45 protein-coding genes, 1 tRNA gene and 1 rRNA gene (1 of these 47 running past the window's edge) are annotated in these 51472 nt (G+C 31.2%); 28 read left to right on the top strand and 19 right to left on the bottom strand.

Annotated features, from left to right (window positions below; translation table 11 throughout):
• Window positions 1-973 (bottom strand): 16S ribosomal RNA (locus WHD07_RS14845) (it extends 545 nt beyond the left edge of the window).
• A 1204-nt stretch (window positions 974-2177) separates the two neighbouring features.
• Between WHD07_RS14845 and thrS the strand changes: the two genes are divergently transcribed.
• The 10 genes from thrS (at window position 2178) to WHD07_RS14795 (ending at window position 15459) form a co-directional block, all read left to right on the top strand.
• Window positions 2178-4118 carry a threonine--tRNA ligase gene (gene thrS, locus WHD07_RS14840; RefSeq protein WP_343329035.1) on the top strand — a complete coding sequence of 647 codons (1941 nt, stop codon included), beginning with the start codon at window positions 2178-2180 and terminating at the stop codon, window positions 4116-4118.
• A 115-nt stretch (window positions 4119-4233) separates the two neighbouring features.
• Window positions 4234-4752 carry a translation initiation factor IF-3 gene (gene infC / locus WHD07_RS14835; protein ID WP_343331015.1) on the top strand — a complete coding sequence of 173 codons (519 nt, stop codon included), beginning with the start codon at window positions 4234-4236 and terminating at the stop codon, window positions 4750-4752.
• 106 nt (window positions 4753-4858) lie between these two features.
• The gene (gene rpmI / locus WHD07_RS14830) at window positions 4859-5056 is read left to right on the top strand and encodes a 50S ribosomal protein L35 (protein ID WP_068450938.1); all 198 of its coding nucleotides are present in this window, start codon (window positions 4859-4861) and stop codon (window positions 5054-5056) included.
• 94 nt (window positions 5057-5150) lie between these two features.
• On the top strand, window positions 5151-5495 hold the full coding sequence (gene rplT, locus WHD07_RS14825; RefSeq protein ID WP_068450935.1) for a 50S ribosomal protein L20: 345 nt from the start codon (window positions 5151-5153) through the stop codon (window positions 5493-5495).
• A gap of 87 nt (window positions 5496-5582) precedes the next feature.
• On the top strand, window positions 5583-6170 hold the full coding sequence (locus tag WHD07_RS14820) for a hypothetical protein (protein ID WP_343329034.1): 588 nt from the start codon (window positions 5583-5585) through the stop codon (window positions 6168-6170).
• Window positions 6171-6381: 211 nt separating this feature from the next.
• Window positions 6382-7602, top strand: coding sequence for a glycogen synthase (gene glgA, locus WHD07_RS14815; RefSeq protein WP_343329033.1), 1221 nt, complete (start codon window positions 6382-6384; stop codon window positions 7600-7602).
• Window positions 7592-8857 carry a glucose-1-phosphate adenylyltransferase gene (locus WHD07_RS14810; protein ID WP_343329032.1) on the top strand — a complete coding sequence of 422 codons (1266 nt, stop codon included), beginning with the start codon at window positions 7592-7594 and terminating at the stop codon, window positions 8855-8857. The genes glgA and WHD07_RS14810 overlap by 11 nt, the downstream gene beginning before the upstream one ends.
• Window positions 8858-8898: 41 nt before the next feature.
• Window positions 8899-10836, top strand: a complete 1938-nt coding sequence (locus WHD07_RS14805) for an alpha-1,4-glucan--maltose-1-phosphate maltosyltransferase (protein WP_343329031.1) — start codon at window positions 8899-8901, stop codon at window positions 10834-10836.
• A gap of 43 nt (window positions 10837-10879) precedes the next feature.
• The gene (gene glgB, locus WHD07_RS14800) at window positions 10880-12787 is read left to right on the top strand and encodes a 1,4-alpha-glucan branching protein GlgB (protein WP_343329030.1); all 1908 of its coding nucleotides are present in this window, start codon (window positions 10880-10882) and stop codon (window positions 12785-12787) included.
• Between the two features lie 266 nt (window positions 12788-13053).
• Window positions 13054-15459 (top strand): glycoside hydrolase family 31 protein, encoded by a 2406-nt coding sequence (locus tag WHD07_RS14795; protein WP_343329029.1) that lies wholly within the window; start codon window positions 13054-13056, stop codon window positions 15457-15459.
• Window positions 15460-15748: 289 nt separating this feature from the next.
• Here the strand turns inward: WHD07_RS14795 and WHD07_RS14790 are convergent, their stop codons facing one another.
• The 3 genes from WHD07_RS14790 to prfA all read right to left on the bottom strand — a co-directional run bounded on the left by WHD07_RS14790 (window position 15749) and on the right by prfA (window position 18257).
• Window positions 15749-16738 (bottom strand): ISAon1 family transposase, encoded by a 990-nt coding sequence (locus WHD07_RS14790; RefSeq protein ID WP_422897657.1) that lies wholly within the window; start codon window positions 16736-16738, stop codon window positions 15749-15751.
• Complete coding sequence (locus WHD07_RS14785) at window positions 16725-17075, bottom strand: ISAon1 family transposase N-terminal region protein (protein WP_343329009.1); 351 nt, start codon at window positions 17073-17075, stop codon at window positions 16725-16727. Before WHD07_RS14785 ends, WHD07_RS14790 begins: the two co-directional genes overlap by 14 nt.
• Before the next feature lie 105 nt (window positions 17076-17180).
• On the bottom strand, window positions 17181-18257 hold the full coding sequence (prfA, locus tag WHD07_RS14780; RefSeq protein ID WP_105050315.1) for a peptide chain release factor 1: 1077 nt from the start codon (window positions 18255-18257) through the stop codon (window positions 17181-17183).
• Between the two features lie 69 nt (window positions 18258-18326).
• Between prfA and WHD07_RS14775 the strand changes: the two genes are divergently transcribed.
• Window positions 18327-18773: a hypothetical protein gene (locus tag WHD07_RS14775; protein ID WP_343329028.1), complete on the top strand. Its 447-nt coding sequence runs from the start codon at window positions 18327-18329 to the stop codon at window positions 18771-18773.
• Window positions 18774-18867: 94 nt separating this feature from the next.
• Here the strand turns inward: WHD07_RS14775 and WHD07_RS14770 are convergent, their stop codons facing one another.
• Window positions 18868-20784, bottom strand: a complete 1917-nt coding sequence (locus WHD07_RS14770; RefSeq protein WP_343329027.1) for an ABC-F family ATP-binding cassette domain-containing protein — start codon at window positions 20782-20784, stop codon at window positions 18868-18870.
• Window positions 20785-20859: 75 nt separating this feature from the next.
• Here WHD07_RS14770 and WHD07_RS14765 point away from each other — a divergent pair, with 75 nt between their 5' ends.
• On the top strand, window positions 20860-21249 hold the full coding sequence (locus tag WHD07_RS14765) for a DUF983 domain-containing protein (protein WP_105050312.1): 390 nt from the start codon (window positions 20860-20862) through the stop codon (window positions 21247-21249).
• Window positions 21250-21423: 174 nt separating this feature from the next.
• Here the strand turns inward: WHD07_RS14765 and WHD07_RS14760 are convergent, their stop codons facing one another.
• The 7 genes from WHD07_RS14760 to topA form a co-directional block, all read right to left on the bottom strand.
• Window positions 21424-22488, bottom strand: a complete 1065-nt coding sequence (locus WHD07_RS14760; RefSeq protein WP_343329026.1) for an FAD-binding oxidoreductase — start codon at window positions 22486-22488, stop codon at window positions 21424-21426.
• A gap of 181 nt (window positions 22489-22669) precedes the next feature.
• Window positions 22670-23524 carry a gliding motility protein GldN gene (gldN, locus tag WHD07_RS14755; protein WP_343329025.1) on the bottom strand — a complete coding sequence of 285 codons (855 nt, stop codon included), beginning with the start codon at window positions 23522-23524 and terminating at the stop codon, window positions 22670-22672.
• 17 nt (window positions 23525-23541) lie between these two features.
• Entirely contained in the window at window positions 23542-25068 is a 1527-nt protein-coding gene (gene gldM, locus WHD07_RS14750; protein ID WP_343329024.1) for a gliding motility protein GldM, read from the bottom strand.
• A 45-nt stretch (window positions 25069-25113) separates the two neighbouring features.
• Window positions 25114-25749 carry a gliding motility protein GldL gene (gene gldL / locus WHD07_RS14745; protein WP_105050308.1) on the bottom strand — a complete coding sequence of 212 codons (636 nt, stop codon included), beginning with the start codon at window positions 25747-25749 and terminating at the stop codon, window positions 25114-25116.
• Window positions 25750-25783: 34 nt separating this feature from the next.
• Window positions 25784-27160 carry a gliding motility lipoprotein GldK gene (gene gldK / locus WHD07_RS14740; RefSeq protein ID WP_343329023.1) on the bottom strand — a complete coding sequence of 459 codons (1377 nt, stop codon included), beginning with the start codon at window positions 27158-27160 and terminating at the stop codon, window positions 25784-25786.
• 106 nt (window positions 27161-27266) lie between these two features.
• Window positions 27267-28427, bottom strand: a complete 1161-nt coding sequence (locus WHD07_RS14735) for a formimidoylglutamase (protein WP_105050306.1) — start codon at window positions 28425-28427, stop codon at window positions 27267-27269.
• A gap of 37 nt (window positions 28428-28464) precedes the next feature.
• Window positions 28465-30981, bottom strand: a complete 2517-nt coding sequence (topA, locus tag WHD07_RS14730) for a type I DNA topoisomerase (RefSeq protein ID WP_343329022.1) — start codon at window positions 30979-30981, stop codon at window positions 28465-28467.
• 201 nt (window positions 30982-31182) lie between these two features.
• Between topA and miaB the strand changes: the two genes are divergently transcribed.
• From miaB to groL, 8 genes are all read left to right on the top strand, one after another.
• Window positions 31183-32637: a tRNA (N6-isopentenyl adenosine(37)-C2)-methylthiotransferase MiaB gene (gene miaB / locus WHD07_RS14725; RefSeq protein ID WP_105050304.1), complete on the top strand. Its 1455-nt coding sequence runs from the start codon at window positions 31183-31185 to the stop codon at window positions 32635-32637.
• Between the two features lie 193 nt (window positions 32638-32830).
• A complete protein-coding gene (locus tag WHD07_RS14720; RefSeq protein ID WP_105050303.1) occupies window positions 32831-34054 on the top strand; it encodes a sigma 54-interacting transcriptional regulator in 1224 nt (407 codons plus the stop codon).
• A 120-nt stretch (window positions 34055-34174) separates the two neighbouring features.
• Entirely contained in the window at window positions 34175-34681 is a 507-nt protein-coding gene (locus WHD07_RS14715; RefSeq protein ID WP_343329021.1) for an LptE family protein, read from the top strand.
• 48 nt (window positions 34682-34729) lie between these two features.
• Window positions 34730-35527 (top strand): hypothetical protein, encoded by a 798-nt coding sequence (locus WHD07_RS14710; RefSeq protein ID WP_343329020.1) that lies wholly within the window; start codon window positions 34730-34732, stop codon window positions 35525-35527.
• Window positions 35524-35856, top strand: a complete 333-nt coding sequence (secG, locus tag WHD07_RS14705) for a preprotein translocase subunit SecG (RefSeq protein ID WP_105050300.1) — start codon at window positions 35524-35526, stop codon at window positions 35854-35856. Before WHD07_RS14710 ends, secG begins: the two co-directional genes overlap by 4 nt.
• Before the next feature lie 175 nt (window positions 35857-36031).
• Window positions 36032-36307, top strand: coding sequence for a co-chaperone GroES (locus tag WHD07_RS14700; protein WP_105050299.1), 276 nt, complete (start codon window positions 36032-36034; stop codon window positions 36305-36307).
• 148 nt (window positions 36308-36455) lie between these two features.
• The gene (locus WHD07_RS14695) at window positions 36456-36692 is read left to right on the top strand and encodes a four helix bundle protein (protein WP_422897662.1); all 237 of its coding nucleotides are present in this window, start codon (window positions 36456-36458) and stop codon (window positions 36690-36692) included.
• A 61-nt stretch (window positions 36693-36753) separates the two neighbouring features.
• Entirely contained in the window at window positions 36754-38388 is a 1635-nt protein-coding gene (gene groL, locus WHD07_RS14690; RefSeq protein ID WP_105050297.1) for a chaperonin GroEL, read from the top strand.
• Window positions 38389-38491: 103 nt separating this feature from the next.
• On the opposite strand, the gene WHD07_RS14685 is transcribed toward groL, so the two are convergent.
• The 5 genes from WHD07_RS14685 to xrtF form a co-directional block, all read right to left on the bottom strand.
• The gene (locus WHD07_RS14685) at window positions 38492-38899 is read right to left on the bottom strand and encodes a heavy-metal-associated domain-containing protein (RefSeq protein WP_343329019.1); all 408 of its coding nucleotides are present in this window, start codon (window positions 38897-38899) and stop codon (window positions 38492-38494) included.
• A 103-nt stretch (window positions 38900-39002) separates the two neighbouring features.
• A complete protein-coding gene (locus tag WHD07_RS14680; RefSeq protein ID WP_343329018.1) occupies window positions 39003-41246 on the bottom strand; it encodes a TonB-dependent receptor in 2244 nt (747 codons plus the stop codon).
• Window positions 41247-41320: 74 nt separating this feature from the next.
• The gene (locus WHD07_RS14675; RefSeq protein ID WP_343329017.1) at window positions 41321-41719 is read right to left on the bottom strand and encodes an HYC_CC_PP family protein; all 399 of its coding nucleotides are present in this window, start codon (window positions 41717-41719) and stop codon (window positions 41321-41323) included.
• A 32-nt stretch (window positions 41720-41751) separates the two neighbouring features.
• Window positions 41752-42183 carry an exosortase F system-associated membrane protein gene (locus WHD07_RS14670; RefSeq protein WP_105050293.1) on the bottom strand — a complete coding sequence of 144 codons (432 nt, stop codon included), beginning with the start codon at window positions 42181-42183 and terminating at the stop codon, window positions 41752-41754.
• Window positions 42180-42716: an exosortase family protein XrtF gene (xrtF, locus tag WHD07_RS14665; RefSeq protein ID WP_343329016.1), complete on the bottom strand. Its 537-nt coding sequence runs from the start codon at window positions 42714-42716 to the stop codon at window positions 42180-42182. The genes WHD07_RS14670 and xrtF overlap by 4 nt, the downstream gene beginning before the upstream one ends.
• Before the next feature lie 50 nt (window positions 42717-42766).
• Here xrtF and WHD07_RS14660 point away from each other — a divergent pair, with 50 nt between their 5' ends.
• From WHD07_RS14660 to rodA, 8 genes are all read left to right on the top strand, one after another.
• Window positions 42767-43219, top strand: a complete 453-nt coding sequence (locus WHD07_RS14660; protein WP_105050291.1) for a GAF domain-containing protein — start codon at window positions 42767-42769, stop codon at window positions 43217-43219.
• A gap of 76 nt (window positions 43220-43295) precedes the next feature.
• Window positions 43296-43424, top strand: a complete 129-nt coding sequence (locus tag WHD07_RS14655; protein ID WP_262510188.1) for a hypothetical protein — start codon at window positions 43296-43298, stop codon at window positions 43422-43424.
• 133 nt (window positions 43425-43557) lie between these two features.
• Entirely contained in the window at window positions 43558-45084 is a 1527-nt protein-coding gene (gene purH / locus WHD07_RS14650; protein WP_343329015.1) for a bifunctional phosphoribosylaminoimidazolecarboxamide formyltransferase/IMP cyclohydrolase, read from the top strand.
• A 77-nt stretch (window positions 45085-45161) separates the two neighbouring features.
• Window positions 45162-46190, top strand: coding sequence for a rod shape-determining protein (locus WHD07_RS14645; RefSeq protein WP_105050289.1), 1029 nt, complete (start codon window positions 45162-45164; stop codon window positions 46188-46190).
• A 19-nt stretch (window positions 46191-46209) separates the two neighbouring features.
• The gene (gene mreC / locus WHD07_RS14640; protein WP_343329014.1) at window positions 46210-47034 is read left to right on the top strand and encodes a rod shape-determining protein MreC; all 825 of its coding nucleotides are present in this window, start codon (window positions 46210-46212) and stop codon (window positions 47032-47034) included.
• Window positions 47027-47530, top strand: coding sequence for a rod shape-determining protein MreD (gene mreD / locus WHD07_RS14635; RefSeq protein ID WP_343329013.1), 504 nt, complete (start codon window positions 47027-47029; stop codon window positions 47528-47530). Before mreC ends, mreD begins: the two co-directional genes overlap by 8 nt.
• The gene (gene mrdA, locus WHD07_RS14630) at window positions 47530-49416 is read left to right on the top strand and encodes a penicillin-binding protein 2 (protein ID WP_343329012.1); all 1887 of its coding nucleotides are present in this window, start codon (window positions 47530-47532) and stop codon (window positions 49414-49416) included. Before mreD ends, mrdA begins: the two co-directional genes overlap by 1 nt.
• Window positions 49397-50677 (top strand): rod shape-determining protein RodA, encoded by a 1281-nt coding sequence (gene rodA / locus WHD07_RS14625; RefSeq protein ID WP_343329011.1) that lies wholly within the window; start codon window positions 49397-49399, stop codon window positions 50675-50677. Before mrdA ends, rodA begins: the two co-directional genes overlap by 20 nt.
• Window positions 50678-50921: 244 nt before the next feature.
• On the opposite strand, the gene rpsT is transcribed toward rodA, so the two are convergent.
• Both rpsT and WHD07_RS14615 read right to left on the bottom strand, forming a co-directional pair.
• A complete protein-coding gene (gene rpsT / locus WHD07_RS14620) occupies window positions 50922-51173 on the bottom strand; it encodes a 30S ribosomal protein S20 (protein WP_343329010.1) in 252 nt (83 codons plus the stop codon).
• Between the two features lie 38 nt (window positions 51174-51211).
• Window positions 51212-51283: transfer RNA gene (locus WHD07_RS14615), tRNA-Glu, on the bottom strand.
• Between the last annotated feature and the right edge of the window lie 189 nt (window positions 51284-51472).

Raw genomic sequence — 51472 nt, 5'->3', positions numbered from 1 at the left:
TGGTAAGGTTCCTCGCGTATCATCGAATTAAACCACATGCTCCACCGCTTGTGCGGGCCCCCGTCAATTCCTTTGAGTTTCAGTCTTGCGACCGTACTCCCCAGGTGGGATACTTATCACTTTCGCTTAGTCACTGAGCTAATGCCCAACAACTAGTATCCATCGTTTACGGCGTGGACTACCAGGGTATCTAATCCTGTTCGCTCCCCACGCTTTCGTCCCTCAGCGTCAGTACATACGTAGTAGACTGCCTTCGCAATCGGTATTCTGTGTAATATCTATGCATTTCACCGCTACACTACACATTCTATCTACTTCCATATGACTCAAGTCAACCAGTATCAAAGGCAGTTCCATAGTTGAGCTATGGGATTTCACCTCTGACTTAATCGACCGCCTGCGGACCCTTTAAACCCAATGATTCCGGATAACGCTCGGACCCTCCGTATTACCGCGGCTGCTGGCACGGAGTTAGCCGGTCCTTATTCTTACAGTACCGTCAAGCTGGTATACATACCAGTGTTTCTTCCTGTATAAAAGCAGTTTACAACCCATAGGGCAGTCTTCCTGCACGCGGCATGGCTGGGTCAGAGTTGCCTCCATTGCCCAATATTCCTCACTGCTGCCTCCCGTAGGAGTCTGGTCCGTGTCTCAGTACCAGTGTGGGGGATCTCCCTCTCAGGACCCCTACCTATCACAGTCATGGTAAGCCGTTACCTTACCATCTAACTAATAGGACGCATAGCCATCTTTTACCAATAAATCTTTAATTAATTAATCATGCGATTAATCAATACTATGGAGCATTAATCTTCATTTCTAAAGGCTATTCTCCAGTAAAAGGTAGGTTCTATACGCGTTACGCACCCGTGCGCCGGTCGTCATCTGTGCAAGCACAATGTTACCCCTCGACTTGCATGTGTTAAGCCTGCCGCTAGCGTTCATCCTGAGCCAGGATCAAACTCTTCATTGTATATTTTAAATATTTTAATGAATAAGTTTCAAAAGAATTTTACATTAATCTAATAATGTGGTCATTCTACTCTTTAATTACGCTGTCAATTTCAATATTTTCAATGAACTTTGCCGAGTCGGAAATGACAAGTTTTAACACTCTATCAATCCCCTTTTAATCTCGAACTTTGTAGAAACGTTAGAATCGAACTAACTGATTTTTTTTTAAATCATTCCAAATTTTCTCTGATCGTTTTGCTGTATTTCTTAGCGGCTGCAAACATACAAACTATTTCTAATCTGACAATAAAAAAAATAAAGTTTTTTTTATTTTAATTTGCTTGTGAAAAATGCTGAATTTTTTGCCGAAAATTTCGGACTGCAAACATACAACGTTTTTTACAAAGAAACCTCATAAAAATCAAAGTTTTTTTTGATAAAATCCTTATAACTTTATCAGCTTAACTCCTTAATTTTTAATCCCTTTACAACTTCTCAATGAACGAAACTAACGAAGCAATATTGCTGTTAGCGGGTGCAAACTTACAACTCATTTTTAATCTAACAACTATTTTTTAACCCTTTTTTTTTGTTTATTTCACATACTTCTCCTAATTATTTTGTTTCTAGTAAGTTACATGGTACATTTTTTTATTTATTTTTTTAAGGGGATTGGGTTTTAGATGAGTTTTGGGGATGATTGCTACTTTTTACAACATAATAGTATTAAAAATTGAAAAGAGTGTGCGCTGTTTTTTTGTCTTAATAGGTTTACCTAGTTGCTTAGACAACTATAGAAAGCTTAGATTTACTCAAGAACATTAACTTATTAAAATAAAGGGATTGCTTCGTGCCACGCAATGACAGTTTTTTTTACATGAAGAACAAATGGGTGTCTATTTGTTAAAATTGCTCTTCTTGCTACTTACAATTACAGGCTTTGTGTTAGGGATTGAAGCGGCATCCTTTTTGCTTTTCGCAAAAAGATATAGTGGAAAGCCCGACCTTTTTTATTCTATAAGTTTATTTGAATTGAAAAAGTGCACCTATATATAAACCCTACTTTTTTAATATCTCAACGAAAAAAGGGAACACCCAAAAGGAAAACCTGATTATATACAAAGAAAAACCTTACTAAAATTGTTATTAATAATAAGTACACATATATATTGTATGAAATATTGTTTTCTAATATCTTTGCATTCTCAAATATTAGACATTAAATGATTAAAATTACTTTACCTGACGGAACTATTAAGGAGTTTGCTAAAAATAGCACTCCGATGGATGTTGCAAAAAGCATTAGTGAAGGGTTTGCTAGAAATGTAATATCGGCAAATTTTAACGACGTAACTGTTGAGACCACTACCCCATTAACCACGGATGGTTCTTTAATTTTATATACGTTTAATGATGCTGGAGGAAAGAAAGCTTTCTGGCATTCATCTGCACACGTTTTAGCTCAGGCTATTTTAAGTTTTTATCCGAAGGCAAAATTAACGATTGGACCTGCTATTGAAAATGGGTTTTATTATGATATTGATTTAGGAGATGATGTTATTTCTGATAAAGATTTTTCTAGTATAGAAAAGAAATTTTTGGAGATTGCGCGTGGTAAACATGAGTTTTCTTTACGATCTGTATCTAAAGCAGATGCTTTGTCTTTGTATAAAGCAGAAAATAATGAGTATAAAGTTGAGTTGATTGAAAACTTAACGGATGGGGATATTACTTTTTGTGATCATAGTGATTTTACCGATTTATGTAGAGGAGGACACATACCTAATACGGGGATTATAAAGGCTATTAAAATAATGAGCGTTGCTGGTGCCTATTGGCGTGGTGACGAAAAAAACAATCAGTTAACGCGTGTTTACGGAATTAGTTTTCCTAAACAAAAAATGCTTACTGAATACTTGGAATTATTGGAAGAGGCTAAAAAACGTGACCACAGAAAACTTGGTAAAGAGTTAGAGTTATTTACTTTTTCTCAGAAAGTTGGTGCAGGTTTACCTTTATGGTTACCTAAAGGAGCTGCGTTAAGAGGACGTTTAGAAGATTTCTTAAAAAGAGCACAGAAAAAAGCGGGTTACGAGATGGTAATGACGCCTCATATTGGTCAGAAAGAATTATATGTTACTTCTGGGCACTATGAAAAATATGGCGCAGACAGTTTTCAGTCTATAAAAACACCTAAAATGGATGAGGAGTTTTTATTGAAACCAATGAACTGCCCTCACCACTGTGAAGTTTACAATTTTAAACCTTATTCTTATAAAGATTTACCAAAACGTTTTGCGGAATTTGGTACCGTTTATAGGTATGAACAAAGTGGAGAACTGCATGGTTTAACACGAGTTAGAGGTTTTACGCAAGATGATGCGCATATTTTTTGTACACCAGAACAATTAGACCAAGAGTTTAAAGATGTTATAGATTTAGTTTTATATGTTTTTGGTTCTTTAGGTTTTGAAGATTTTACAGCACAGGTTTCTATTAGAGATAAAAGTAACCCAGATAAATATATTGGTGATACTGAAACTTGGGAAATTGCTGAAAATGCAATTATAAGTGCTGCAACAGATAAAGGTTTAGATTTTGTAATTGAAGAAGGTGAAGCTGCCTTTTATGGTCCGAAATTAGACTTTATGGTAAAGGACGCCATTGGAAGAAGTTGGCAACTTGGAACGATACAAGTTGACTATAATTTGCCAAAACGTTTTGATTTGACCTATAAAGGAGCAGATAATCAATTGCACAGACCTGTTATGATACATAGAGCACCATTTGGTTCTATGGAGCGATTTATTGCAGTATTGCTAGAGCACACGGGAGGAAACTTCCCACTTTGGTTAACTCCAGATCAGGTTATCTTATTGCCAATCAGTGATAAATATCAGAAATATTCAGAAAAAGTTTTAAAATCGTTAGAAAATTCCGAAATTCGCGCCCTCGTAGACAACCGAAGTGAAAAAACTGGTCGTAAGATAAGAGATGCAGAAGTTAGCAAAACGCCATTTATGGTTATTGTTGGTGAAAAAGAAGAACAAGACGGCACAGTTTCTGTAAGAAGACATGGTGAAGGGGATTTAGGAACATTTACAATTGAAGAATTTATTTCTTTAATTAAAGCAGAAGAAAGTAAAACATTGAAGAATTTTTAATTAATTTTGAAATTCATCAAGAACATAAAAAGGTTGGAAAACAACCATAAGTTAAACTTAAAATTTATAAGTCATAGCAATTCGTAGAAGCAGGTCAAGAAGACCGTTAAGAGTAATCAAAGAAGATCAACATAGGATTAATGAGAAAATAAAATATGTTGACGAAGTTCGTCTTGTGGGCGAGAATATAGAAGTTGGTGTATATCCTTTAGATAAAGCTAAAGAATTGGCCAGAGAACAGGAGTTAGATTTGGTTGAGATATCACCAAAAGCTAAACCACCTGTTTGTAAAATTATTGATTACAAGAAATTCTTGTATGAACAAAAGAAGCGTGAAAAATCTTTAAAGTCTAAAGCTACAAAAGTGACTATAAAGGAAATACGTTTTGGACCTCAAACTGATGAGCATGATTATGAATTTAAAAAGAAACATGCCGTTAAATTTTTACAAGAAGGTGCTAAATTAAAAGCATTTGTATTCTTTAAAGGACGTTCTATTATTTTTAAGGAACAAGGACAAATTTTATTATTAAAATTAGCCCAAGAATTAGAGGAATATGGTAAAGTAGAACAGTTACCGAAATTAGAAGGTAAACGTATGATTATGTTTATTGCCCCTAAAAAATTAAAATAATTATTACCATATAACTACAAGGAATAAAAACTTTGTAGCTGATAAAAAAAATCTGAAACTTGTTTCAGAAATAAAGTCTTATAAGCAAGATAAAAACGAAGGAGAGATGCCTAAAATGAAAACAAAATCTAGCGCCAAAAAACGATTTAAAGTTACTGGTACTGGAAAAATCAAAAGAAAGCACGCGTTTAAAAGTCACATCTTAACAAAGAAGTCTAAAAAACGTAAATTAAAGTTAACTCATGATGGTTTAGTACATAAAGCAGACGAGTCTAACATTAAGCAACAATTAAACTTAAAATAAGTTTAAAAAGGGAATTTAATTATTAACCATGGAGTTAGGCCAAAAATAAGAAGTATTCTTAAATGAATCGCCTACTACAAAACACATTGAAATTATGCCAAGATCAGTAAATTCAGTAGCCTCAAGAAAAAGAAGAAAAAAAATCTTGAAGGCTGCAAAAGGTTACTTCGGACGTAGAAAAAACGTTTACACAGTAGCAAAAAATGCAGTTGAAAAAGGTATGCTTTATGCATACAGAGACCGTAAAAACAATAAGAGAAACTTCCGTTCTTTATGGATTGTGCGTATTAACGCTGCAGCTCGTTTACACGGAATGTCTTACTCTCAGTTTATGGGGAAAGTGAAAGCTAATCAAATCGAATTAAACCGTAAGGTTTTAGCTGATTTAGCTGTAAACAACCCAGACGCTTTTAAGGCAGTTGTAGAAAAAATTAAATAAATAATAATACTTGCTTATATTTAAAAACCCAAACATAAAGTTTGGGTTTTTTTTTTATAAATTTACGCACGTTAAAACAAACTAACAATGAAATCATTTTTAATAACTTTATTATTACTAGTAACTACTTTATCTTTTGCACAGGAAAAGACAGATGAAGTATCCGAAAATAACTCTATTCAAGGACAATTTGATAAGATTTATAGAACATCAACAACTTATCAGGTATATAAAGTAATCAGTAAGGATCGTTATCAGCGTTTAAAATCAAATGTTTTAGACTCCCTTAAATCTTCAAAAAAAATAATTTCTGAAAAAAATAATTTATTAAAAGCAGAAAAAGACAATATTGAAAAAAACAAAAATCTTTTGGCAAAAACTAAATTAGACTTAGACGCCGCTTTAATAAAAGAAAATTCTATTTCTATTGTAGGAATACAATTAAGTAAAACAACATACAACCTTGTAGTATGGAGTTTAATTGCTCTTTTAATCTTAAGTTTATCATATTATATATTTAAGTTTTCAAGAAGTAATGTTCTAACGAAAGAAGCAAAAAATAATTTAGCTGAAATTGAACAAGAATTTGAAAAACACAGAAAAAATACATTAGAAAAAGAGCAAAAACTTAGAAGACAACTACAAGACGAGATTAACAAACAAAGAAATAGTTAATTTTAATCTACTAAGGGTTAACATATAAACATATCCATTAAATTCTATTAATAATTTTACAGTGACCACATCAGATAACAACATAATATTAAGAGTTTCATAATAATAGAGATTCTTAAATAAAATGTCTTACTTTTTTTAGTACATTAAATAGTATTTTCTTATCTTTTGATGCTTAAAATAACTAACCGAATTTAATTACTAAAATTTTATGAAAGCCCTTTTTTATACTAGAGAATTTCCTCCTTACGTATATGGTGGAGCTGGTGTTCACGTAGAATATCTTGCAACAGAATTAGCAAAACTTATGCATGTTGATGTAAGATGTTTTGGAGACCAAAGTGACACCGTTAACAATCCTACTGTAAAAGGTTTTCCTTACGAAAATCCTATTTTTGAAAATTCTGATGATAAACTTAAAGCTATTTTTCAGACTTTAAGTACAGGTCTACATATGAATGCAGAGCCCATAGATGCTGACGTAGTGCATTGCCATACTTGGTATTCACACTTTGCAGGGATTGTTGCAAAACTTTGCTATGGCATTCCATTAGTAATTACTACACATTCTTTAGAACCTTTAAGACCCTGGAAAAGAGAACAACTAGGTCGTGGTTACGACGCTTCCTCTTGGATAGAAAAAACAGCTATTGAAATGGCAGATGCTTTAATTGCTGTTTCTGAAGAAACCAAAGAAGATGTTTTAAAACATTTTAACGTAGACGAAAATAAAATTAAAGTAATCTATAACGGTATTAATTTACAGCAATATGTTACAACACCAGCAACAACAACGCTAGATGAATATGGTATTGATAAAAACAAACCTTATGTACTTTTTGTTGGAAGAATAACCAGGCAAAAAGGAATTATCCATTTAGTAAATGCTATTAAATATATAGACCCAGATACACAAATAGTATTGTGTGCAGGAGCACCTGACACTCCCGAAATAGGTAAAGAAATGAAAGATGCCGTTACCGAAGTCAAGAAAACTCGTAAAAACGTAATCTGGATTGACAAGATGGTAACTAAAGAAGAAATTATTCAATTATATTCTCACGCTGATGTATTTTGTTGTCCTTCCATTTACGAACCTTTTGGCATTATAAATATTGAAGCAATGGCATGTAATACTGCTGTTGTAGCAAGTGCTGTTGGTGGTATTAAAGAAGTTGTTGTTCATAATGAAACGGGGTTACTTATCCCTGTAGAACAGCAAAACTCTGCTCCATTTGAACCTATAGACCCCGATAAATTCGCTAAAGATTTAGCAGATGGAGTAAATAAGGTTATTAATAATCCTGATTTAAGGGAATCTATGGCTCTGAAAGGAAGAAAGAGAGTTGAAGAACATTTCGATTGGATATCAATAGCAAAACAAGTAGAAGCATTATATAAATCACTAAAAAAAGAAAGCGATGATAAATAATAAAGTATTAGGAATTATTCTAGGCGGAGGACAAGGTTCAAGATTATATCCTTTAACAAAAGATAGATCTAAACCTGCTGTACCAATTGCAGGTAAATATAGATTGGTAGACATCCCTATTTCTAACTGTATCAATTCTGATATAAAAAGGATGTATGTATTAACCCAGTTTAACTCTGCTTCTTTAAATGCACATATTAAAAACACTTATCACTTTAGTTTTTTTAGCTCTGCTTTTGTTGATGTATTAGCCGCAGAACAAACAATTCACAGTGATAAATGGTTTCAAGGTACCGCAGATGCAGTAAGACAAAGTATGCTCCATTTTTTAGAAAATGATTTTGAATATGCATTAATTCTTTCTGGTGACCAATTATATCAAATGGATTTTAACGATATGATTCAGAAACACGAAGAAAGTGGTGCAGAAATTTCTATTGCTACCTATCCTGTTAATGCTAAAGATGCTACCGAATTTGGTTTATTAAAAACAAATGATGAAAATATAATTACTTCATTTATAGAAAAACCAGCTGCTGAATTATTGCCAGATTGGACTTCTGATGTAGGTGATGAAATGAAAGCGCAAGGTAGAGATTACTTAGCCTCTATGGGTATTTATATATTTAATAGAGATTTATTAGTTAAATTAATGGAAAATCCAGATAGCAATGATTTTGGTAAAGAAATTATTCCACAAGCTATAGAAACACACAAAACATTAAGTTATCAATACGAAGGATATTGGACAGACATTGGAAATATTGATTCTTTCTTTGAAGCAAATTTAGGGTTAACAGACGATGTTCCTCAATTTAATTTATATGATGAAAAAGGAATATACACAAGACCAAGAATATTACCAACTTCTAAAATTGCAGGCTCTATTTTAAACAAAGCTGTAATTGGAGATGGATGTATTATTCATGCAGAAAAAATAGAAAGATCTGTAATTGGTATTCGTTCTAGAATTGGTAAAAACTCTCTAATATCTAACACCTATATGATGGGAAATGATTCTTATGAAACTTTAAATGAAATTTCTGAAAATCATATTGAAATTATGATGGGAATTGGAGAAAGATGCTACATCCATAACTGTATTATAGATAAAAACTGTAGAATTGGTGATGATGTTAGAATTAACGGTGGCCCACATATAGCAAATATAGAAACGGATACCTATATGGTTAAAGAAGGAATTGTTGTTATTAAAAAGGATGCTACTATAGCCAAAGGAACCAACATTGGATAAAATAAATTTTTGCTTTTTTATTATTTAAATGAACCAAATTAATGCAAAATCAAAGTAGAATTGTAATAGAAAATATTGCCCCACAATTAAATAGTGGAAAAGTTAGTATTAAACGTGTTGTAGACGAAATTGTAAATGTAACTGCAGATGTTTTAGTTGATGGCCATGATGTACTTCAGGCTAATTTATTATTCAAACATGAAAAAGATAATAAATGGTCAGACATTAGAATGACACCAACTTGTAATGATGAATATACTGCATGTTTTCAAACATCAAAACAAGGTTTTTATTCTTATAAAATTGAAGGATGGGTAGATTATGCTTTAAATTGGCAACATGGTTTAGGTAGAAAAATTGATGATTCTCAACATGTAAATTCAGAACTTTTAGAAGGTGCTGAACTTTTAGTTGCTATTGTAGATAAAGTTACTCCAGAAGAAAAAGACTATTTATTACATTTAATTTACATTTTTAAAAATGACACAACCTATTCGGAAGCCATTAAAGAAGCTGTTTCAGAAAGGTTAACATCAATTTTAAAAAAATATCCTGAAAAATATTTAACAGAAACTTCTCAAGAATATAACGTTTACGTAGACAGAAAAAAAGCAAGATTTAGTACTTGGTATGAATTCTTTCCTCGTTCTGCATCAGAACAAGAAGGAAAACACGGTACTTTTAACGATTGCCACAGAATATTACCAAGAGTTGCCCAAATGGGGTTTGATACTTTATACTTCCCTCCTATTCATCCTATTGGAGAAGTAAATAGAAAAGGAAAAAACAACACCACAGTTGCACAAGATGGCGATGTTGGTTCTACTTGGGGAATTGGGTCTAAATACGGAGGTCATAAAGACATCCATCCTGAGTTAGGTTCTTTAGAAGATTTTAAGAACTTAGTTGCAAAAGCAAAAGAATTGGGTATTGAAGTAGCAATGGATTACGCATTGCAAGCTGCCCCAGATCATCCGTGGGTAACAGAACATCCAGATTGGTTTAAATGGAGGCCAGATGGTACTGTGCAATATGCAGAAAATCCACCAAAAAAATATCAAGACATTCTACCAATTTATTGGGAAAGCAAAGATTTTAAAAATCTTTGGCAAGAATGTTTAGACACGTTATTCTATTGGATAGATTGTGGAATTAATATTTTTAGAGTTGACAACCCACATACAAAACCGTACTTTTTTTGGGGTTGGATTATTGCAGAAGTAAAAAAACAACATCCTGATGTATTGTTTTTAGCTGAAGCATTTACCAGACCTAAAGTAATGCAACAATTGGCAAAACAAGGATATACACAATCGTATACTTATTTTACGTGGAGAGAATCTAAGCATGAATTAATTGAGTATGTAAACGAACTCACCACAACAAATCAAAAAGAATATATGAGACCTAATTTCTGGCCAAATACGCCAGATATTAATCCGTTTCATTTACAAGGCGCACCAGAAAGTAAATACTTACAACGATATGTATTGGCTGCAACTTTAAGTTCTAATATTGGTATCTATGGGCCTGTTTTTGAACAAATGATAAGCGATCCTATTCCTGGAAAGGAAGAATATTATATGTCAGAAAAATTTCAACTTTGTCATTACGATTGGTTTAAACAAAATAAAGTAACTACTTTAATTACTAAAATTAATCAGATTAGAAAAGAGCAAGAATCTTATCAACAAACAAATAATATAAAGTTTGTAGAAACTGGTAATGATCAAATAATTGCTTTTTATAAATGGAATGATACCAGAAGTAATGAAACCTTAACAATTATAAGTTTAGATGCTTATAATTCTCAATCTGGTTCTATACAATTACCACTTCATGACCTAAAAATTCATAATGGTCAAAAAGTGCAAGTAGAAGATTTGGTAACAAGAAATTGCTACGATTGGTATAATGAATGGAATTATGTTGAATTACATGCAACACTACCATTTCATATTTTTAAAATCAACAAGTAATTATAAAAACTACCAAACAAAACTATATTTTAAAAGATAACTTATGGCACAAACAAAAGTACACAGTCTTTTTACAGAATTTGATATTAGCCTTTTTCAGGCAGGAAAACATTATCGTTTATACGAAAAATTTGGTTCGCACATTATTACTGTAGATGGTATAGAAGGAACTTATTTTGCCGTTTGGGCACCAAGTGCCAAATCAGTATCTGTTATTGGTGATTTTAATTTCTGGTTAGAAGGAGAACATCACCTAAATGTACGTTGGGACGGAAGCGGTATTTGGGAAGGTTTTATACCTAATGTAGGTAAAGGAGCTATTTATAAATACAAAATAAGAAGTGCCAATAACAATATTACCACAGAAAAAGCAGACCCTTTTGCTAGAAGATGCGAACATCCACCAAAAACAGCTTCGGAAGTTTGGGAAGATGATTACTCTTGGAAGGATAAAAAATGGATGAAAAACAGAAAAAAGAATAACGCTTTAGACGCGCCTTTTTCTGTATATGAAGTTCATTTAGGTTCTTGGAAAAAACAAATTGAAGAAAATCGTTTTTTAAGTTATAGAGAACTAGCCGATGAATTGGTAGATTACGTATCTGAAATGAATTTTACACATGTAGAATTTATGCCAATTATGGAATATCCTTACGACCCAAGTTGGGGATATCAATTAACAGGTTATTTTGCACCAACATCTCGATTTGGTTATCCTGATGAATTTAAATATTTGGTAGATAAGTTTCACGAAAAAAACATTGGAGTCTTGTTAGATTGGGTTCCTTCTCATTTTCCGTCAGACGATCATGGATTAGGGTTCTTCGATGGTTCTCATTTATACGAGCATCCAGACAGAAGAAAAGGATATCACCAAGATTGGAAAAGTTTAATATTTAACTACGGAAGAAACGAAATAAAAGCATTTTTAATTAGTAATGCTATCTTTTGGCTAGACCAATATCATGCCGACGGATTAAGAGTAGATGCGGTAGCTTCTATGTTATTTTTAGATTATTCGAGAGAAGAAGGAGAATGGGAACCAAATGAGTTTGGTGGTAGAGAAAATTTAGATGCCATAAATTTTATCAAGGAAATGAATATGGCTGTTTATGAAGCCTTTCCGGATGTACAAACAATAGCAGAAGAATCTACTTCTTTTCCTAAAGTATCTAAACCAATTTATGATGGTGGCTTAGGTTTTGGTATGAAATGGATGATGGGCTGGATGCACGATACATTAGATTATTTTGCAAAAGAACCTATTTACAGAAAACATCATCAAAATGAATTAACCTTTAGTTTAAATTACGCTTTTACAGAAAATTTTATGTTGCCATTATCTCATGACGAAGTGGTATACGGTAAAAAATCTATTGTAAATAAAATGCCAGGTGATGAATGGCAAAAATTTGCAAACTTAAGAGTCTTATATAGTTTGATGTTTACACACCCAGGAACTAAATTATTATTTCAAGGAGGTGAATTTGGTCAAACTTCTGAATGGAATTTTAATGGTAGTTTAGATTGGCATTTATTAGATTACGATGTACATAAAGGAGCACAAAATTTAGTAAAAGACTTAAATAAATTATACCAAAAAGAACCTGCTTTACATGAAAAACAATTCTCACACGAAGGTTTTGAATGGATAGATCATGGAGACCACGAAAACTCTGTTATGTCTTATATTAGAAAAGGAGTAAACGAAAAAGATAATGTAATCGTTATTTTAAATTTAACACCAGTACCAAGAGAAAACTATAGAATTGGGTTACCAAAAACAGGAACCTTAAAAGAAGTTTTTAATAGTGATGCTAAAAAATATAACGGAACAGGAAACTATAAAAATAAAAAATTAACTTCAGATAAAAAGGTATGGAATAATAGAGAGCATTCTATTGAATTAGACTTGCCTCCATTAGGAATGATAGCATTTAAGTACAAATAAGAATAAATCCTCTTTTTTACATTCTTTATTAATGATAAAAAAGAGGGTTTATTTTTTTATAAATCACAAAAAAAGAAGTCAATTTTAAGACTTTAAAAAATCTTTCAACAATACATGAAAGAAAATGTATTCTGTTTATTTTTAAATAAATAAACAATATTTTTACTTCTTAAATAGACAAATACATTATCGAAAAAAACATAAAAAGCAATGTTGTTACATATTTTTTTTTCGAATTTTACAAGATTTAATAAACAACCAAAATTATGATTGTTAATACAGAGTTAGAACAAAAAGGAAATTTGTTTCCTTCAGAAATTGTGAGCTACAAAAAAGATGTAGACACATTATATTTTACCACAAAGAATAATGTAATTTTACAACTAACTGTAGTTAGAGATAGTGTTATCCGTTTTAGATATTCTACAACAGGTAAATTTGAAAATGATTTTTCATATGGAGTAACAATACACGCTTCTAGAGGTTATTATTTTTTAGATGTTACCGAAGATGAAACGCATTACATTGTTACCACATCAAAATTAATCTGTAAAGTAGAAAAAAGTAGTTTACAAGTTAAACTTTTTGATGCCATAGACTTAAAACTAATTAACGAAGATGAAATTGGTTTTCATTGGGAAGAGAGCTATGAATATGGTGGTGACATCGTAAAAATGAGTAAAGCGTGCCAAAGAGCAGAAAGCTTTTACGGTTTAGGTGATAAACCTGTAGACGTTAACTTAAAAGGAAAACGTTTTGAAAACTGGGCTACAGACTCTTATGCTTTTGGTAAAGATACAGACCCTATTTACAAAGCTATTCCTTTTTATACAGCTATACAGGGTGGTAAATCTTATGGTATTTTCTTTGATAATACGTTTAAGTCTCAATTCGATTTTGCACACGAAAGAAGAAATGTAGCTAGTTTTTGGGCACAAGGTGGTGAAATGAATTATTATTTCATTTACGGTCCACAAATGGACGATGTTGTTAAAAATTATACAGACTTAACAGGAAAACCTCATGCTTTGCCTCCATTATGGGCTTTAGGCTTTCATCAATGTAAATGGAGTTATTATCCAGAGAGTACAGTAAAAGAAGTTACCAACACTTTTAGAGATTTAAAAATTCCGTGTGATGCTATCTATTTAGATATAGATTATATGGATGGTTTTCGTTGTTTCACTTGGGATAAAAACTATTTTCCAGACCCAAAAAGAATGGTAAAAGAACTAGAAGACGATGGATTTAAAACTGTTGTAATTATAGATCCAGGTATTAAAATAGATTTAGAATACGATGTTTTTAAAGAAGCTTTAGATAAAGATTATTTCTGTAAACGTGCAGATGGACCATATATGAAAGGTAAAGTTTGGCCTGGAGAATGTTATTTTCCAGATTATACAAAACCAGAAGTTAGAGAATGGTGGTCTGGATTGTTTCAAGAGTTAATTGAAGATATTGGAGTAAAAGGTGTTTGGAATGACATGAACGAGCCTGCTGTAATGGATGTACCAAATAAATCTTTTCCAGACGATGTTCGTCATGATTTTGATGGCAACCCTTGTTCTCATAGAAAAGCACACAATATTTATGGAACTCAAATGGCACGTGCTACCTACCATGGTTTAAAGAAATATGCATACCCAAAAAGACCTTTTGTTATTACTAGATCTGCATATTCTGGTGCACAACGTTATACTTCTACTTGGATGGGAGATAATGTTGCTACATGGGAACATTTAGCAATTGCTAATAACCAAGCACAAAGAATGGCAATGTCTGGTTTTTCTTTTGCCGGATCTGATATTGGTGGATTTGCAGAACAACCTCAAGGAGAACTTTTTGCACGTTGGATTCAATTAGGTGTGTTTCATGCCTTTTGTAGAGTGCATTCTTCTGGAGATCATGGAGATCAAGAACCTTGGGTTTTTGGTGATGAGATTACAGATATTGTAAGAAAATTCGTAGAACTTAGATACCAATTATTACCTTATTTATATACTGCTTTTTGGAAATATATAAATGATGGAACGCCAATCTTAAAATCTTTAGTTTTATACGATCAAGAAGATACATCAACGCACCATAGAAGTGATGAATTTGTTTACGGTGAACAGATTTTAATTTGTCCAATATTAGAACCTAATGCCAAAGGAAGAAGAATGTATATTCCTAGAGGTAAATGGTATAACTTTTGGACAGAAGAACTTGTAGAAGGAGGTAAAGAAATGTGGGTGGATGCAGATATAGACAGCATGCCAATATTTATTAAAGAAGGAGCTGTTATACCAAAATACCCTGTTCAACAATACGTTGATCAAATAGAATTTGATGAAATTACTTTAGACCTATATTATAAAGAAGGTAAAGAATCTTCTCAATTATATGATGACGCACATGATGGTTATGATTATAAAAAAGGTAGATTTAGTTTACGTACTTTTAAAGTAACAGGTAAAAAAGAAGAATTAATTATACAACAACACAAACAAGGAGACTTTGATGCCGCTTATACCAAGTTTAATATTGTATTCCATAATTTACCGTTCGAAATTACGACTGTACAAATAGATAATGTAAAAATTCCGTTAAACGAAGCAAATCTTACTAAAAACCAGTCTATACTTATAGATAAAGGATTTACAGAGTTACATTTATTAGGAAAATAAAATTTAAATCTCACCATTTTCAGTTAGTAGACTCACTGAAAATGGTGAAGTAAAAAACCCCATAAATGGGTATTGTGAGGTATGTATTACTCTTATATCTTTGTAGAGTAAGTAATCTTTTCCCCAAACAGAACATAATTTGTTTAAGATTCCTTAATCTTTGTTAAATGTAAAAAAGTGATGAATAGTTTTAATAAAACTTTCATCACTTTTTATTTTGTTTAAGATCATAAAAAAACCTCAGAACTAAGTTTTCAGGATCAAGTCAAAAAGTTGTGGGATTTAAGGATTACGCAAAAATAGTGCTAAGTCTAAATAAGAAAAAATCCACATTTCTGACGCCTCTAAACTGTGCTCTAAAGGCTTTAATTTTAGCGTTGAATGATTCTGCAGAAGCATTAGTACTTCGATTATCAAAATAGTTTAAGATGTTTTTGTAATGTATGGACATTGTTCTAGCTATAGTATTGAAGCTTTTAAACGCTGCTTGCCTTACTTTTTCATCCCATTTAGCAAGTCTTATAAGTGCTGATGTTTTATCTTTAGTGTTATTGAATATCCAAGATAGATTTTGGCATAACTTGTATGCTTTCTCTAAATCCGGATATTTTTCAAACAGTATTTCTGCTCTTATAGATTGATTTTTAGTCCATTTACGACTTGATTTATATAATAGATATCTGCTTCTAGCTAATAGTTGTTTGAGTGTATCTCCATTAGGTAATAGTTTTGGGTTGTATTTTAAAGATTTACTTCTGGCGTTTTCAATGGCATCATTCTCAGTATCAATCGCTTCCCATCGATGTTTAATTCTTATTTCTTGCAGTGCATCTAAGGCTAATTTTTGCACATGAAAACGGTCTATTACTAAGGCAGCGTTTGGAAAGGATTTCTTGACTATAAGCCCCATATTTCCCGCCATATCCAAGGTTACTTCCATAACTTTCTTCCTGTGTTTTAAAGGAATTTTATGAAGTATTTTTATGACAACTTCAGCTTTAGTTCCTTTGATCATGGCTACTATTGCGCCTTTCTTTCCTTTAGCTAATTTATTTGTTATTATGGTATATAAATCACCGTTAGAAAAGGCAGTTTCATCAAGTGATAAGTGAGTCCCTAAATTCTTTGCAAACAATAACCAATCTGTTGCGTGCTTCTGTTGATCCCAAGCTTTAAAATCACTTAAATAATCCTTATACTGTCTTTGTAAACTTCTGGGATTTACCCCGTAGAAATTAGCTACAGTACTAGCGCTAGTAGCGTTATTACTGACTGATATCTTTTAAAAAAGCAGCAAATTCACTAGTTATTCTAGTGCCTTTTGCTACTAATTGCCAATTTCTTGTAACTACTTTTTTAGAATTTTCTTCAACCCAACGTCGTCTAATAACATGTAGAAAAACGTTTTTACCACGTATTGGAAAATCTTGCACCGTAGCCTCTGGGAAAAAGCCTTTAGAGCTTAATTTAAGGGGTTTAAATTCTTCTGGAATTGTATTTAATTCTGTAAAATAGAAATGAAGTTCTCCATTTTTAACTTCGTGTTTCGTTAATTTAAAATAGTCAACAAGAATTTCTGGTAATAATAGTTTTGTTAGTTCAATTGAAGTATCCAAAATAGAGGTTTATTAGAAAGCAAAGTTCATGCTTTTTAATTTACTCCACAACTTTTTGACTTGACCCAGTTTTCAGGTTTTTTTTATGAAAATATTTAAAGAAAACTATATTCCGTCTCCTAATCCTTTTAATTTTTGTGTATTCTCTGCAAGCATTAATTCATCTATAATTTTTTGAATATCACCATTCATAATATTAGGTAAGTCATATAATGATAAACCAATTCTATGATCTGTAACTCTACCTTGTGCATAATTATAAGTTCTAATCTTAGCACTTCTATCTCCAGAAGAAACCATAGAACCACGCTTTAAAGCATCTTCAGCATTTTTCTTTGCCAATTCCATATCATACAAACGAGAACGCAACACTTTAAATGCTTTCTCTTTATTTTTATGCTGCGATTTCTGATCTTGACATTGCGCCACCAAACCTGTAGGAATATGCGTTAAACGTACTGCAGAATAGGTTGTATTTACAGACTGACCTCCAGGACCTGAAGAACAGAAAAAATCGATACGTACTTCTTTTGGATTAATCTCAACATCAAATTCTTCTGCTTCTGGAAAAACCATACAAGTTGCAGCAGATGTATGTACACGACCTTGAGTTTCTGTTTGCGGAACCCTTTGTACACGATGCACACCGGCTTCAAACTTTAAAATTCCGTAAACATCATTTCCAGAAACTTCAAACTGAATTTCTTTAAAGCCACCATTTGTTCCTTCAGAATAATCTACCGTAGAAACTTTCCAACCTTTACTTTCGCAATATTTAGAATACATTCTAAACAAATCTCCTGCAAAAATACTGGCTTCATCCCCACCTGCTCCTGCACGTAATTCTACAACAGCATTTTTAGAATCTTCTGGATCTTTCGGTATTAATAATACTTTAATTTCATCTTCTAATTGAGGAATTCTAATATTGGCCTCTTCAATTTCCATCTTCGCCATCTCATTCATTTCGGCATCAGAACCATCTGCAAGAATTTCTTTTGCTTCTTCTATATTGTTTGTTAAATTTAGGTATTCATCCCCTTTTTTAACAACATCACCTAAATCTTTATATTCTTTCATCAATTGCGCATAACGCTTTTGATCCATGATGATTTCTGGCTGAATAATTAAATCAGAAACTTCATCATAACGCTGCTTTACAATTCTTAATTTATCTAACATCTTCTGTCTTTTCTTGGATTGCGAATTTACAATTTTTATGGCTATATTTGAACAAAGCAAACTATTTTTATGAAATTACTACTATTTTCGTGTTGTTTTTTATGCTTGATTTCTTGTCAACAAGAAAAAAAGAAAATACAAAGACCAACTTTCTTAATTGGAAATTGGGTACGTATTAACGATAAAGAAGGTAGTATTACTTATGAAACATGGCATACAAACCTTAAAGGTTTAGGCTATACCTTAAAAGAAAAAGACACTACTTTTAAGGAAATATTGAGTATTGTTACAATAAAAGACACTCTTTTTTTAAAAGTAGAAGGCCTAAATGAAAACCCAATATTATTTAAATTTACACAACAATCTGCTACTTCTTTTGTTTGTGAAAATTCGAAGAATGAATTTCCCAAAAAAATAAAATACTTTTTAGAAAATGATCAATTAAAAGCAATTGTTTCTGCTGATGATTTTAAAATTGATTTTGTTTTTGAAAGATACAATACCAAATTCTTATAAAGAATTGGGTATTTTCTATTAAATGTAAAACATAAAAAAACTCCTTATTTAAGATTTAAATAAGGAGTTTTTTTATGTTTTAATATAACTAAGATTAAAAACTAGAAACATCTGCTTCTACTTTTTCCCAATCCTCCATTTTAGCATCTAATTTTGCTTTTTTAGCTTTGTATTTTTCAAAGAAATTAGGTCTTGCCGAAACTTCATCATAATTTTCAGCTAATTCCAAATCTATTTTTGCAATTTCTTTCTCTAAATCAGCAATTTCAGTTTCTATATTAGACAATTTGTTCTTTAGCTTCTTTAATTGCTTTTCTTGATCTCTAGATAATTGATGAGATTCTTTTTTAGACGAATCCTTTTCAACTTTTACAACCGTTCTTTTTTCTGCCTCTCTAAGATTTTCTATTTTATGTTGCTCCAAGAAATAATCAATATCTCCTAAATACTCTTTAATCACTTTGTCTTTAAAACCATAAACAGTTTCTGTTAATCCTTGTAAGAAATCTCTATCATGAGATACTACAATTAAGGTTCCGTTAAACTGTTTTAAAGCTTCTTTTAATACGGTTTTAGAGGCAATATCCAAGTGATTGGTTGGCTCATCCATTATTAAAACATTAAAAGGTTGTAATAATAATTTACACAATGCCAATCTATTTCTTTCCCCTCCAGAAAGTACTTTTGCCTTTTTATCTACAGCATCTCCACCAAATAAGAAAGAACCTAACATATCTCTAACGCGCATTCTGTTGGTATCTGTGGCAGCATCTTCCATTATCTCTAATACCGTTTTTTCTGGCGGTAATTCCTCAGATTGATTCTGAGCAAAATATCCTACTTCTACATTATGACCAAGTTTTAAATGTCCTTCAAAAGGAATTTCTCCTACCATCATTTTAGCCAATGTAGATTTTCCTTGTCCGTTTTGACCAACAAAAGCAATTTTACTATTTCGCTCAATCAATAAGTCTACATCTTCTAAAACATGCTTATCTCCATAACTTTTACAAAGATTTTCTGCTTCTACAATAATTTTACCCGGTTCTTTAGAAATGGCAAAACGTACATTCATAGCAGCATTATCGTCTTGGTCCACCTCTATTAACTCAACTTTATCAAGTTGTTTCATTAAAGATTGTGCCATAGAAGCCTTACTTGCTTTTGCCTTAAACTTATTAATTAAGTGTTGCTTTTGCTTTATTTCTTTTTCTTGGTTTTTCTGAGCTTGTAACTGCTTTTCCTTAATCTCTCCTCTTAATAATAAGAACTCAGAATATGGTTTTTTATAATCATAAATCTGACCTAAAGAAATTTCAATAGTTCTATTAGTTACATTGTCTAAAAACATTTTATCATGCGATACCAATACAATAGCACCAGAATATCCTTTTAAGAAATTCTCTAACCAAATAATAGACTCAATATCTAAGTGGTTGGTAGGCTCATCTAATAACAAAATATCATTATTCTGTAACAATAGTTTTGCCAACTCAATACGCATTCTCCAACCTCCAGAAAAGGTATCTGTTTTTTTATCAAAATCTTCTCTCTGAAAACCTAAACCTTGTAAAATCTTTTCGGTATCACCTTGGTAATTATACCCACCAAGTAATTCGTAACGCTCTGTATTGTCTGTTAAATCATGAATCAGTTCTGTATACCCTTCACTTTCATAATCTGTTCTAGTAGCCAGTTGCTCATTAATTTCATCAAGTTTAACTTCAATTTCTTTAATTTCAACAAAAGCTTGGTACGCTTCTTCTAAAATAGTTCTTCCTTCAACAAAATCTATATCTTGTCTTAAAAACCCCATTCTAATATCTTTATCAAAAGCCATGGTACCACCACTACTTTCTATATCTTTAGAAAGCACTTTTAAAAGTGTAGATTTTCCTGCTCCATTTTTTCCAATAAGACCAATTCTATCTCCTTTGTTTAACTTGAAAGTAATTCCCGAAAATAAATCAGTTCCCATAAAAGAAACTGTTAAGTTGTGTACGTTTAGCATCTAATGTAATAATTGTTACTTAAAAAAAAGTTTAAAACTCTATATTTGCAAAAGTATACAAATTTATAGTCTATTATGTTTAAAAAAGGAACCAAGTTATATAGTATTTTTAATGCTAAGTGTCCTAGATGTCATGAGGGTGCATTCTTTGAGTATAAATTTACACTAAACCCCAATAAAGTTACCAAGTTACATGAGCATTGCCCAAATTGTGATTTAAAATATATGATGGAACCATCGTTCTTTTATGGAGCAATGTACGTAAACTACGGGTTAACAGTTGGTATTTCTATTGTTGCCTTCTTAATTTCTGTACTGATATTTGGAGCAACACTATTACAATCTTTTGCCGTAATTGTAATTTCATTGTTGGTATTAGCACCAATTAATTTGCGCTTATCTAGAATAATATGGATAAATATGTTTGCGCATTACGACAAAAAATTCTCTAAAAAAGAAAAATAATGTCTTTTTGGGCGTTTAAACAGGCTTTCGCTACTCGCTTTTTTTAGTGATAGTTCTCGATACAAATTTGCTAAAAAACAAATTCACTCGAACCAACACTAAAAAAGAGCTCAAACAAACCGCTCTATCCTTAACGCATATTGTAAACCTAAAAGATAATTATAGTAATTAGCCTTATTTAGAATTCTTAACGTTTAAATGTTTAAAACGAACAATATCTATTTCTTCATCTAAACTTTCATCATTATATAAGTGATTGTAAAGATTTTTAGCAACTGTTGGTGCAATCATAACACCACGAGTTCCTAAACCGTTTAAAACGATTAAATTGGCATAATCTGGATGAATCCCCACCAAAGGTCTTCTACCAGAAACTGTAGGTCTTATTCCTGCAGATTGAGATACAATTGTATAAGGAACAGTAATAACTTTCTTTAACTTTTCTACCAATTCTTCTTTTCCTTCTTCTGACGGGTCAGAGGTTTTGTCTGTCCAATTAAAAGTAGCACCTATTTTGTAATTATTATCACCTAAAGGCATTACAAAAAGTGTTGATTTTAATAAAAAATCGATATTTAATTCTGGTGCATGTATGGTTAATAACTCACCTTTTGCCTCATTAATCGGTAAATAATTAAAATATGGATTTTGTTTAATTCCGAATCCTTCGCAAAACACAATTTTAGAAGCTTCAATATCTTTATAGTTTATAGATTCTTTACCAATAATTAGTTCGTCATGTTTAAACTGTTCAAAACGAATATGGTTTTCGGATGCTAAATAAGCTCTGTAAGCAGTTATTAACTTTTCTGTATCTATTCTTCCTGTTTCATTTACATTCCCAAAACTAAAGTCGGCAATAACCCCATGATAAGAGTTTTTATCTAATTTCGGGTCTAAATATGCCACTAACTTCGGTTTATCTAAAGCTCCAAACCAGTTATTTTGATCTTCTATAGATTTAAAAGATTTCTTGATTACAAATTTTTGATCAACAGTAATGTTTAGTTTTTTTTCTAAACCTTTATAAAAAGGGAGTGCAACTTCTAATTGTTCTTTAGCGTTCCAAACAGGTGTAAACCTTTTTAAAATTACCGGATTATAAACGCCACCAGCAACTAATGAAGAAGTTTGAGAATCATCTTCAAAGACTAAAAATGTTTTTTTAGCGGCAATTAATTCTTCTACAAAAGCCAAACCTGCTAATCCTAAACCAACTATTATGTAATCTATTTTCATGGGATAAAAATACGTGAATTTGAATTAATTATTACTGGTCTTTCTAAAATGTTTAGCCCTGATTGAAACGGCATCCTTTTTACTTTTTCAGTAAAAAGATATAGTGTAAAGCAGGAAATAGCTACAAAAAAAAACGTCCCAAATAGTTGGAACGTTTTATATATTAAAAAATATTGAAATTTTAGTAATTCCACATATCAATTTCTCTATTTCTAATGTCTTCTTTAATCTTATTAGCTTCTAATAATTGGAATAAAGAATTACCACGAACGTAATCTGAAATGGCTCTGTTACCATAAATATTTTCTTCTTTTACAATGGTACTGCTAAATCTTCTAGCATTTAACATGTGATCGAAAGAAATTGGTTGAGAAGCATTTTTTGGATTGAATACTTTAGCTTCGTGTAAAACGTCTCTTGCAGATGGATAAAAAATCCAAAATAACTCATACAATTGCTCATCTTCTATATCCTGAACGCCTAAAGTTTGTACATCTTTCCCCATAGGAGCTAATGCCAATAATCTGTATTTTAATTCACCTTGACGTTTATCAAAATACCACATTCCTTTAATCATATAGCCTTCTACATCTTGAGATTGTAATCTAATAGTATCGCTATAACCGTTTTCTTCTCTAATGCTAGACATTCTAAATTGTATTTCGTTTTCAGAAATTTTTGAAGTAAAGAAAGAATCTGAATAAGCATCTTTTATTTTACCTTGTTTAATACCTTTAATAAGAGTATCAAATAAAGATCTTCTATTCGGAGAAATATTAGATTTATCTATAGGAAAATAATATGGTAAATTTATTTTTTGATTTAAATCAATAAATTCCCAAACAACTTTAGACCATAATACATCTCTATCGTCTACATATCCATAGGCCAAAGGCGCATCATTATCCGCAGCAATTTGTTGCTCGTTTTTCTTTCCTATTTGATCTACTTCTTTAGCATTCAATAAGCCTATTTGTGCGTTTATTGAACCACTTATCATCAAACCGAAAAATAATAGTAAACAATTTTTAAACATATTTTATTTTTTAACTTCTAGTTTGTTAACTCTATATTAACTGGTAATACTTTTTTAAGATTATACCCATTAGCCGTAGCTTTAATACCATAAATATTAATGATATCTCCTCTCTTTGCTTTAGACAATTTTTGTTTTGCCGCTGCATTTAAACTAGATCCATTTACAATAATTGTTAATTGACCTGGTACTTTTATTTTAAAACTCTGTATTTTAATACTTAAATCGAATTCAAAATCTGGTAATCCAGCTGCAATTGGTGAATTTGCCAAACCAGACTTAGGCATTCTAACGGTTCCGTATTGTCCTCTTACAGACCCCATAGCTGCTGGTATATCTTTAATTCTAAAAGTAGCCTTAGAATTTACAGGTTTACCATTACTTAAGGTAGCACTTACGTTAATTGTAGCTACATTTCCTCCTGCAGGTCTAATACTATATTTACCTCTACCTCCTTTTAAAGTACCTCCACTAGCAGAAACTCTTAAGTTATTATCACTTACACCTGGTAATGAAACTGAAATAGGGTTATCTAAACCTCTATACACAACATTCATCTTATCTGCAGAAACAACAGCATCACCTGGTTGTGGAATTACAGAATAAGAACTTTCGAAAGGAACTTCTACTACTTCTCCATTTTGTGTAAAAGCAATTTTTCCTTTAATATCATGATTTCCAATATTACCAGAAGGCATATCAATAATTACTTGACCCGATTGAATGTTTTTATAATCTTTACCATTTAAAGTTACATTATCCGGAATCATAGTAGCATCATAACGACCTAATACGATCTTACCTGTAACTTTTTCTCCTGCAAAATATGCGTTTTTATCTAAAGCAACGATTCCTTTATAATTGTTTAAAGACAATGCTTCTTCCATTTTACCTCCTAATAAATCTGATACAATATCACTTTCTGTGTTTTTGATATCAGCTTGCATTTGAGTTAAGTTTGTTAAAGAAGCAACTAAAGGAAACCCTTTATATCTATAATCTAACCATTTAATAGTTTTTCCATCTCTATTTTTCACATCATCTGTAGAGAATCTCTTTGCTAATATTGGTGCAAACTTACTATCTTTACCTAAAGCATTTGTTACGTCTGTTCTATATCCGTTTACTTTATCTAAAAATTCTTGCCCTTCCGCAGTAAATTTATCACCTTTAAAGAAATGTTCATCTAAAAAGGCTGTTTTATCCATAGATTCGTAATCCTTTTTATCTTCTATATCTGCAGTCATTTTAGATTTTAATTCTTCTAAATATGCATAAAAATTTGCAGAATACTCTTTAATCTTTACCGCCTCTTTATTTAATTCTGCAAATTTTGCAGCTTGTTCTGAAGCTTTAGTTGCTAAATTAGCATACGCTTCATTGTTCTTAGCTGTAGTTGAAATATTATTTTCACTCAACTTTTCGTTCATAAAACCAAAAGATGATAAAACTTCTTTACTCATATTCATTGCCAACATTGCAATAAACACAAGATACATTAAGTTTATCATTTTCTGTCTTGCGGACATTTTTCCTCCTGCCATTCTAATTAGTTTTTTTAAGTTAAAATTATATTAGTAAACTAATTATTATTTAGACATTGCAGAAAGCATACCTCCATAAACACCGTTTAAAGAAGATAAGTTTTTTGCTAAAGATTCCATTTGCTCTTTTAGTTTTTCTGTATTTTCTACAATTGATCCATTTAATTCAGATTGTTTTGCAGTATTTTCTACCTGTACTTTATATAAGTTATTTAAAGTTTCCATTTGAACGGCTGCCATAGAAACTTGCTCGTTATATTTATTTGTTGATGAAATAGATTCTGATGCAGCTGATAAACCTTCTGCAGCTCCTTGAAAATTTTTCATGCTATTACCTAAACTAGCCATTAAAGAAGCATCTATTTTTGCGTCTTTTAATAAATCATCTAATTTTTGAGATAACATTCCTTGTGTACCTACTTCTTCTTTTTCTGCTTTTAAACTGTCTTCTCCTAACTCAGGATATACTTTAGACCAGTCAAAATCATCTTCTGGAGTATCAAAAGCTGAAACAGCAAAAACGGCTGCTTCTACCAATAAACCAATTGTTAACATCATTCCTCCAGTAATAGGACCCAAAGTCATATGCTGAATTTTAAATAATGCTCCAACAATTACAACTGCCGCTCCCATTCCGTAAACGAAATTCATTGTTTTTTTGTAAGATTTTGATTGTGCCATAATGTAATTTTTCTTTTTTTGTTATTTTTTTTTATTATTTATTTGTTGTTCCAATATAGTTTTGTACGGTTCTAAAACCAATATAACTTCTAGCAGTATCTGCATACTCATAATCTCTAGAACTTACTTCTAAAAAGTAAGCTACATCTTTCCAAGAACCTCCACGAATTATTTTTCGCTTATTTTTTCTATCTTCTACATTAGGGTTCATTGTTGAAGCCATATAATAAGAAGATAAATTATAAGCAGTGCTTGTCCATTCAGATACGTTACCAGCCATGTTGTATAATCCGTAATCATTTGCATTAAAAGATTTCGCTTCCATAGTATATAGTGCTCCATCTACCGCGTAATCACCTCTTACAGGTTTAAAGTTTGCTAAGAAACAACCTCTATCACTAGTTGTACCTCCGGTTCCCCAAGGATAAGTAGCAAATTCTAATCCACCACGTGCAGCGTATTCCCACTCTGCTTCTGTAGGCAATCTAAAATCAGGAACCGCCGTAGCATTTTTCTTACTTTTTAGGTAATCATTCTTTTTCTTAGTTCTCCAATTACAAAAAGCATTTGCTTGTCTCCAATTTACCCCAACTACAGGATAGTCTCCATAAGATTGATGATAAAAATAATCTTGATGCATTGGATCGTTATAAGAATAATTAAAATCTTTAACCCATACCGTAGTATCTGGATAAATATTTAATGTTTCTGTCTTTACAAAGTCTCTTCTATTACCACCTTTTCTAGCAGCATTATCTCTATCAAACCAAGTATATTTATATTTTAAAAACTTTACATTAAAAGAACGAACACCATCAACAGCTTCTTCTCTAGGGACAAACAAAGAATCCATTACTTCTACATAATCCACATCTGGAAACTCATCTTTTTTCCAAATAATTTCTGGTTCCCAATTTAAAGGTCTTATGGAATCTGAATCAAACTCTAAACTAGTATAGTTATCAAACATATATCTTTCATAAGCATTTGCACCTGTTGTATCTTTTACTACGGCAAAAGCGTAATCGTTGATACCTCCAGAAGGACCTTCAGATCCAGGTTCTGGAGACCCCATCATTGCAGAAAATTCTTGTTGGTAACCTAACCTAGTTCTTACTACAGAATCTCTAACCCAAAACACAAACTCTTTGTATTCATTGTTTGTAATTTCTGTTTCGTCCATGTAATAAGGTCTAACAGTAACTGTTTTAGTTGGCGAATTCATCGTTCCAATGATATCTTGATCCTGTTTACCCATTGTAAAGGCACCTCCAGGAATCAAAGCCATACCAAATGGTTTTTCTGAAAACCATTTTTTCTTAGATTTAACTCCTACCAACTCTCCTCTATCATTAGAGCCACAACTGTAAAAAACTACTATTAAAAGTGCAAATATTGCTGCTTTCTTCATATTTTAAAATGTCTTTACTATAAAGTCCGTAAACCTATTATTTTTTTTGTTAAAAAACAATAAGCAAATTGCTTTTTAACGTTCTATTATTCTAATCTCTTTTTTATTACACTAATTTCCGCATCGCTTTATACCATTTTTCAGGAATAATTTGCTTGGTTGCATCTATATAATCATTGTATGTACATGGTATTAACGCATGTCTTTTGTATTTATTATCTGATAAAATTTTTATCTCTATCCACCATCTTCCAGATTTATTACTTTTATAAAAAGTTAAAGGATCATCATCTTCTAATAAAACGGTAAATTTCTGATAATTCTCTTTCCCTGAAAAAGGATAATCTTTTACTCTAAAATTAACCCCTTCAACAAAATACCAGATCATTTGCGCGATTAAATGTGCTGTTTGATGATTGTTATCTAGCTTAGAATTGTACTCATAAATTCCGAATGAAGATACTTTATCACTTAAACCAGCATACCTAGAAATAGCGCAAATTTCTTCTCCATAAAACCCATTTGGAGAAGCGTTATTGTTTGCAGGTGCCTCACTTTGTCTTACAGAACCCAAATCTATAGAAACAATATCTGCATTTCTAAAAACAGGCTCAATATTTTCTAATTGTTTTGCATTTCCTAATCTGCAAGCATCAAAAAATAAGTTATCTAATAATTGAATTTCTTCTTGAGAGTTAAAATAAGTTTGATAACCTACATTACTGTAATTAAACAAGTTGTTGGGTTCTTGCATAATTATTTTACTCAAATAAGACTGCGAAGTTAACTCATCATCTAAATTACCTAAATCGAAACGACTATCTACAGCGGCAATATTTACAGTTTGCTCTAAAGAATCGTAGGCTCTATAATTTACGTAGGTAAGATCTTGACCGCCACCTATAATAACCGGAATAATATTTTTTTTAAGTAAGTCTGTTATAATTTTTGAAACCGCAAAATAAGTATCAGATACGGAGTTTCCTTTTAAAACATTTCCTAAATCGGCTATTTGAGTATTCCAATTCCCTGGAAATAATTCATATAATTTTCTTCGGATAAAGTGTAAATCTTCTCCACATCCAAAATTATTTTCAGAATTTCGATCCTCTTGCACTCCTAAAATTGCAATCTGAACGCTCTCCAAATCCGGAAAACCTTCTTCTTCTGTGTGAATTCTAATTTTTTTCCCCAGGCATGCAGGAGATTGCAACGCTAAATGCGCTACAACCGAATCTTTTACGGGGGTTAAAAAGTCTTGGTTCATCAATTTTTTTTAATACGAAAGGCAAGGTAATAAATCCTTACTTCTTTTTTGTTGTTTTTCTTACCGTAGTTTTCTTTTTTGCTGCAGGCTTCTTTTTAGCTACCTTTTTCTTTGGGGTTTTGGCTTCAATCATTTTTACAGCCTCTTCCTTAGAAAGTTTTTCTATTTCTGTAGTTTTGGGTAATTCTATTTTAATCTTTCCTTTAATTACATTAAAACGCCCCCAACGTGCTTTTTCTACACGAATGGCAACATCTTCCCAATTATGAATTACTTTATCTATTTCTTTTTGTTTTTTAACTTCAATTAATTCAATAATATCGTCATCAGTAAGGTTATCAAAATCGTATTTTTTACTTACGTTGATAAAAATAGAATTCCATTTTAAGAAAGGTCCAAATCGCCCAACTCCCTTTTGTACAGGTAAATCTTCATAGAAATAAATTGGCGCATCTGCTTTTTGCTTTGCAACAATTAGTTCTATTGCTCTTGCCAAATCAACTTCCATTGGGTTTTCCCCCTTATCCAAAGAAACAAACATAGTTCCGAAACGAATATAAGGCCCAAAACGTCCGTTAGAAACAATAACTTCTTCATCTTCATACGCACCTAACGTTTTAGGAAGCAGAAACAATTCTAATGCTTCTTCCATGGTGATGGTTCCTAAGTTTTGATCTTTATTTAGGCTTGCAAATACTTTTTCTTCATCTTCTGGTGCTCCTATTTGTGCAATCGGTCCAAATTTACCTAAACGAACTAAAACCGTTTTCCCCGTTTCTGGATGTTTTCCTAAAATACGTTCTCCACTCTCTCTCTCTGCATTTTCTTTAACATCCTCTACATTATCATGAAATTTAGTATAGAAACCTTTAATCATCTCTATCCAATCTTCATTTCCTTCAGAAATATCGTCAAATGAACTTTCTACTCTTGCTGTAAATCCAAAATCTAAAATATTAGAAAAGTTAGCAACTAAAAAGTCGTTTACAATGTTTCCAATATCCGTAGGGATTAATTTATTTTTATTTGAACCTGTTTTTTCTGTTAAGGCTAAACTTTTTACAGTTCCTTCAGATAAAACCATTTGTTCATAATTTCTTTCTACTCCTTCATCATCTCCCTTTTCTACATAACCTCTTCTTTGTACTGTAGAAATTGTTGGCGCATATGTAGAGGGTCTACCAATACCTAATTCTTCTAATTGTTTTACCAAAGATGCTTCTGTAAATCGGTAAGGCGGACTCGTAAAGCGTTGTGTTGCATTTATAAAAGAGTACGTTAATTCTTCACCTACTTTTAAGTTAGGTAGCATTCCTGCTTGCTCCTCCTCTTCATTGTCATTTCCTTCTAAGTATACTTTTAAAAACCCATCAAATTTTATCATCTCTCCATTAGCTGTAAAGATTTTTGCGTTTTCTGAATTTGATATCTTAAAATTAGTTCGCTCTAATTGAGCATCACTCATTTGAGAAGCTAGTGTTCTTTTCCATATTAAATCATACAATCTTGTTTGATCGTACTCAGTAGCTATAGAGTGCATTTTCATGTTGGTAGGTCTAATTGCCTCATGCGCTTCTTGTGCACCTTTGGCTTTCGTCTTAAAAACACGTTGCTTACTATATTCTTTTCCGTAATAATTGGTAATTTCTTCCTCAGCTGCATTTCTTGCATCAACAGATAAATTTAAACTATCTGTTCTCATATAAGTTATTAAACCGGCTTCATATAAACGCTGTGCAACTTGCATTGTCTTTGCCACAGGAAAACCTAATTTTCTAGAAGCTTCTTGCTGTAAAGTAGACGTTGTAAATGGAGCTGCTGGAGATTTTTTTGCTGGTTTTTTTGTTAACTCTGCAATAGAAAAATCTGCATTGGCACACGATTTTAGGAAATTTTCGGCTCCTTTTTTAGACTCGAAATTCTTTGGTATGGTTGCTTTAAAAGTTTTTCCTTCTACATTAGAAAACTCTGCAACAACCTTATAATGTGTTTCAGCATTAAATTCTTGAATACTTCTTTCTTTTTCTACAATTAAACGAACTGCTACAGATTGTACTCTACCGGCAGATAAACCTCCTTTAACCTTACGCCATAAAACTGGCGATAACTCATACCCAACAAGCCTGTCTAAAACTCTACGTGCTTGCTGTGCATTTACCATATTATAGTCTATATCTCTTGGATTTTCGACCGCTTTTAAAATGGCATTTTTTGTTATTTCATGAAAAACAATACGTTTTGTATTTTCTTCTTTTAAGTTTAATTGTTCTTTTAAGTGCCACGCAATTGCTTCTCCCTCTCGATCCTCATCACTCGCTAACCAAACAGTATCTGCTTTCTTTACTAACGCCTTTAACTTTTTTACTACTGGTTTTTTATCATCAGAAATAATATATTTTGGACTAAAATCTCCTTCTACATCAATACCCAATTCTTTGGATGGTAAGTCTGCAATATGACCATAACTCGATTCTACTTGAAAATCTTTTCCAAGGAATTTTTCGATGGTTTTTGCTTTTGCTGGTGACTCTACAATTACTAAATTCTTTGCCATTTATCTTTCTTTTGTCGCTAAAACGCTTTAAAAACGTACTTTTTTCAGTTGCAAAAGTAGTTAGTTTTTTGTAAAAAAAAATTATTTCATCAATTTTCAATAAATTATTATTAAAACAAGACCCATAATTTTTCTGCCAATTTGTCACAACAAATCAAATTTGGTTGTATCTTTGCACACCTTCAAATGATAAATTGATAGATGGAACACGTAGAAAAAATCATAGACGACAAAATACAAGGAAAAGCACTTGTAACAGAAAATAAAAAACATAACACTAAAAAATTATTCATAGAAAGCTATGGCTGTCAAATGAATATGAATGATAGTGAAATTGTTGCGGCCATTTTAGACAAAGAAGGCTACAATACAACTCAAATTCTTGAAGAAGCAGATTTAGTATTGGTAAATACTTGCTCTATTAGAGAAAAAGCAGAAACAACGGTACGTAAAAGATTACAGAAATACAACGCTGTAAAACAAGTAAACAAAAACATGAAAGTTGGTGTTTTAGGTTGTATGGCCGAACGTTTAAAAGAAAAATTTTTAGAAGAAGAAAAAATAGTAGACTTAGTTGTTGGTCCTGATGCTTACAAAGATTTACCAAATTTATTAGCAGAAGTTAATGAGGGTAGAGATGCGGTTAACGTTATTTTATCTAAAGAAGAAACTTACGGAGATATTTCTCCTGTAAGGTTAAATTCTAACGGAGTTACAGCATTTGTTTCTATAACAAGAGGTTGTGACAATATGTGTACTTTTTGTGTAGTTCCGTTTACTCGTGGTAGAGAAAGAAGTCGAGACCCTAAGAGTATTTTAGAAGAAATTCAGACTATGGTCGATAGAAATTTTAAAGAAATTACACTTTTAGGTCAAAATGTAGATAGTTTCTTATGGTTTGGAGGCGGTTTAAAAAAAGATTTTAATAAAGCTACAGAAATAGCACAAGCAACTGCCGTAAATTTTGCACAGTTGTTAGATATGTGTGCAACACAATTTCCAAAAACACGTTTTCGTTTTGCTACTTCTAATCCTCAGGATATTAGTTTAGACGTAATACACACCATGGCAAAACACAAAAACATCTGTAAATATCTTCACTTACCAGTTCAGAGCGGAAGTAACAATATGTTAAAAGCCATGAACAGACAACACACACGTGAAGAATATATAGAACTAGTTGATAATATTTTTAGAATCGTTCCAGAAATGTCTTTATCACAAGATATGATTGTTGGTTTTTGTGGAGAAACAGAACAAGATCATCAAGATACTTTAGAGCTAATGAAATATGTAAAATACGACTTTGGTTTTATGTTTGCATATTCTGAAAGACCGGGAACTTTAGCCGCTAAAAAAATGAAAGATGACGTTCCTTTCGAAACAAAAAAACGAAGATTACAAGAAATAATAGACCTACAACAAGAACACGCATTATATAGAACCCAACAACATTTAGGTAAAGTAGAAGAATTTTTAATTGAAGGTACTTCTAAGAAAAACCCAAATGAATGGAAAGGTAGAAATACACAAAACACAGTTGCCGTTTTTGAAAAAGGTAATTACAAATTAGGAGACTTTGTAATGGTAAAAGTAGAAGATTGTACGTCTGCAACCCTAAAAGGAACCGTTATTGGGTATTCTGACAATAATTAGAAGCTATTTCCTGCTTGGAGTTCATCTTGAGCGTAGCCGAAAGGTTATATCTTTTTATGAAAAATAAAAAGGATGTCACTTCAATCAGGGCTAAGCATATTTATAAAAAACACAGCATTAAAAAATTGAATTGCATTTTTGGTATCAATTAACAAAAAAAGCAACATTATAATCCTGTTTCAAAAAAGAGAAAATGGAAAACTTACAAGCATTAAAACAACGTTTTGGAATTATCGGTAACGATATTCACTTAAACCGAGCTTTAGAAAAAGCACTTAGAGTTGCGCCTACAGATATTTCTGTTTTAGTTACCGGAGAAAGTGGTGTTGGTAAAGAAAGTATTCCTAGAATAGTACATCAATTATCACACAGAAAACACGCAAAATACATTGCTGTAAACTGTGGTGCAATTCCAGAAGGAACTATTGATAGTGAATTATTCGGTCACGAAAAAGGTTCTTTTACAGGTGCAACACAAGACAGAAAAGGGTATTTTGAAGTTGCAGATGGTGGTACTATTTTTTTAGATGAAGTTGGCGAATTACCTTTAACAACACAAGTACGTTTATTACGTGTTTTAGAAAACGGAGAATTTATAAAAGTTGGTTCTTCTAAAGTAATTAAAACAAACGTTAGAATAGTTGCTGCCACCAACGTAAACATGTTGTCTGCCATACAAAAAGAAAAATTTAGAGAAGACCTATATTATAGACTAAGTACAGTAGAAATTAATTTACCTGCTTTAAGAGAGCGTAATGAAGATATTCACTTATTATTTAGAAAATTTGCAGCAGATTTTGCTCAAAAATATAGAATGCCATCTATTCGCTTAGATGAAAATGCTGTAAAAGTTTTATTAAACTATCGTTTTCCAGGAAATATCCGTCAGTTAAAAAATTTAGCAGAACAAATTTCTGTTATAGAAGAAAGTAGAACCATTACAGCAGCAAAATTACAACAATACCTCCCAAATAATAATGGCAATTTACCTGCAATTATTGGAAGCAAAAAAGAAAATGATTTTTCTACCGAACGCGATATCATGTATAAAATTTTATTTGATATGCGTAATGACATCAACGACTTAAAAAAGTTAACGTTAGATTTAATGAAGAGTGGTAATGTAGAAGAAGTGCAAGAAGAACATCATCAATTAATAGAAAAGATGTACGAAAACAAAGACATGCACGATCATAACGTAGAAGTTATGAACATTCCTCAAAACACTGCCACAGAAAAAGATTATGATTTTATTGAGACTATTGAAGAGGATGAGTCTTTATCTTTACAAGACAAAGAAATAGAAATGATAAAAAAATCTCTAGAAAAAAACAGCAATAAACGTAAGTTAGCCGCCAAAGAACTAGGGATTTCTGAAAGAACATTATATAGAAAAATTAAACAATACGACTTATAAAACGCACACAATTGTTTAATTTTAAATCGTTTAAGTAAAAAAAACACCCCTCGAGTGCAGTCGGGAGGTTATAATAAGTAACTATTTTAGGTCTCGACTGCGCTCGACCAGACAAAATCGATGAAAAAAATATTTTACATAACGCTATTTACAATTAGCTCGTTACTATTAGTTGCTTGTGGCGCTTATTCTTTTACAGGAGGAAGCACAGGAGACGCAAAAACTTTGCAAATAGATTTTTTTCCTAACCAAGCACCTTTAGTAGAACCTAATTTAAGTCAGCGTTTTACTCAAGAAATGCTCGATTTATTTACCAGACAAACCAACTTAACTACAGTAACTTCTAATGGAGATTTATACTTTAGTGGAGAAATTACAGGATATAGAATTACACCAATGAGTGCAACGTCTGACCAAACAGCAGCGCAAAACAGACTTACCATTACAGTTAACGTTCGTTTTGTAAATAAGCTTGTAGAAAAAGACGACTTTGAAAAACAATTTTCTTTCTACTCAGATTTCGCTGCTGATGCACAACTTACTGGTAGTGTTTTAGAAGCCGCTTTTGATGAAATTTTAGAAAGAATTACACAAGATATCTTTAACGCTTCTGTTGCCAAATGGTAAACAAAGCAAGGTTTAACCTTCAACATTGAAAAAAAAGAAAAATACAATTTGAAAACAGCCACTTTTATAAATCTAATAGAAAACAAGACTAAAATTCAGGAAGTAGAAACTGCTGAATTAAAAGCTGTTGTTGAAAAATATCCGTATTTTCAAACAGCCAGAGCCCTGTATTTAAAAGGATTAAAAAACCAAGATAGCTTTAAATATAATAACGAATTAAAAATTACCGCTTCATACACCACAGACAGAACGGTTTTATTCAACTACATTACTTCTAACGACTTTAACAATCAAAAAGAAGATATTCATCAACAGATTGTTGAAAAAATATCAGAAGAAAAAATAAATAAAATAAGTTCCATAACAACAGAACCTGCTATAAAAAAGCCTATTGAAGCTTCAGAAAAAACAAATGAAATAAAAGTAGAAGAAATAAAATCTGAATTAGAAATCGGAAAACCAATTCCTTTTTCATCAACAGAAAATCACTCCTTTAGAGAATGGCTTCAGATTTCTACCAGAAAACCAATTGTAAGAGAAGTAAAAGAAACCATTAAAAAGGTTGAAAAACCTAACAAGAAAGAAGAATTAATCAATAATTTCATAGAAAACAACCCTAAAATAACCCCTTTAGCTAAAGATAAAATAGTAACAGTACCCGTTGCAAAAAACAGTCAAGATTCTTCTTTAATGACCCAAACTTTGGCAAAAGTTTATTTAGAACAAAAAAAGTATGAAAACGCAATGCAAGCTTATAGAATTTTAAGTTTGAAATATCCAGAAAAAAGTGGTTTCTTTGCAGACCAAATTAAAAGAATACAAATTTTACAAAAAAATAAATCATGAGTTACACAGCATTTTTAATTCTAATTTTGATTGTAGCCATTGCATTAATCTTAATAGTGATGGTTCAAAATCCTAAAGGTGGAGGGTTATCTTCTTCTTTTGGAGGTGGTGGAGCACAATCTTTAGGTGGTGTACAAAACACTAACAATTTTTTAGACAGAACAACTTGGACTTTAGCAATTGCTATGTTTGCATTAATTTTATTAGCAAATTTTGCAATTCCAAGAGATGGAGACAACAATTTTGAGTTAAAGAATACTTTAGATGGTATTGAAACTACAACTCCAGTAGAAAACACAACTCCTGCAACGAACGATAGTTTAAAATAATTATCTGTTAAAACAACTTTAAAATGCCAACGAAAATGACACGTTGGCATTTTTTTATGCTTAAAATTTAGCAATAAAATCAATCAAAGAAAAATTGTCAGTTTTAACGTAATGGCACAATTTCTGACCATTTAACAAACGTAAAACATATTTTAATTAATCAAAATTTATAAAAATGGGATTAAACATTAAACCTTTAGCAGACAGAGTTCTTGTAGAACCTGCTCCAGCAGAAACAAAAACAGCGTCGGGATTAATTATACCAGATAACGCAAAGGAAAAACCACAACAAGGAACTGTTGTTGCCATTGGTAATGGTAAAGTAGACGAACCTTTAACCGTTAAAATTGGTGACACTGTTTTATATAGCAAGTATGGTGGAACTGATTTAAAGTTAGAAGGTAAAGATTATTTAATGATGCGTGAAAGCGACATTTTAGCAATTATTTAATTCGCTTTAAGCCTTATGCAATAAGCTTTAAGCTATGAAAGATTTTAAAAAACATGATATTTGGAAACTAAGTCATCTATTTACATTAAAAATATATGACGCCACAAAGTCTTATCCTAAAGATGAAATATATGGTCTTGTTTCTTAAATAAGAAGAGCCTCATCTTCAATACCAACCAACATTAGTGAAGGTTGTGGTAGAGATAGTGACGCTGAATTCAATCGTTTTTTAACAATAGCTTTAGGTTCTGCATCAGAAGTTGAATATCAATTAATTCTTTCAAAAGATTTAAATTATATTAATGAAACATCATTTATTAATTTAACTGAAGAAATTAATATAATAAAAAGGAAAATTTATTCCTTAAAACAAAAATTAAAATAATAAACTAGCTTTCGGTTTTTGCTAACAGCATATAGCCTAAAGCATAAAGCATATTTAAAAAATGGCAAAACATATAAAATTTGATATTGAAGCAAGAGACGGATTAAAACGTGGAGTTGATGCTTTAGCAAATGCAGTAAAAGTAACTTTAGGTCCAAAAGGAAGAAATGTAATTATTTCTAAATCTTTTGGCGCTCCAACCGTTACTAAAGATGGAGTTTCTGTAGCAAAAGAAATTGAGCTAGAGAATGAGTTAGAAAATATGGGTGCGCAAATGGTAAAAGAAGTAGCTTCTAAAACCAACGATTTAGCTGGTGATGGTACAACTACTGCTACTGTTCTTGCTCAAGCAATTGTAAAAGAAGGTTTAAAAAATGTTGCTGCAGGCGCAAATCCTATGGATTTAAAACGCGGAATAGACAAAGCTGTAGCTGCAATTATTGCTGATTTAGAAAAACAAACTAAAAAAGTTGGTAATTCTTCAGACAAAATAAAACAAGTTGCTGCTATTTCTGCAAATAACGATAACACTATTGGCGAGTTAATTGCTACTGCTTTTTCTAAAGTAGGTAAAGAAGGTGTTATTACTGTTGAAGAAGCAAAAGGAATGGAAACTTATGTTGATGTTGTAGAAGGTATGCAATTTGACAGAGGTTATCTATCTCCTTACTTTGTTACAGATGCAGATAAAATGATTGCTGATTTAGAAAATCCTTATATCTTATTATTTGATAAAAAGATTTCTAACTTACAAGAAATTCTTCCAATTCTAGAACCAGTTTCTCAATCTGGAAGACCATTATTAATTATTGCTGAAGATGTAGACGGACAAGCATTGGCTACTTTAGTGGTAAATAAATTACGTGGTGGTTTAAAAATTGCTGCTGTAAAAGCTCCTGGTTTTGGAGACAGAAGAAAAGCAATGTTAGAAGACATCGCAATCTTAACAGGTGGAACTGTAATTTCTGAAGAAAGAGGTTTCTCTTTAGAAAACGCAACTTTAGACTTATTAGGTACAGCAGAAACAATTACTGTTGATAAAGACAATACGACTATTGTAAATGGTTCTGGTAATGCAGAAGCTATTAAAACAAGAGTAAACCAAATTAAAGCACAAATAGAAACTACAACTTCTGATTACGACAAAGAAAAACTACAAGAACGCTTAGCTAAATTAGCTGGTGGTGTTGCTGTTTTATATGTTGGTGCTGCTTCTGAAGTAGAGATGAAAGAGAAAAAAGACAGAGTTGATGACGCTTTACATGCTACAAGAGCAGCCGTTGAAGAAGGTATTGTTGCTGGTGGTGGTGTTGCTTTAGTACGTGCTAAAAAAGTTTTAGAAAAAATTACCACAGATAACTTAGACGAAACTACAGGTGTACAAATTGTAAATAGAGCAATTGAAGCTCCTTTAAGAACAATTGTAGAAAATGCAGGTGGTGAAGGTTCTGTAGTAATTAATAAAGTTTTAGAAGGTAAAAAAGACTTTGGTTACGATGCTAAAAACGATGTTTATGTTGATATGCTTGAAGCAGGAATTATAGACCCTAAAAAAGTAACTCGTGTTGCATTAGAAAACGCTGCATCTGTTGCAGGTATGATTCTTACAACCGAATGTGCTTTAGTAGAAATTAAAGAAGATACTCCTGCTGCAGGTATGCCTCCAATGGGTGGTGGAATGCCAGGAATGATGTAGTAACAAAGAACTACAGATTAGTTTTTTACTATTTTTAAAAAAATGAGAATAAAAAAATCCGATAGAACTATTTCTATCGGATTTTTTATTTAAATAAATTTAATTACTGTTTCTTTTGTTTTTTCAAATCTCCATTATGATCTAAGATAATTTCTTCATCCCTGTATTTACAACAAGGATGTACAGAATTATACGCTTCTGTGGTTGCCACAACTTTTTGATTATCAGCATCAAAAACATCATGACCAACTGCTAAAATATTTTGTTGCACAGTTGCTACATCTGTTTTACGCTCATCTAAAATTAAATTTAACTGATGTGTTTCTACACTCCAAATTGCAAATTTTACGCCTTTAGTTTTTAAAGCAGCAGTTTCTATTCTTTTTTTACACATACCACAAATACCATCTACCTCAAAGGTGATTTTTGCACTTTTTTTCTTTTTTACTTCTTGTGATTGAACAGAAAACCCGATCAAAAACAAACTGAATACTAAAATTATTTTTTTCATTTTTTTTGATTTTATTTGTCATTTATAAGAACTACAACTCAACATTCTGTGTATTTTATTACGTGAATGAAGTTGCTTTGTTCCTCTTAATTATATTTAATTATTACTTAATTTTAAATCGTAAACCAGCATACATTGCCCTTCCAAAAATTGGCGAGTACACAATGGTACTATCAAAATAATCTCCAAAAGGATCATCACTTGCTAAAATAGGATTTTCTTGTTGAACGTTGGTCAAATTCTCTACACCTGCATACATTTCAAATTTGTTTGAAAACACTTTGGTTATTTGAGCATTTAACAACTGATACGGATTTGAATGTGACGGCAATTGATATTGTGCAGGATTTGAAACTGTATTTGGCAAGCGTTGTTTTCCTATATTATTAAAGGTAACGTCAAATTTCCATTGAGCACCAGTTTCTTTAGCCGGAGTTTCATAAGAAAGATTGGCAAAAAATCTGTTTTTAGGTTGTATTGGTTTTTGCAAATTACCAGAAGTATACTCCGTAGAAATATCGAAATATTTATACGCGGTTCTAAAATTAAAATACGGTGCAATGTTGTAATTTACTTCTACTTGAAAACTATTGGCAATACTTTTACCTTTTAAATTATAAAATGATATTTCTTGCGGATTTTCCCAATCTACCACTACTTGATTTGTAAAATCTGTTTGATAAAAATCAAAAGTAATATCTCCTTTTTTATCAAAAAAAATAAATTTCTGCATGTAAGAAACACCATAATTCCAGGCAACTTCCGGATTTAACCCATAGACATTACCACCAACATCATCAACCTTTATTTGTCTAGAACTTGCAAAAAACTGTTGATTTTCCGCAAAAATATTTGCGCTTCTTTTCCCTCGTCCAGCTGAAGCCCTAAAAACACTATTTTCCCAAGGCACATATCTTGCATGAATTCTTGGCGTTACAAAAGTTCCTAATAAATTATGAGTATCTATACGCAAACCTGCCGTTAAACTAAAATCGTTTAGATTATCAAAGGCATATTCAAAAAAGGCACCTGCAGATGTTTCTTTTCTATCATAACTAGTAATACTTACCAATTCTTCATAATTATCATGCGTAAAACTAATACCTGTTTTAAACTTGTTTCTGGTATCTCCTATGATTGAGTTAAAAATAATATTAGAAAAAATACTTTCATGTTCTATTTCATAAGTTCTAAGTCCAAAATAAGAATCTTGTTGATGATTGCTATAGGCAAACTGAAGACTTATACTTTGAAAAGGCAACTCCGGAAAAACATAGCCTAATTTTGCAGAAGTTTCAAAACGCTTTGTATCTATTTCACTTCCCCAAGCATTTACTGTCCCTTTATCTAATGTAGGGTTAAAATTAAGCTCGCCAGTTTGTTTTTCATCATTTAAAAAACGAACATTTATAAAACTAACCCAACCTTTTTCTGCATCAATATATTGCCATCTATTCATAACATTAATCTGATTAGCCAAAGGACTGTCTAGAAAATTATCGTTGTTTTTATCAAATTTTTCTCCCCTATAGTTTCCATGAATATAAACACCTGTAGCCCATTTATCTGATACTTTTTGATTAAAATGTGTGTTTAGTTCTAACCTACCATTTAAAGAAGAATAGGCATTTAAAAAGAATTTATTATCAGAAAAAGGCTTTACCAATTCTGCATTTATTTGTCCGGATATACTCTCATAACCATTTACTACAGAACCCGCTCCTTTTGTAATTTGAATACTTTCTCCCCATGTACCAGGTGTAAATGTCATTCCAAAAACCTGACTCGCACCTCTTACCGAAGGAATATTTTCTTGTGTAATTGACAAATACGGACTTGTTAAACCTAACATTTGTATTTGCTTTGTACCCGTTAAAGCATCAGAAAAACTAACATCTATAGACGGGTTGGTTTCAAAACTTTCTGCCAAATTACAGCAAGCAGCTTTTAATAATTCGCCTGAATTAACAGTAAACATATTAGTCGTTGACAAGAACGATTTATAAGTTGCCTTCTTTTTAGCTTTAACAACTACCTCTTTTAACTCACTTTGTTCCGTTAAAAAATGATGAATAGCTTTTAGGCTTGTTATTGAAATTGTATCGGTTTTATAGCCTAAATAATTTACAACTAATTTCTTATATTCTTCTTTGTAAGGAATAGAAAACCATCCTTTTTTATTTGTAATAGCACTAACATTTGTATGCAACCAATGCACACTTGCTCCTTCTACCCCTAAATTATCTTTTGGGTTATTTTTATCCATAATCATCCCTTTAAAAGTTGTTTGAGAGAAAATTATGAATGGAAAAAGTAGAAAGAAACTACTTAATATCTTTTTTATCATTATTTAAATTTTATTAATCACACTTCTAAGTTTCCTTTAAAAAAAGAAATCTATCTGAAATAATAATTTAAAAATCAAATTAAAAAAGATTGATACAAAACCTGATAATCGCTGTGAATATTTGGCGGACAAAGGTCTTTATAGTGAGTTTTCTGAGATTCTTTTTCTACAAATAGATTGCTATAAGCTACGCCTAAAGCAACTAAAAACTGTTGTTTAGAAAAATCAAAATCATCTATTTGAGATTGTCTTAACTGATCTTGACCTTTAATATGATGAACTTCATCTTTGCAACAATTTTTCTTTACATTAATTGCTTCCATTTCAGCTCCACAACTATCTGCTTTCCCTACAAAAGAAACATCCATTAAAGAATCTCCACAATAATGTTTTTCTACCGTAAAAGAAAAGGTAGAAAACAACACTAAAAGTGCTAATAAAAAAGACGCTATTTTAGAAAAAAACTGTTTCATTGCTTTTGCAAATTTACAACAACATAATTTAATTATCTATTACTTAATTTTTGATAATAAAATGCAGGTAATAATATTAACAAAAATATTGGATGAATGATAAATCTACGAATATAAAAAGGGAGTAAATAACCGCTTTGAAAATTATCACGAATTAAAAATACAAAAACCACAATAAGAATCATAAAGGCAATCATCAAGAAAAAACTAGAAAATTTAAGATAATCTTTTCTTTCAAAAAGCACCCAAATTAAACTTAATGATATTATCGAATTTAACAAATATCTATAAAACATATTTACAGTTAAACGCCAGATATCTACATTATAAACACTTTTATATAAATAATCATTTTTAAAATACACTACTAAAGGATCATAAAATAATTCTGAACTAACTGATCTTACCACAAATAGTAATAGAAAAAGAATTAAAACGAGTGCTATTTTAATGTATTTATTCATTTTTTGAAATTAGAAAATTTATTAACCCACACTACCCAAAGTAAAAAAATAGCACCATAAATAATTGCAGGAAAAACTAAATCATGTAAAACCCCAACTTTATGTGGATATTTATAAATCATAACCGTAAGAAATGCAATTCTTAACACATTAACAATATAAATAAAAACGCTACCAAAAACAGCAAACAGAAGAGTAGCTTTAAAAGATCCGGTGAAAGCTATAATAAATGAAATAAATAGAATAATTAAACTAATAGAATTACACCCCTCAATAACCCTTGCTGTATACCGCCCTTCTATAATTAATTTAACAGATACTTCTTTATCATGCTGAATAGCCGCTACCTGATAACCAAAAAGAGAAAGCACCTTAACAGTTTGATCTGCTACCACTTTTGTTATTGATGAAGTTTTAAAAACATCACCTTTTTGCTGAGACTTTTGTAAGTAACTATTATAAAAAGTTACTAATAAAAAATAAGTAACAAAAAACTTAATCAGAAAAATGATGATACTTTTATTTTTTTTCACAATAATTTTTAATTTAATTTAGCCATTTATATCTAGAACGAATATACAAAATGAATATAGAAATTTTACAAGAACAAATAGACAAAATTATTTTATCTAATAAAACAAAAGATGAAAAGCTACAAGCTATCTGTGATTATTTAGAAAAAGAAATCTCTTACTATGATTGGGTTGGTTTCTATTTTAAAAACGGAGATAAAAACGAATTAAAACTAGCGCAGTACACCGGAGAAGAAACTGAACACACCATTATTCCTTTTGGCAAAGGTATTTGTGGTCAGGTTGCTGTAAGTAATGAAAACTTTGTAGTACAAGACGTTTCTGCACAAGACAATTATATTTCTTGCGGATGGAAAGTGAAATCTGAAATTGTAATACCTATTTTTGTGAACGGAGAAAATATTGGTCAAATAGACATAGATTCTCATACTGCAAATACATTTTCCGCAAAAGACGAAGCTTTTTTAGAGTACATTTGCAAAGAATTACCAAAGATTCTTTGATTTTATTGATTTTTATTTAAATTATTCTTAGATTTGATGAATATAATATAATTTTTAATTATCAAGTCTTAAAACAATGAGAAAACACGAATCTTCTGCCACATTTCTTTCAAAAAACTCAGAATCTAATCCTGATATTAAAAACGACTCTATTTTAGATCATTTTATTGTTTGGTTTCGAGATTTTTTAGACAATGCTGAGTAGCATTTTTCTGTTTTCTCATCATAAAAATATCATTAATCGTTTGTTGTTAATTACTTGCTTGTTTTGTTACTATCTTTTATTGTCTTAGAAGATTGGTTTTCCTAAATTTGCACGCTTAACAACACAACACTAAATGAGCACTTCAAAAACAATTAAATCCGCATTAATTTCGGTATTTCACAAAGATGGTCTAGAACCAGTTGTAAAAAAATTAAATGAATTGAATGTAACCATCTATTCTACAGGTGGAACAGAGAAATTTATTAAAGATTTAGGAATCAACGTAATTCCGGTAGACGAGGTTACCTCTTACCCATCTATACTTGGTGGTAGAGTTAAAACATTGCATCCAAAAGTTTTTGGAGGAATTCTTAACAGACAAGACAACGAAAGCGATGTTGCAGAGTTAGCAGAATATAATATTCCACAAATAGATTTAGTAATTGTAGATTTATATCCATTTGAAAAAACAGTTGCTTCTGGAGCATCTGAACAAGATATTGTTGAAAAAATTGATATTGGAGGAATCTCTTTAATAAGAGCAGCTGCAAAGAATTTTAAAGATACTTTTATTGTTTCTTCTATGGATCAATATGATGGCTTTTTAAATATTATTTCAGAAAACAACGGAGAAACAACAATTTCTCAAAGAAAGAAATTTGCTGCAAAAGCATTTAATATTTCTTCTCATTATGACACTGCTATTTTTAACTATTTTAACGAAGATGAGATCGTTTATAAAACAAGTGAACAAAACTCTAATGTTTTACGTTACGGAGAAAACCCTCATCAAAAAGGATATTTCTTTGGAGATTTAGATGCTATGTTTGACAAACTACATGGTAAAGAATTAAGTTACAACAATTTATTAGATGTTGATGCTGCCGTAAATTTAATTGGAGAATTTAAAGGAGAAGCACCAACTTTTGCAATTTTAAAACACAATAATGCTTGTGGTTTTGCACAAAGAGAAACCTTAAAACAAGCTTACGTAGATGCTTTAGCAGGAGACCCTGTTTCTGCTTTTGGTGGTGTTTTAATTGCAAATACAGAAATAGATAAAGAAACAGCAGAAGAAATTCATTCTTTATTTTGCGAAGTTGTAATTGCACCTTCTTTTTCTGAAGAAGCATTAACAATTTTAAAAGGAAAGAAAAATAGAATTATTTTAATTCAAAAAGACACTGCATTACCTACTACAACTGTAAGAACTTGTTTAAACGGTTCTTTAGTTCAGGATAAAGATAGTATTACAGACAAATTAGCAGATTTAAAGTACGTTACTAACAATAAACCAACTCAAAATGAGTTAGATGATTTGTTATTTGCTTCTAAATTGTGTAAAAACACAAAATCGAACACTATAATACTTGTAAAAAACAAGCAATTACTAGCAGGAGGAACAGGACAAACAAGTAGAGTTGATGCTTTAAACCAAGCTATTGAAAAAGCAAATTCTTTTAAATTAGATTTAAACGGATCTGTAATGGCAAGTGATGCTTTTTTCCCTTTTCCTGATTGTGTAGAAATTGCAGATAAAGCAGGTATAAAAAGTGTTATTCAACCTGGTGGATCTATCAAAGACCAATTAAGTATCGATTATTGTAATGAGCATAATTTATCTATGGTTATGACAGGAACAAGACATTTTAAACATTAATGATTAATATGTAATTTACACTCAGAATTTTAGTAAGTTTGTAAGGTTACATCAAAAATAAAACACAAAGATATTTTATGGGTTTTTTCGATTTTATGACTGAAGATATTGCGATTGATTTAGGAACCGCAAATACTTTAATAATTCACAATGGAAAGGTGGTTATTGATAGCCCTTCTATTGTTGCAAGAAATAGGATTACTGGAGAAATTATTGCAATTGGAAAGGAAGCCAATTTAATGCAAGGAAAAACCCATGAAAATATTAAAACAATCCGTCCTTTAAAAGACGGAGTTATTGCAGATTTTGAAGCTTCTGAGCAAATGATTAAAGAATTTGTAAAACAAATTCCATCTATCAAAAAGAAGTTATTTCCACCAGCATTAAGAATGGTTATTTGTATTCCATCAGGAATTACAGAGGTAGAAAAACGAGCTGTTCGTGACTCTGCTAAACACATGAATGCCAAAGAAATCTATTTAATTTACGAACCAATGGCTGCTGCTATTGGTGTAGGTATAGATATTATGGAACCTAAAGGAAACATGATTATTGATATAGGTGGTGGTACAACAGAAATAGCTGTTATTGCTTTAGGAGGTATTGTTTGTGATCAATCTGTAAAAGTTGCAGGAGACTTGTTTACAAATGATATTATGTATTATATGCGTACGCAACACAATTTACATGTTGGAGAAACAACTGCAGAAAAAATAAAAATTACCATTGGTGCCGCTACAGAAGATTTAGAAACTCCACCAGATGAAATGTTGGTTCAAGGTAGAGATTTATTAAGCGGAAAACCAAAACAAGTACAAGTTTCTTATAGAGAAATTGCCAAAGCATTAGACAAATCTATTTTAAGAATTGAAGATGCCGTTATGGAAACTTTATCTAAAACGCCACCAGAATTAGCGGCAGATATTTACAACACTGGTATCTATTTAGCAGGAGGAGGTTCTATGCTAAGAGGTTTAGATAAACGTTTATCTAGAAAAACAGATTTACCTGTATATGTAGCTGAAGACCCGTTAAGAGCTGTAGTTCGTGGAACAGGTATTGCTTTAAAAGAATTAAAAAAATACAAAAACGTATTAATGAAATAGTGTTTTTTAAGTTCTAACAATGCAACAGATTATCTATTTTTTTCAGAAGTTTAAGTATTTTCTGTTTTTTTTATTGTTAGAGCTCATTGCGCTAACATTTACTTTTAACAACCTTAATTTTCATAAGAGTAAATTTGTAAATTCTGCAAATAATATTACAGGTGGGCTTTACACTACTCTAGCTAACTCTACAGAATACCTAGGGTTAAAGACTGAAAATGAATTTTTATCGATAGAAAATACAAAGCTTAAAAATCAATTAGAAAAAAATAATTTGTTTTTTTCTAAGGATTCTATGATTGTAGATTCTTCTAAATACCATCAAAAATACACTTATACCCAAGCAAAAATCATCAATAACAACTATTCGAAATCTTTTAATTTTTTAACCATTAATAAAGGTAAAAATCAAAAAATAGACAAAGAAATGGCTGTAATAAATAGCAGAGGTGTTATTGGTATAACAGAAAATACTTCTAATAATTACACAAGAATTCAATCTATTTTAAATAAGAATAGTAAAATTAATGCCCGCTTAAAAAATAGTAATTACTTTGGAACCTTAGGTTGGAATGGAATCGATTATAAAACAGTGCAACTTTCTGACATTCCTAGACAAGCTCCATTAAAAATAGGAGACACCATAGAAACCGATGGTAAATCTACAATATTCCCAGAAGGAATCCCTATTGGAACCATTTCTAAAATAAACCACGGTAATACCGCAGACAACAAAGTAGACGTACTACTTTTTAACGACATGAGTAATCTTGGTTATGTTTATATCATTAGAAATTTAGATAAAGAAGAGATACAATCTTTAGAAAACATAAGTAATGAATAAAAGTATTAATCAAATTTTATTTTTTTTATTCTTGCTGTTTTTGCAAGTTTTAGTCTTAAATAACATTAATTTTTTAGGCTACATAAATCCATATCTATATATAGCGTTTGTATTTTTATTCCCTGTAAAAGAAAATAGATTTACCTTCTTATTTGTTGCTTTTCTTCTTGGATTATTTGTTGATTTTTTCTCAGATTCAGGAGGTATCCATGCGTTTGCAACCTTATTTATAGCCTACATTAGACTGTTTTTTATAAGAGTCTATTTTAGAAAAATGCCTGCAGACTACCCTTTCTTTACCTTAAAATCAGAATCTTTTGGTAAAGTTTTTAACTATGTAGTAACTTTAACAATAATTCATCACCTTATCTATTTTTCTTTTGCTAATTTTAGCTTTCTAAATTTATCAATGGTATTTTTTAATACATTATACTCTAGTGTATTTACGTTGATATTATTTTTTCTAGGAACCTATATTTTCACCAAAGACGAATAATGAAGAGAAGTTTTTTACTCTATTTTTTAATTACACTTATTGGTATCATTTTTATTGGAAGGCTTTTTCAACTTCAAATAATTAGAGGAGATAGTTATGACCCAATACACAATTCTGCGGTAAAAATCGAGTACGATTACCCAGAAAGAGGTTACGTATATGACAGAAACGGAAAACTTTTAGTAGCCAACCAACTCTCTTACGATGTTATGGTTCAGCCTAACCAAGTTAAACCTTTAGACACTATAGAATTTTGTAATCTATTAAAAATAGACAAAGATGATTTCTTAAAAAGGTTTCATAAAGCAAATAATTACGCCCCTTATTTGCCTTCTGTTTTTTTAAAACAATTAGCAAAAGAAGATTTTGCTTTTCTTCAAGAGAAACTACATAAATACACCGGCTTCTTTATTCAAAAAAGAATTATTAGAAAATACCCAATAAATGCAGCTGCAAATGTACTAGGATATATTGGTGAAGTAAATGAAACGTTAGCCAAAGAAAATCCTTATTATCAACCAGGAGAATTAATTGGAAAAGACGGAATTGAAAGACAGTATGAAGATTACCTAAGAGGCAATAAAGGAACAAAATATCTACAAAGAAATAATTTAAATAAAGTCACAGGCTCTTATTTAAACGGAAAACTTGATACTTTACCAGAAAACGGAAAAGACCTTACCTTAACTTTAGACATAGAATTACAACGCTATGCTCAAAAATTAATGAAAGGTAAAAGAGGTGGTATAGTTGCTATAGAACCTGCTACCGGAGAAATATTAGCACTCGTAACCGCACCTTCTTACGACCCCAATATGTTGGTTGGTAGAAAACGATCTAAAAACTCAATACTACTTTTTAACGACACCATTAGCAAACCCTCATACGATAGAGGCTTATTGGCTACCTATGCCCCAGGTTCTCCTTTTAAAATGATGAATGCCTTAATAGGTCTTCAAGAAGGTGTTATTACAGAAGAAACGGGTTTTAAATGCTATCATGGTTTTAAATACGGAAACAGAGCAGGTGCTTTTATGGGATGTCATTGCGGAATTGTAGGAAGACCCATAAAACTAAAAACAGCTATTGCAAAATCTTGTAACACCTACTTTTCTAACACGTATAAAAGAATTGTAGAAAAAGACAACACCCCATCAGAAGGATTAGATACCTGGAAAAAACACATTAGCAGTTTTGGTTTGGGTAATTATTTAGGATACGACTTACCGGCAGGAAGCCCAGGTTTAATACCGAGTGGGAAATATTATGATGGTGTCTATAAATACCATTGGAATGGCTCTACAACAATATCAAATGCAATAGGACAAGGTGAAGTACTAACAACTCCTATTCAATTAGCTAATTTTACCGCTGCAATTGCCAACAAAGGCTATTTTTACACACCACACGTATTAAAAGAAGTGAATAAGAAACCTATAAAAGATTCTACATATACCGTTGCAAAACACACAACCATAGACAAAAAATATTTTACTCCGGTTATTGAAGCAATGCATGAAGTTTTTAAAACAGGTACAGGAAAATACAACCAAGTAGAAGGTATTGAAATTTGTGGAAAAACAGGTACTGCAGAAAACTTTATAAGAATTGATGGTCAAAAAATTCAACTTCCAGATCATTCTATATTAGTAGCTTTTGCCCCAAAAGAAAACCCTAAAATTGCTTTAGCTATTTTTGTCGAAAACGGAGGTTATGGTTCTACCATTGCCGCTCCTATCACCAGCCTACTCATTGAAAAATATTTAACTGGTAAAATTTCTAAAGCAGATAAACATAGAGAGCAACGCATGTTAAACTTAAGTTTAGAAGATATTTACGCCAAAATAAATCAAAAACCAAAAGACATTGCGACAGGAACGAAATAACATATTTGCAGAAATCGATTGGATTTTAGTTTTTTTATTCACCATACTTGTTGGTTTTGGATGGATGAACATATATGCTGCATCAAAAACAGAAGAAAATCATCAGATATTAGATTTTTCAACAAAATACGGAAAACAAATTCTTTGGATAACCTTAAGCGCACCACTAATTGTTATCATCCTTTTTTTTAATTCAAAATTCTACGAAAAATATTCTAGTTTCCTCTACATTATCTCATTAATAATATTAATCCTTCTATTTCCACTAGGAAAAGAAATAAATGGTGCAAAATCTTGGTTTAGCTTTGGAGGCATGAGTTTACAGCCCTCTGAGTTTGTAAAAGCCTTTACCGCCCTTGCTGTTGCCAAACTATTAAGTGATAGACAATATAATTTAGGATTAATTAAAAATCAAATAAAGGCTTTTATAATTATTTTTACACCTGCACTTTTAATTACTTTACAACCAGATGCAGGTTCTGCTTTAATTTATCTAGCTTTCTTTTTTGTTTTAAATAGAGAAGGCTTAACACTTAACTACATCATTTTCGGATCGTTATTTATACTTCTTTTTATTTTAACAATTTTATATGGATATCTTTCTGTTTTATTGTTCTTGTTCATTATAATTACAATGGCATTTATTTATGCTATTTATAAAGGTGGTAAAAGATTTCTCCGTTTTAATTGGTACAAAGTTTTAGCCATATATGTAATTACAACTCTTTTTACATTTGGAACAGACTTTGCGTACAATAATATCTTTAAACAACACCATAGAGATCGTTTTGAAGTATTATTAGGTTTAAAAACAGACAAAACAAATATCGGTTATAATTCTTATCAATCTGAATTAACAATAAGTTCTGGAGGGTGGGCAGGTAAAGGTTTTTTAAAAGGAGATATTACCAAAGGAGATTTTGTGCCCGAACAACACACCGATTATATTTTTAGTACTGTTGGTGAAGAATGGGGTTTTTTAGGAAGCAGTCTTGTTATTATTTTATTTATGTTGATGATGTATCGAATCATATACTTATCAGAAACTCACAATAATAAATTTGGAAGAATATACGGCTACAGTGTTGCCTCCATTCTCTTTTTTCATGTTATAGTAAATATAGGAATGGTTATTGGCCTATTACCAACAGTTGGTATTCCGCTACCCTTTTTCAGCTACGGAGGTTCTTCTCTGTGGGGTTTTACAATCTTACTCTTTATCTTTATTAGATTGGATGCGCACAAAAACTACGATTGGTAAAAGATAGAAGTTAAATGAGCTTGTTTATATAAATACCTTTTAGTTTTGTTATCACCTCAAAATAGTAAGAATTAAAAACAAAGTTCTTATTTTTTATATACCCCATAACTTTTTGTATCGATCCTTAAAACCAATAAATTTAAGACTTGATTATTAATCACAAACCTGTTTCTTTATTTAAATTTATAACAAAAAAAAACTCTGAATATAAATTCAGAGTTTTAAATTTTAAACCAATAAAATCTTACATAGCAGCAACGTGCTTTGTTAATTTAGATTTTAAATTAGCTGCTTTGTTTTTATGGATAATGTTATTCTTAGCTAACTTATCTAACATAGAAATAACTTTACCTAATTTAGTTTCTGCATCCTTTTTATCTTCAGAAGAACGTAAATCTCTAACAGCATTACGAGTAGTTTTATGCTGATATTTGTTACGCAACCTTTTAGTTTCGTTACTTCTAATTCTCTTTAATGCTGACTGATGATTTGCCATAACTCTTAATTTATTTAGTTTTTTATATTAAAACTTTGTAGTCCGTACGGGAATCGAACCCGTGTTACATGGATGAAAACCATGCGTCCTAACCCCTAGACGAACGGACCATAACAACTAACATATCATTTAATTGCGGGTGCAAATATACAAAGTTTTTTAATTCCTGCAAGTAAACTTTAAAAAACATAACTATTTTATTTAAAATAATTAATTAAGAATTAAAAATTAGTGTTTAAAAAACAGTTTAACTTACCTTTAGTTAAATATCATGAAATATATTTAACTAAAAACCAATA

The sequence above is a fragment of the Polaribacter staleyi genome (assembly GCF_038024045.1).
Classification (GTDB): Bacteria; Bacteroidota; Bacteroidia; order Flavobacteriales; family Flavobacteriaceae; genus Polaribacter; species Polaribacter butkevichii.
Note: the sequence above shows the minus strand (reverse complement) of the source record. Positions and strands in the feature narration are given on the sequence as shown.

Excerpts from the sequence above, each read along its gene's own strand:
- thrS (WP_343329035.1), top strand. The coding sequence starts at position 2,178 with ATGATTAAAATTACTTTACCTGACGGAACTATTAAGGAGTTTGCTAAA.
- rpmI (WP_068450938.1), top strand. The coding sequence starts at position 4,859 with ATGCCTAAAATGAAAACAAAATCTAGCGCCAAAAAACGATTTAAAGTT.
- rplT (WP_068450935.1), top strand. The coding sequence starts at position 5,151 with ATGCCAAGATCAGTAAATTCAGTAGCCTCAAGAAAAAGAAGAAAAAAA.
- WHD07_RS14820 (WP_343329034.1), top strand. The coding sequence starts at position 5,583 with ATGAAATCATTTTTAATAACTTTATTATTACTAGTAACTACTTTATCT.
- glgA (WP_343329033.1), top strand. The coding sequence starts at position 6,382 with ATGAAAGCCCTTTTTTATACTAGAGAATTTCCTCCTTACGTATATGGT.
- WHD07_RS14810 (WP_343329032.1), top strand. The coding sequence starts at position 7,592 with ATGATAAATAATAAAGTATTAGGAATTATTCTAGGCGGAGGACAAGGT.
- WHD07_RS14805 (WP_343329031.1), top strand. The coding sequence starts at position 8,899 with ATGCAAAATCAAAGTAGAATTGTAATAGAAAATATTGCCCCACAATTA.
- glgB (WP_343329030.1), top strand. The coding sequence starts at position 10,880 with ATGGCACAAACAAAAGTACACAGTCTTTTTACAGAATTTGATATTAGC.
- WHD07_RS14795 (WP_343329029.1), top strand. The coding sequence starts at position 13,054 with ATGATTGTTAATACAGAGTTAGAACAAAAAGGAAATTTGTTTCCTTCA.
- prfA (WP_105050315.1), bottom strand. The coding sequence starts at position 18,257 with ATGTTAGATAAATTAAGAATTGTAAAGCAGCGTTATGATGAAGTTTCT.
- WHD07_RS14775 (WP_343329028.1), top strand. The coding sequence starts at position 18,327 with ATGAAATTACTACTATTTTCGTGTTGTTTTTTATGCTTGATTTCTTGT.
- WHD07_RS14770 (WP_343329027.1), bottom strand. The coding sequence starts at position 20,784 with ATGCTAAACGTACACAACTTAACAGTTTCTTTTATGGGAACTGATTTA.
- WHD07_RS14765 (WP_105050312.1), top strand. The coding sequence starts at position 20,860 with ATGTTTAAAAAAGGAACCAAGTTATATAGTATTTTTAATGCTAAGTGT.
- WHD07_RS14760 (WP_343329026.1), bottom strand. The coding sequence starts at position 22,488 with ATGAAAATAGATTACATAATAGTTGGTTTAGGATTAGCAGGTTTGGCT.
- gldN (WP_343329025.1), bottom strand. The coding sequence starts at position 23,524 with ATGTTTAAAAATTGTTTACTATTATTTTTCGGTTTGATGATAAGTGGT.
- gldM (WP_343329024.1), bottom strand. The coding sequence starts at position 25,068 with ATGGCAGGAGGAAAAATGTCCGCAAGACAGAAAATGATAAACTTAATG.
- gldL (WP_105050308.1), bottom strand. The coding sequence starts at position 25,749 with ATGGCACAATCAAAATCTTACAAAAAAACAATGAATTTCGTTTACGGA.
- gldK (WP_343329023.1), bottom strand. The coding sequence starts at position 27,160 with ATGAAGAAAGCAGCAATATTTGCACTTTTAATAGTAGTTTTTTACAGT.
- WHD07_RS14735 (WP_105050306.1), bottom strand. The coding sequence starts at position 28,427 with ATGAACCAAGACTTTTTAACCCCCGTAAAAGATTCGGTTGTAGCGCAT.
- topA (WP_343329022.1), bottom strand. The coding sequence starts at position 30,981 with ATGGCAAAGAATTTAGTAATTGTAGAGTCACCAGCAAAAGCAAAAACC.
- miaB (WP_105050304.1), top strand. The coding sequence starts at position 31,183 with ATGGAACACGTAGAAAAAATCATAGACGACAAAATACAAGGAAAAGCA.
- WHD07_RS14720 (WP_105050303.1), top strand. The coding sequence starts at position 32,831 with ATGGAAAACTTACAAGCATTAAAACAACGTTTTGGAATTATCGGTAAC.
- WHD07_RS14715 (WP_343329021.1), top strand. The coding sequence starts at position 34,175 with ATGAAAAAAATATTTTACATAACGCTATTTACAATTAGCTCGTTACTA.
- secG (WP_105050300.1), top strand. The coding sequence starts at position 35,524 with ATGAGTTACACAGCATTTTTAATTCTAATTTTGATTGTAGCCATTGCA.
- WHD07_RS14700 (WP_105050299.1), top strand. The coding sequence starts at position 36,032 with ATGGGATTAAACATTAAACCTTTAGCAGACAGAGTTCTTGTAGAACCT.
- groL (WP_105050297.1), top strand. The coding sequence starts at position 36,754 with ATGGCAAAACATATAAAATTTGATATTGAAGCAAGAGACGGATTAAAA.
- WHD07_RS14685 (WP_343329019.1), bottom strand. The coding sequence starts at position 38,899 with ATGAAAAAAATAATTTTAGTATTCAGTTTGTTTTTGATCGGGTTTTCT.
- WHD07_RS14680 (WP_343329018.1), bottom strand. The coding sequence starts at position 41,246 with ATGATAAAAAAGATATTAAGTAGTTTCTTTCTACTTTTTCCATTCATA.
- WHD07_RS14675 (WP_343329017.1), bottom strand. The coding sequence starts at position 41,719 with ATGAAACAGTTTTTTTCTAAAATAGCGTCTTTTTTATTAGCACTTTTA.
- WHD07_RS14670 (WP_105050293.1), bottom strand. The coding sequence starts at position 42,183 with ATGAATAAATACATTAAAATAGCACTCGTTTTAATTCTTTTTCTATTA.
- WHD07_RS14660 (WP_105050291.1), top strand. The coding sequence starts at position 42,767 with ATGAATATAGAAATTTTACAAGAACAAATAGACAAAATTATTTTATCT.
- WHD07_RS14655 (WP_262510188.1), top strand. The coding sequence starts at position 43,296 with ATGAGAAAACACGAATCTTCTGCCACATTTCTTTCAAAAAACTCAGAA.
- purH (WP_343329015.1), top strand. The coding sequence starts at position 43,558 with ATGAGCACTTCAAAAACAATTAAATCCGCATTAATTTCGGTATTTCAC.
- WHD07_RS14645 (WP_105050289.1), top strand. The coding sequence starts at position 45,162 with ATGGGTTTTTTCGATTTTATGACTGAAGATATTGCGATTGATTTAGGA.
- mreC (WP_343329014.1), top strand. The coding sequence starts at position 46,210 with ATGCAACAGATTATCTATTTTTTTCAGAAGTTTAAGTATTTTCTGTTT.
- mreD (WP_343329013.1), top strand. The coding sequence starts at position 47,027 with ATGAATAAAAGTATTAATCAAATTTTATTTTTTTTATTCTTGCTGTTT.
- mrdA (WP_343329012.1), top strand. The coding sequence starts at position 47,530 with ATGAAGAGAAGTTTTTTACTCTATTTTTTAATTACACTTATTGGTATC.
- rpsT (WP_343329010.1), bottom strand. The coding sequence starts at position 51,173 with ATGGCAAATCATCAGTCAGCATTAAAGAGAATTAGAAGTAACGAAACT.